This window comes from Desulfosporosinus youngiae DSM 17734 (assembly GCF_000244895.1).
In the GTDB taxonomy this organism is placed as follows: Bacteria; Bacillota; Desulfitobacteriia; order Desulfitobacteriales; family Desulfitobacteriaceae; genus Desulfosporosinus; species Desulfosporosinus youngiae.
This window is the reverse complement of record NZ_CM001441.1, coordinates 1,557,131-1,614,801: the sequence shown is the minus strand read 5'-3', so window position 1 is coordinate 1,614,801 and position 57,671 is coordinate 1,557,131. Positions and strand designations below refer to the sequence as shown.

The 57,671-nt window shown below is 43.1% G+C and carries 55 protein-coding genes, 5 pseudogenes and 1 riboswitch (2 of these 61 running past the window's edge); of the genes and pseudogenes, 15 read left to right on the top strand and 45 right to left on the bottom strand.

What is annotated here, in order from left to right; genetic code table 11:
• On the top strand, positions 1-389 hold the final stretch of the coding sequence (locus DESYODRAFT_RS07710) for an AraC family transcriptional regulator (RefSeq protein WP_007781456.1). Its footprint begins 463 nt before the window's first position; only the last 389 of its 852 coding nucleotides appear in the window; the start codon falls outside the window, past its left edge; the stop codon is at positions 387-389.
• A gap of 182 nt (positions 390-571) precedes the next feature.
• Here DESYODRAFT_RS07710 and DESYODRAFT_RS07705 read toward each other — a convergent pair whose 3' ends face one another.
• From DESYODRAFT_RS07705 to DESYODRAFT_RS07675, 7 genes are all read right to left on the bottom strand, one after another.
• On the bottom strand, positions 572-1,084 hold the full coding sequence (locus DESYODRAFT_RS07705) for a hypothetical protein (protein WP_007781455.1): 513 nt from the start codon (positions 1,082-1,084) through the stop codon (positions 572-574).
• 155 nt (positions 1,085-1,239) lie between these two features.
• Positions 1,240-1,449 carry a DUF3658 domain-containing protein gene (locus tag DESYODRAFT_RS07700; protein ID WP_042338334.1) on the bottom strand — a complete coding sequence of 70 codons (210 nt, stop codon included), beginning with the start codon at positions 1,447-1,449 and terminating at the stop codon, positions 1,240-1,242.
• A 118-nt stretch (positions 1,450-1,567) separates the two neighbouring features.
• Positions 1,568-4,249 (bottom strand): polynucleotide kinase-phosphatase, encoded by a 2,682-nt coding sequence (locus DESYODRAFT_RS29070; RefSeq protein WP_007781454.1) that lies wholly within the window; start codon positions 4,247-4,249, stop codon positions 1,568-1,570.
• Entirely contained in the window at positions 4,246-5,643 is a 1,398-nt protein-coding gene (locus DESYODRAFT_RS07690) for a 3' terminal RNA ribose 2'-O-methyltransferase Hen1 (RefSeq protein WP_007781452.1), read from the bottom strand. The genes DESYODRAFT_RS29070 and DESYODRAFT_RS07690 overlap by 4 nt, the downstream gene beginning before the upstream one ends.
• Before the next feature lie 435 nt (positions 5,644-6,078).
• Entirely contained in the window at positions 6,079-6,870 is a 792-nt protein-coding gene (locus tag DESYODRAFT_RS07685; protein WP_007781450.1) for a DUF3102 domain-containing protein, read from the bottom strand.
• 343 nt (positions 6,871-7,213) lie between these two features.
• Positions 7,214-8,338 (bottom strand): radical SAM protein, encoded by a 1,125-nt coding sequence (locus tag DESYODRAFT_RS07680; RefSeq protein WP_007781448.1) that lies wholly within the window; start codon positions 8,336-8,338, stop codon positions 7,214-7,216.
• Positions 8,339-8,409: 71 nt separating this feature from the next.
• Complete coding sequence (locus tag DESYODRAFT_RS07675; RefSeq protein WP_007781446.1) at positions 8,410-9,648, bottom strand: BaiN/RdsA family NAD(P)/FAD-dependent oxidoreductase; 1,239 nt, start codon at positions 9,646-9,648, stop codon at positions 8,410-8,412.
• A 248-nt stretch (positions 9,649-9,896) separates the two neighbouring features.
• Between DESYODRAFT_RS07675 and DESYODRAFT_RS07670 the strand changes: the two genes are divergently transcribed.
• Together DESYODRAFT_RS07670 and DESYODRAFT_RS07665 are read left to right on the top strand one after the other, a co-directional pair.
• A complete protein-coding gene (locus DESYODRAFT_RS07670) occupies positions 9,897-10,406 on the top strand; it encodes an RNA polymerase sigma factor (RefSeq protein ID WP_007781444.1) in 510 nt (169 codons plus the stop codon).
• On the top strand, positions 10,396-11,367 hold the full coding sequence (locus tag DESYODRAFT_RS07665; protein ID WP_007781442.1) for an anti-sigma factor: 972 nt from the start codon (positions 10,396-10,398) through the stop codon (positions 11,365-11,367). The genes DESYODRAFT_RS07670 and DESYODRAFT_RS07665 overlap by 11 nt, the downstream gene beginning before the upstream one ends.
• A 190-nt stretch (positions 11,368-11,557) precedes the next feature.
• Here the strand turns inward: DESYODRAFT_RS07665 and DESYODRAFT_RS07660 are convergent, their stop codons facing one another.
• The 7 genes from DESYODRAFT_RS07660 to DESYODRAFT_RS07630 form a co-directional block, all read right to left on the bottom strand.
• Positions 11,558-11,917, bottom strand: coding sequence for a hypothetical protein (locus tag DESYODRAFT_RS07660; RefSeq protein ID WP_007781440.1), 360 nt, complete (start codon positions 11,915-11,917; stop codon positions 11,558-11,560).
• 154 nt (positions 11,918-12,071) lie between these two features.
• Positions 12,072-12,521 (bottom strand): GNAT family N-acetyltransferase, encoded by a 450-nt coding sequence (locus DESYODRAFT_RS07655; RefSeq protein WP_007781438.1) that lies wholly within the window; start codon positions 12,519-12,521, stop codon positions 12,072-12,074.
• 60 nt (positions 12,522-12,581) lie between these two features.
• Positions 12,582-14,090, bottom strand: a complete 1,509-nt coding sequence (locus DESYODRAFT_RS07650; protein WP_007781437.1) for a hypothetical protein — start codon at positions 14,088-14,090, stop codon at positions 12,582-12,584.
• A gap of 128 nt (positions 14,091-14,218) precedes the next feature.
• Positions 14,219-14,512, bottom strand: a complete 294-nt coding sequence (locus DESYODRAFT_RS07645; protein WP_242833561.1) for a DnaJ family domain-containing protein — start codon at positions 14,510-14,512, stop codon at positions 14,219-14,221.
• 19 nt (positions 14,513-14,531) lie between these two features.
• Entirely contained in the window at positions 14,532-15,056 is a 525-nt protein-coding gene (locus tag DESYODRAFT_RS07640) for a VOC family protein (protein WP_007781433.1), read from the bottom strand.
• A 51-nt stretch (positions 15,057-15,107) separates the two neighbouring features.
• Positions 15,108-15,734 carry a type 1 glutamine amidotransferase family protein gene (locus DESYODRAFT_RS07635; RefSeq protein ID WP_007781429.1) on the bottom strand — a complete coding sequence of 209 codons (627 nt, stop codon included), beginning with the start codon at positions 15,732-15,734 and terminating at the stop codon, positions 15,108-15,110.
• Between the two features lie 107 nt (positions 15,735-15,841).
• Positions 15,842-16,804: a helix-turn-helix transcriptional regulator gene (locus tag DESYODRAFT_RS07630; protein ID WP_007781427.1), complete on the bottom strand. Its 963-nt coding sequence runs from the start codon at positions 16,802-16,804 to the stop codon at positions 15,842-15,844.
• Positions 16,805-17,100: 296 nt separating this feature from the next.
• On the opposite strand from DESYODRAFT_RS07630, the gene istA reads away from it, so the two are divergent.
• The 10 genes and pseudogenes from istA (at position 17,101) to istB (DESYODRAFT_RS07585) (ending at position 26,699) form a co-directional block, all read left to right on the top strand.
• On the top strand, positions 17,101-17,907 hold the full coding sequence (istA, locus tag DESYODRAFT_RS07625) for an IS21 family transposase (RefSeq protein ID WP_242833559.1): 807 nt from the start codon (positions 17,101-17,103) through the stop codon (positions 17,905-17,907).
• A gap of 77 nt (positions 17,908-17,984) precedes the next feature.
• Positions 17,985-19,568 carry a tyrosine-type recombinase/integrase gene (locus DESYODRAFT_RS07620; protein ID WP_007781425.1) on the top strand — a complete coding sequence of 528 codons (1,584 nt, stop codon included), beginning with the start codon at positions 17,985-17,987 and terminating at the stop codon, positions 19,566-19,568.
• Complete coding sequence (locus tag DESYODRAFT_RS07615; protein ID WP_007781422.1) at positions 19,561-20,538, top strand: tyrosine-type recombinase/integrase; 978 nt, start codon at positions 19,561-19,563, stop codon at positions 20,536-20,538. The genes DESYODRAFT_RS07620 and DESYODRAFT_RS07615 overlap by 8 nt, the downstream gene beginning before the upstream one ends.
• Positions 20,525-21,565 carry a tyrosine-type recombinase/integrase gene (locus DESYODRAFT_RS07610; protein ID WP_007781421.1) on the top strand — a complete coding sequence of 347 codons (1,041 nt, stop codon included), beginning with the start codon at positions 20,525-20,527 and terminating at the stop codon, positions 21,563-21,565. Before DESYODRAFT_RS07615 ends, DESYODRAFT_RS07610 begins: the two co-directional genes overlap by 14 nt.
• A 113-nt stretch (positions 21,566-21,678) precedes the next feature.
• A pseudogene (locus DESYODRAFT_RS29065) lies at positions 21,679-21,948 on the top strand (IS21 family transposase); the annotation flags it as partial.
• Positions 21,949-22,106: 158 nt separating this feature from the next.
• Entirely contained in the window at positions 22,107-23,354 is a 1,248-nt protein-coding gene (locus tag DESYODRAFT_RS07605; RefSeq protein WP_007781418.1) for a site-specific integrase, read from the top strand.
• Positions 23,351-24,322 carry a tyrosine-type recombinase/integrase gene (locus tag DESYODRAFT_RS07600; protein ID WP_007781416.1) on the top strand — a complete coding sequence of 324 codons (972 nt, stop codon included), beginning with the start codon at positions 23,351-23,353 and terminating at the stop codon, positions 24,320-24,322. The genes DESYODRAFT_RS07605 and DESYODRAFT_RS07600 overlap by 4 nt, the downstream gene beginning before the upstream one ends.
• Positions 24,319-25,332 (top strand): site-specific integrase, encoded by a 1,014-nt coding sequence (locus DESYODRAFT_RS07595; protein WP_007781415.1) that lies wholly within the window; start codon positions 24,319-24,321, stop codon positions 25,330-25,332. Before DESYODRAFT_RS07600 ends, DESYODRAFT_RS07595 begins: the two co-directional genes overlap by 4 nt.
• A gap of 81 nt (positions 25,333-25,413) precedes the next feature.
• Positions 25,414-25,956, top strand: a pseudogene (locus DESYODRAFT_RS07590) (Mu transposase domain-containing protein); the annotation flags it as partial.
• Positions 25,956-26,699 carry an IS21-like element helper ATPase IstB gene (gene istB, locus DESYODRAFT_RS07585; RefSeq protein WP_007781413.1) on the top strand — a complete coding sequence of 248 codons (744 nt, stop codon included), beginning with the start codon at positions 25,956-25,958 and terminating at the stop codon, positions 26,697-26,699. The pseudogene DESYODRAFT_RS07590 and the gene istB (DESYODRAFT_RS07585), both read left to right, overlap by 1 nt.
• 587 nt (positions 26,700-27,286) lie before the next feature.
• Here istB (DESYODRAFT_RS07585) and DESYODRAFT_RS07580 read toward each other — a convergent pair.
• The 6 genes from DESYODRAFT_RS07580 to DESYODRAFT_RS29905 form a co-directional block, all read right to left on the bottom strand.
• Entirely contained in the window at positions 27,287-28,270 is a 984-nt protein-coding gene (locus DESYODRAFT_RS07580) for a hypothetical protein (RefSeq protein ID WP_207636362.1), read from the bottom strand.
• Between the two features lie 93 nt (positions 28,271-28,363).
• Positions 28,364-29,863, bottom strand: coding sequence for an ATP-dependent nuclease (locus tag DESYODRAFT_RS07575; protein ID WP_007781407.1), 1,500 nt, complete (start codon positions 29,861-29,863; stop codon positions 28,364-28,366).
• A gap of 104 nt (positions 29,864-29,967) precedes the next feature.
• Positions 29,968-31,056 carry an FRG domain-containing protein gene (locus DESYODRAFT_RS07570; protein ID WP_007781405.1) on the bottom strand — a complete coding sequence of 363 codons (1,089 nt, stop codon included), beginning with the start codon at positions 31,054-31,056 and terminating at the stop codon, positions 29,968-29,970.
• Positions 31,053-31,346 (bottom strand): hypothetical protein, encoded by a 294-nt coding sequence (locus tag DESYODRAFT_RS07565; protein WP_007781403.1) that lies wholly within the window; start codon positions 31,344-31,346, stop codon positions 31,053-31,055. The genes DESYODRAFT_RS07570 and DESYODRAFT_RS07565 overlap by 4 nt, the downstream gene beginning before the upstream one ends.
• 201 nt (positions 31,347-31,547) lie before the next feature.
• Complete coding sequence (locus DESYODRAFT_RS26590) at positions 31,548-32,564, bottom strand: RNA-binding domain-containing protein (RefSeq protein ID WP_169315912.1); 1,017 nt, start codon at positions 32,562-32,564, stop codon at positions 31,548-31,550.
• A 147-nt stretch (positions 32,565-32,711) separates the two neighbouring features.
• The gene (locus DESYODRAFT_RS29905) at positions 32,712-32,864 is read right to left on the bottom strand and encodes an AAA family ATPase (RefSeq protein ID WP_427854322.1); all 153 of its coding nucleotides are present in this window, start codon (positions 32,862-32,864) and stop codon (positions 32,712-32,714) included.
• Between the two features lie 516 nt (positions 32,865-33,380).
• On the opposite strand from DESYODRAFT_RS29905, the gene DESYODRAFT_RS07555 reads away from it, so the two are divergent.
• Entirely contained in the window at positions 33,381-33,623 is a 243-nt protein-coding gene (locus tag DESYODRAFT_RS07555) for a hypothetical protein (RefSeq protein ID WP_007781398.1), read from the top strand.
• 190 nt (positions 33,624-33,813) lie between these two features.
• On the opposite strand, the gene DESYODRAFT_RS07550 is transcribed toward DESYODRAFT_RS07555, so the two are convergent.
• From DESYODRAFT_RS07550 to arsD, 14 genes and pseudogenes are all read right to left on the bottom strand, one after another.
• Positions 33,814-34,065, bottom strand: a complete 252-nt coding sequence (locus DESYODRAFT_RS07550) for a hypothetical protein (protein ID WP_052315252.1) — start codon at positions 34,063-34,065, stop codon at positions 33,814-33,816.
• Positions 34,066-34,345: 280 nt separating this feature from the next.
• A pseudogene (istB, locus tag DESYODRAFT_RS29900) lies at positions 34,346-35,337 on the bottom strand (IS21-like element helper ATPase IstB).
• Positions 35,317-35,604, bottom strand: a pseudogene (locus DESYODRAFT_RS29895) (recombinase family protein); the annotation flags it as partial. The pseudogenes istB (DESYODRAFT_RS29900) and DESYODRAFT_RS29895, both read right to left, overlap by 21 nt.
• Positions 35,558-35,761 (bottom strand): hypothetical protein, encoded by a 204-nt coding sequence (locus tag DESYODRAFT_RS29890; protein WP_427854311.1) that lies wholly within the window; start codon positions 35,759-35,761, stop codon positions 35,558-35,560. The pseudogene DESYODRAFT_RS29895 and the gene DESYODRAFT_RS29890, both read right to left, overlap by 47 nt.
• A gap of 84 nt (positions 35,762-35,845) precedes the next feature.
• A complete protein-coding gene (locus DESYODRAFT_RS28650; protein WP_007781393.1) occupies positions 35,846-36,010 on the bottom strand; it encodes an SHOCT domain-containing protein in 165 nt (54 codons plus the stop codon).
• Positions 35,988-36,176, bottom strand: a complete 189-nt coding sequence (locus DESYODRAFT_RS29060; protein ID WP_052315251.1) for a hypothetical protein — start codon at positions 36,174-36,176, stop codon at positions 35,988-35,990. The genes DESYODRAFT_RS28650 and DESYODRAFT_RS29060 overlap by 23 nt, the downstream gene beginning before the upstream one ends.
• 544 nt (positions 36,177-36,720) lie before the next feature.
• Positions 36,721-36,876, bottom strand: coding sequence for a hypothetical protein (locus tag DESYODRAFT_RS28015; RefSeq protein WP_007781392.1), 156 nt, complete (start codon positions 36,874-36,876; stop codon positions 36,721-36,723).
• A 329-nt stretch (positions 36,877-37,205) separates the two neighbouring features.
• The gene (locus tag DESYODRAFT_RS07515) at positions 37,206-37,994 is read right to left on the bottom strand and encodes a recombinase family protein (RefSeq protein WP_007781390.1); all 789 of its coding nucleotides are present in this window, start codon (positions 37,992-37,994) and stop codon (positions 37,206-37,208) included.
• 126 nt (positions 37,995-38,120) lie between these two features.
• Entirely contained in the window at positions 38,121-38,468 is a 348-nt protein-coding gene (locus DESYODRAFT_RS28005; protein WP_157137130.1) for a hypothetical protein, read from the bottom strand.
• 103 nt (positions 38,469-38,571) lie between these two features.
• Positions 38,572-39,021, bottom strand: coding sequence for a sigma-70 RNA polymerase sigma factor region 4 domain-containing protein (locus DESYODRAFT_RS07510; protein ID WP_007781388.1), 450 nt, complete (start codon positions 39,019-39,021; stop codon positions 38,572-38,574).
• Between the two features lie 405 nt (positions 39,022-39,426).
• Positions 39,427-39,518, bottom strand: a riboswitch (cyclic di-GMP riboswitch).
• A gap of 30 nt (positions 39,519-39,548) precedes the next feature.
• Positions 39,549-39,792 (bottom strand): annotated as a pseudogene (locus tag DESYODRAFT_RS29885) (mercury methylation corrinoid protein HgcA); the annotation flags it as partial.
• A gap of 5 nt (positions 39,793-39,797) precedes the next feature.
• Positions 39,798-40,211, bottom strand: coding sequence for an arsenate reductase ArsC (locus tag DESYODRAFT_RS07505; protein ID WP_007781386.1), 414 nt, complete (start codon positions 40,209-40,211; stop codon positions 39,798-39,800).
• 32 nt (positions 40,212-40,243) lie between these two features.
• A complete protein-coding gene (arsA, locus tag DESYODRAFT_RS07500) occupies positions 40,244-41,980 on the bottom strand; it encodes an arsenical pump-driving ATPase (protein WP_042338326.1) in 1,737 nt (578 codons plus the stop codon).
• A gap of 1 nt (position 41,981) precedes the next feature.
• Positions 41,982-42,377 (bottom strand): arsenite efflux transporter metallochaperone ArsD, encoded by a 396-nt coding sequence (gene arsD / locus DESYODRAFT_RS07495; protein ID WP_042339459.1) that lies wholly within the window; start codon positions 42,375-42,377, stop codon positions 41,982-41,984.
• Positions 42,378-42,667: 290 nt separating this feature from the next.
• Between arsD and DESYODRAFT_RS07490 the strand changes: the two genes are divergently transcribed.
• Positions 42,668-43,924, top strand: a complete 1,257-nt coding sequence (locus tag DESYODRAFT_RS07490) for an IS110 family RNA-guided transposase (RefSeq protein WP_007781376.1) — start codon at positions 42,668-42,670, stop codon at positions 43,922-43,924.
• Between the two features lie 155 nt (positions 43,925-44,079).
• Here the strand turns inward: DESYODRAFT_RS07490 and arsB are convergent, their stop codons facing one another.
• The 11 genes from arsB to DESYODRAFT_RS07435 all read right to left on the bottom strand — a co-directional run.
• Positions 44,080-45,174, bottom strand: coding sequence for an ACR3 family arsenite efflux transporter (gene arsB / locus DESYODRAFT_RS07485; RefSeq protein WP_042338325.1), 1,095 nt, complete (start codon positions 45,172-45,174; stop codon positions 44,080-44,082).
• The gene (locus DESYODRAFT_RS07480) at positions 45,146-45,463 is read right to left on the bottom strand and encodes an ArsR/SmtB family transcription factor (RefSeq protein ID WP_042339457.1); all 318 of its coding nucleotides are present in this window, start codon (positions 45,461-45,463) and stop codon (positions 45,146-45,148) included. The genes arsB and DESYODRAFT_RS07480 overlap by 29 nt, the downstream gene beginning before the upstream one ends.
• A gap of 301 nt (positions 45,464-45,764) precedes the next feature.
• On the bottom strand, positions 45,765-46,349 hold the full coding sequence (locus DESYODRAFT_RS07475) for a TorD/DmsD family molecular chaperone (protein ID WP_007781370.1): 585 nt from the start codon (positions 46,347-46,349) through the stop codon (positions 45,765-45,767).
• A 79-nt stretch (positions 46,350-46,428) separates the two neighbouring features.
• Positions 46,429-47,124, bottom strand: a complete 696-nt coding sequence (locus tag DESYODRAFT_RS07470; protein WP_007781368.1) for a 4Fe-4S dicluster domain-containing protein — start codon at positions 47,122-47,124, stop codon at positions 46,429-46,431.
• A gap of 26 nt (positions 47,125-47,150) precedes the next feature.
• Positions 47,151-49,679 carry a molybdopterin-dependent oxidoreductase gene (locus DESYODRAFT_RS07465; protein WP_007781366.1) on the bottom strand — a complete coding sequence of 843 codons (2,529 nt, stop codon included), beginning with the start codon at positions 49,677-49,679 and terminating at the stop codon, positions 47,151-47,153.
• A gap of 74 nt (positions 49,680-49,753) precedes the next feature.
• Positions 49,754-50,668, bottom strand: a complete 915-nt coding sequence (gene nrfD / locus DESYODRAFT_RS07460; RefSeq protein WP_007781365.1) for an NrfD/PsrC family molybdoenzyme membrane anchor subunit — start codon at positions 50,666-50,668, stop codon at positions 49,754-49,756.
• Positions 50,669-50,930: 262 nt separating this feature from the next.
• Positions 50,931-51,578, bottom strand: coding sequence for a response regulator (locus tag DESYODRAFT_RS07455; RefSeq protein WP_007781363.1), 648 nt, complete (start codon positions 51,576-51,578; stop codon positions 50,931-50,933).
• A 4-nt stretch (positions 51,579-51,582) separates the two neighbouring features.
• Entirely contained in the window at positions 51,583-53,031 is a 1,449-nt protein-coding gene (locus DESYODRAFT_RS07450) for a sensor histidine kinase (protein ID WP_007781362.1), read from the bottom strand.
• A complete protein-coding gene (locus DESYODRAFT_RS07445) occupies positions 53,031-53,996 on the bottom strand; it encodes a substrate-binding domain-containing protein (protein ID WP_007781360.1) in 966 nt (321 codons plus the stop codon). Before DESYODRAFT_RS07445 ends, DESYODRAFT_RS07450 begins: the two co-directional genes overlap by 1 nt.
• Positions 53,997-54,420: 424 nt before the next feature.
• Positions 54,421-55,101, bottom strand: coding sequence for a TorD/DmsD family molecular chaperone (locus tag DESYODRAFT_RS07440; RefSeq protein ID WP_007781359.1), 681 nt, complete (start codon positions 55,099-55,101; stop codon positions 54,421-54,423).
• Positions 55,102-55,304: 203 nt separating this feature from the next.
• A protein-coding gene (locus DESYODRAFT_RS07435) for a molybdopterin-dependent oxidoreductase (protein WP_007781357.1) crosses the window boundary here: on the bottom strand, positions 55,305-57,671 show its 3' portion. Its footprint extends 438 nt past the window's final position; only the last 2,367 of its 2,805 coding nucleotides appear in the window; the start codon falls outside the window, past its right edge — the gene reads right to left on this strand; its stop codon occupies positions 55,305-55,307.

The window sequence follows — 57,671 nt, the reverse complement described above, 5'->3', positions numbered from 1 at the left end:
TACAGGTACCAGAATTCTGGGACGATTGCCTAAAGGATGGTTCATACGAGTGGATCGGCTCAAAGGCAGGCAAGCTTGGCCTCCTGGGTGTAAGTAAGGATTTCGGTAAAGATGAATTTAATTATATAGTAGGAGTTGAGGAAATCAAAGACACCCTTCCCAAAGGATATGTTTCAACACATATACCGGCTGCAACCTGGGCTCTATTTGAATCAGTCGGAGCACTTCCTGAAGCTCTCACGGATGTAATTCGAAGGATATATTCAGAGTGGTTCCCGGCTACAGGATATCAGCATGATTTGGGCGCACCAGTACTTGAGGTTTATCCTGAAGGTGATAAATTCTCTCCGGATTACAGATGTGAATATTGGGTTCCGCTTAAGAAGTAACCGATGACTTTCTAATATTTGGGCGCTACACTCCTCACATTTCGTCCTGCGAATTGCCGGCGTGTCATGACCACTTGCTCCTTGACCAAGATCGGCAATTCACTTTTTACAACGTATCGTGCCCTCAGGCTCAGCAGTGCCGCGGACGGCGCTACCTTAAAGAAGCTCACTGAAGTCACAAACTATAACGATTGCGAAGTAACTTTTTCCTTATCCGATTCCGAAAGTTTAAAGTTTGTATTACTTCTTATATTTGGCATATCTTGTGTATTTTTTAATGAGTGTTCAGTGATTTCGAGGACATAACTTTCACCTCCGATTGTTTTTAAAATTAATTTATTAGAATCAACTGTGTACGTCCCTCTGGTAGTGGCGTTAATTCCCCATTCAAGTATAAAATCATGCTTATTATCAATTGTCAGCACCGGTATAAATGAGGAAGTAAGGTTGTAAGGCTCTCCAAAATATTTCCCCGGCATAATTGTGTTTGCATCCATATTCTCTATTTTATCCAATCGTGAGACTTCCACTTCTACAAGTGGGAGTGATACCCCCGGCCTCGCTTCGGTGGGGGTAGAGTCCCCCACCGAAGACTCGATATTCAACTTTAGTTGAACGAGTTCACTTTGCTTGCTATAACTACATCCTAAGAGCAAAACCAATACTGCTAAAATTATTAATATTTGGTTTTTCATAGTTCATATTCACCTCAATCAATCTGGAGTAATGTTTTTCTTTAATTAAAGAGAAGCCTGACATTCCCTTTAACTCAGTGCCAACCTTAAAAATCGGAAAACTTGCCATCGATAAGAATTATAAAGATTTGCCCTTACCCAAATGATTATAATATTTACAACTCGGCTTTTCGTAAAATTTTTCCGTGTGGATGAGATACATCGTTATCTGCAACAATTTCTAATTGATTATCCGCAATCATCCTTTTAATGCACAAAGCATACCAGCCGTCTCCAACTCCTAAAGGATATTTCCCCCAAATAGTCCCAATAAGTTGAGCCATAACAAATTCTCGGTCTGGAATATTTTCAATAATAATAACCACAACGACCCCCGACACAAAGCTTAAGTCGGAGGCCATTGCGTCTTTAATCTAACAGATAACGAAAGGCTCTCAACAGCCATTCAAAATTCCATTAAACAAAAATGCCGCCCATCCCCCTCTAAAGCCGCGGATCAACGGGTTCGCTTTCCAACGCCAGCACCGCAAACACACATTCATGGACCCGATAAAGAGGTTCACGTTTTACAAAACGTTCCAAAGCTTCAATACCCAGGGCAAACTCCCGCAAAGCCAGGGAACGTTTCCTGCCCAATGAGCGCTGGCGCAGCCTTTTCAGATTTTCCGGCAGTGTATATTCCGGTCCATAAATAATCCACAAGTACTCCCTGCCCCGGCATTTTACAGCGGGTTGGATGGTTTGTCCTTTGTAAGCCGCCACAAAATCCAGAGGCTTCACAACCATGCCTTCGCCGCCGCGGCTGGTTAATTCCTCCCACCACTGAATCCCTTTTAGGCAGCTTTGTTCATCGGCGACATCGATGACTTGATAGGGAGTAGCGACGAGAAGGGGTTGACCCGAACAAATCTTTGCAATCATGGTCATGTGCCAGACATGATTCTTATCCGTAAATACCTTTCCCTCAGCGGCCAGGATATGAAAAGGCGCCAATTTAAAATCAGTTAAGGAATTCACCGGCCAACAGTAACGTCCATAAGCCTCTGTGTATTTAGCCAGAGTTAAAGCCCGGGTTTTATAGTGTTCTACTAAATTACCAAGATCAACTCCTCTGGCCTTGGCTGTCTCTAACTCTTTTACGGCCTGATTAAGAGCAAGTTTTCCGGCATTCCCTACCGGCGCATACTGCTCCCGCAATAGTCCCTGGGCTTTAGCCGACCACGGCATCAGCTCACAATCCAGGCACAGCCAATCTGTGGTCAGTTCATCCCAAAGACCTGCCGCTGAAATAGCATTCTTAAGTCCAGCCAGAAACTCTTGTTCCAAAGCATTATCAGTGAAAAACGACCGGCCAGTGCGAGTGTAACAAATGCCCTCACTTTTTCCCATAAGTCCAAACCGCTCTTGGGCAACACCTGCTTCCCGGCAGACAATCACCACTGCCCTCGAACCCATATGTTTTTCCTCACAGACTACCTGACGGACACCGTGGGAGCGATAATAGGCAAAAGCTTCCTGAGGATGCTCTAATAAACCTGCTTCACTGCTGGTCTCACTGGGTGACATGGTTGGAGGCAGGTAGATGAGCCAATGGGGATCAGCGGCGAAGCGGCTCATGATCTCTAAGGCAGCTGCCGCGTTCTCTTCCCGGATTGTGACATTGCCCTGCCAGCGAGTGGCTATGATTCGTTTACCCATGACATCATTGAGGTCTAGAATGTCCGCTGCTCCACGATCCTCCGCCTGCGCAGTTAAATCTGCCTGCGCTGCTAAAGCAGCCCCCGGTTTTACGCCAGGTACTTGTGACAGCGAATCTCTATTATCGGCATCCTTCTCCCGTGGGGCTGAAAGCGGCTGCTCATTTTCAGTCAGCGGCTTAAGAAACGGGCGGACAGGCGGGTAATATTCCCGGAAAGCCTCCACTTGTACAAATTCCTGCTCAGGATACCGTAAAGCGGTCAGCTTGCCGCCAAACACACAGCCTGTGTCAATATTTAGGGTTTGATTTACCCATTTCGGCTCCGGAATCGGGATATGTCCATAGACTACCGTTGCCCTGCCCCGGTAGTCTGAAGCCCAATCATAGCGGACCGGCAGGCCGAAACTGTCTGTTTCTCCCGTTGTCTCGCCAAATAAGGCAAAATCCCGCACTTTCCCGGAACCCCGCCCCTGCATTTCTTCCTTCATCCCCGCGTGAGCGACGACAAGCTTTCCGTCATCCAGTATATAGTGGCTGACCAGACCATCAAGGAACTCTGCCGCTTTCCGGGAAAAATCCGCCGGTTTTTCCGTCAGCTGAGTTAAGGTATGCTCTAAGCCATGCTTGATTTCCACCTTTTTGCCTTGCAGCCGGCGGACTAATTTCATATCGTGATTACCCGGCACACATAAAGCCGTACCTGATTGCACCATATCCATAACCAGAGCAAGGACATCCGGAATGCGGGGACCGCGGTCTACCAGGTCGCCCAGAAAAACAGCCGTCCGTCCCTCCGGGTGCGCCACCCGGTATCCGGGGCTTTCTTTATCGCCGTTGCCCGGCTCTTCAACTTGATAGCCCAGTTTCCTTAATAGAACAAGAAGCTCCTCAAAACAACCGTGGACATCACCGATAATATCAAAGGGACCGTGTAAATGTTTCAGGTTATTCCAAAGGGGCTGGCGTTCAATTGTAACATCCGCCGCTTCTGCCAGGGAATTTAAGACGAATACATGGCGGAAGCCTTCTTTTTTTAACTTTGCCAGAGAACGCCGCAGTTGTTCTGCCTGACGGCGGATCACATGGGGTCCAAAGTCCCGGTCAGCCCGCTGAATATTCCGCTCCTGGCAGATTTTTTCCGGCAGGTTAAAAACAATGGCCACCGGCAGGCAGTGATAACGTCTTGCTAAATCTACAATGGGCTTGCGCGCTTCGAATTGGACATTGGTAGCGTCGATAACCGTCAGTTTTCCTGCCGCCAGGCGTTTAGCCGCTATATAGTACAAAACCTCAAAGGCGTCCTTAGTCGCTGCTTGGTCGTTTTCATCATCGGCCACTAACCCCCGGCAAACATCCGAGGACAAAACTTCCGTATGCTTAAAATGATCACGGGCAAAGGTTGATTTGCCGCTTCCGGACGGACCCATTAAGGCGACCAGCGACAGCTCCGGTAAAACGATCTTCATCGGCTGAATACCCCCAGTTGTGTTGGTGCTCCGGTCTTGGGATCAAGGGAGCCCACGGGTTTGATGCTCACAGTATAGCCATACTGCTTCGCAGCAGACTCGGCCCAGTGTCTGAACTCAGAACGGCTCCATTCAAAACGGTGATCTGCGTGGCGGAATTCCCCCGCCGGCAATTGGGGGTAATTCACGTTGTACTCCCGGTTGGGTGTGGTGATAACCAGCGCAGGCGGACGCAGAAACCCGAATACATGCCGGATAAATGTCTTCAGCCTGTCTTCATCCAGATGCTCGATAACTTCGCTGACAACGACGGCATCATACCCCTGCAGACGTTTATCCCGGTAAAGCAAGCTTCCTTGGAACAATTGCAGCCGCTCTTTTTGGACTGAGGGCATATCCTCCAACTTCAGCTTTTTATGAGCCTTTTCCAGGGTCCTGTAGGATACATCCATGCCTGTCAGCGCTGTAAAATCCTTGTCCGCAAGGAGAACCTTGAGCAAGTTGCCTTCACCGCAGCCTAAATCAGCAACCGTCTTGGCCCCAACCTCTTTTAGCACTGCAACGATAGCTCTGATCCGTTGCTCCCGCAGACTAAGGCTTTCCTCCCAAGCCTCTTCCTTTTGAGCTGAGCCCCGCCCGGGGAGCTGGTTATGGGAATGTTCTGCTCCCTCTCCATTCATTAACCGCTGTAAAGCCCGATCCGTCAGGGTGCGCTGCCTCTTAAGAAAGCGGGCGGCAATCAATTCCCGTTCGGGATGCCGGGCCAGCCAGCCTTCACCCCGCCTAAGCAGTACATCTATTTCATCTTGATTAATCCAGTAGTGTTTTTCCTCATCAAGCACCGGAATCAGGACATATAGGTGAGCTAACAATTCCTTGATACACTTCCTGCCCCGGATTGTAACAGTGTAATAGGGGCTTTCTCCCCATTCCGGAAATCGTTCATCGAGTTTATAGGATGTGATATCCAAATCGTAGCCAAGGGGAATAAACAAGCGCCGGATTAGCTCTTCCCCCTCCAGGCACGGCAGAGTGGTAATTGTCACCTCAAGCATTATGGGGGATACTGCTAATTCAGGCTTGTCCTTACATCGCCCGGACAAAGCCGTACCAAAGACTTTGGCAATTGCTGTACTCAGAAAAGATGAGGCCGCATAGGGCCGGTCATTAACATAGGCAATGTCTTCCCCGGCAGCCTGTTTGGTTCTGGCTAAATCCACCGGATTGATATCCAGCAGCAGGTTAGCTGTACAGCGCTGGGGCGTTGCCTCGGAATAAAAGATATGAGCCGTCCCAAAGGATAGCGGGACGGAATGAAGTCTGGCCGGATTTTTATGTAACAGATAACCGAGATCAGTAGCCGGTTCACGAGTGGTTGTGATGCTAAGAAGCATTTCTTCACTTCCTGTTCTAAAACTTTGAAATTAACTGGTGGATTAAAACTGATATTTTGATAGGTCACTGTCAGAAGGAGTCAACGACCTTTTCTTTCTCTTTAAGGAAAATTCCCTTAATTTAGTATATCCTATAATATCATTCCAGTCATTAATGTTATGTGCGACACAAAAAAGGAGTAAGCCCTGCATAATAGACACGCTTGCCCACCAACGCGGAACCTACGTGAATATCAGCTAAATAGGCAACACCCCCTGCTCAACTGCTGCTGGAAATAATTATTTAGTCTCAGCTTTTAAGTTCTCCAAAACTGTATACTTTTATTAAAACTTCACCCCCTGTACTAAAGGGCAAAAAGCCCTCCAGCAGTTATATCGATATCAAGCATTGTTGAAACTCTCCTCCATCTAAAGGTGCTTCCCCTGCCCTTCGACTTACCACCTTTCATAAGTGGCATACGTTTCAACGGACTTCATGTTCGTCTTAGGAACAGGCGGCCACTCTTTAAGTCTTTCCACCATATACTCAGCAAGACTGCTCGCGTCCTTACTGCATTTTTCCTTCACCGCCGCGTCAAGTCTGGCCAGCTGGCCGAGAGCTACCAGCAGTTCCTGGTAAGTATCGGCGATGGTTCGGCAGCAAGCGGTGCATTTTTCTTCATACTGTTTGGTAAAGGCTTGAGAAGCTTCAGTTTTTGGCCTGCTTATTGATTTATCGGTTTTATTAACGGTTCGATACTCGATTTTGATCTCTCCGAGATTATTGGGCGTGAGCATCCCTTGAGCCTGCTCTATCCCCGAAGCAGTTTGGTTCTGTTCTTTGAGAGCCTGTTTCAGCTCGCGCGTGCTCATTGCTTCAACATCATGCTGCAGGATAAATTCCTCCCGCTCATCTTCAGGAAGCCCCAGCAGAATAACGGCTTGGTAGTAGGTCAAATTCATCTGCGCAGACGAATTTGACCTGTCGTCATTACTGTCAGCAAATAGCTTATCTCCATATTCTTCAAAGAGCTGCATCAGCCTGTTGGCTGTGCGCTGGGAATAGCTCACTGATTCCACCAGCCATTTTCCCCATTCTCCATGGGAGAACAAGGCTTTAGCCTCTTTCAGGCGCTTGCCGATCTCCATGGCATTGGTAAGCATGATTTTATAGGTCTGTTGTTTAAGCTTATTGATCTCAGCGGCAATGATCTGCGGTGTTCGCTCGATGGTAGTGGGTTCTCCCATATTATTTCCCGCCTTTTTTATCGCTTTAATTACAGCATATGTAGACGGGCTTCGAAGGTGAGGGCCTGGACATAATCGATAGAATTTTTGTTACAGCAGTAACCCCCCAGGGTACAAGCTCGTAGAATATAGGGACATACTTTTCTGCATGGTTAAAGAATGCCTTCCCCTCCAAATTCGTCTGCGCAGACGAATTTGGGGTAATGACACAAAAAACGCAAGGCCATCTCGAAATAAGCTAGCCTTGCGTTTTTAAAAATAAAATTCTTTGTTAACTGCCTAATCCCTCTATCCGCAAAAAACTTAATTTTAAGTGTCTAAATACAACGGTTCGGTGCATTCACTAAAAAACCAGCTCTCCTGGTCTATAACCGGCAGGCAATTCCTCTTCACTTAAAAATTGAAAATTGTCATCACGCAGTATGGGTAAAAATACTTCGTAGGGTATCCTGAAAAACGCACAGGTATAATTACTGGATCCGACCCACTTACCCTCATTGCCGCTGAAATTCAAACCTCTGGCAAATTTCGTATAATTTGAGCAATCATGAACCGCTAAATCCCAGCTTTCTTCAACGGCTATGTTCATGAATTTCAGAGTTAACTCCCTGCTCCAAATCGGGGATATATAGCCATGTCTGGAAATATACATGTTTTCCCCGTAATAATTATCTATGTTATTAGCATTTAGGTGCAGTTCCGCACAATTGATAAAATCGGGTTTTGTCTCTAAGATCGCTTGCTTCTTCTTGAAAAAGGTTTCGAAGAACTCGGGGGTCATTGGCGTTTCAATACCTACATTTTCAATATATTTTTTCGCTATCAACATATTCTTTATGACTTTATCCGAACAATTCGAAGCACCCAGGTTGAAACGCAATTCGTCAAGGCCGGCTTCACCTAAAGCTTTCAAGGTCTCTTCCGTAGCTAAAGTGCCATTTGTATAGAGATGTTGATGAATCCCTGCATCACTGAATTTCTTGATAACCGGATAGTACTTTTCAATTTCCATGAATGGCTCTAAATAAACATAGGAAATGCCCGTGGGTTTCTGTTGGATGGAAAGAAGCAAATCAATGTCTTTCACATAAAATTTTGTGTCCCCGATTTCCCACATGCCTTCGCCAACGGGAGAAATATTGTCCAGTTCTCCATAATGATAACAGAACTTACACTCTAAGTTACATTTGTTTGTTTTTCTGACGGCACTCAAACCGGTTCCCAACAGACAAGAACGACATCCTTTGGAGAATTTACTTTCATCTCCCACAAAAAAAGTTCTATTCTGCAAAGTTTTCAAACCTTTGATTTCCGACATTAAGATATCATTTCTATGATCAATGGCAGCCTCAATTTGGGCAAAGGTAGCGTAAATGATTTCTTGTTGTTTTGCCATGACTTCCTCTTCCTCTGGCAAGATTGCAAAGAATTCAAACCAAAACAACGCATCTTTCTTGGAAATTTTCATAACATGTCCTCCTATAATTAATGCTGCCAATTAGCCCTTCCTGTGTAATCCACCCTACCGGCTTCTTCTTTTTAAATCGCTGCATTTTTCCCTGCGACATATCCGGAAGACCAAGCCCACTGCAAATTAAACCCGCCGCACAACCCATCGACATCGATGATTTCACCGGCAAAATACAATCCTTTAACAATCCTGGATTCCATAGTTTCAGGGTTTATTTTTTTCGTGTCAATCCCTCCTGCAGTGACTTGAGCGCTGGGCCAGCTTTTAGTTCCACGGATTAAGAAACGCCAATCCTGCAGAACCTCAAGAATTTTTTCCCTTTCCTGAACGTTCAGACTGGCAACCGAACGTTTTATATCTGTAAATCCGGCTTCTTTAAGTATTACCGGGATGAGACGTTTATTAACAAGACCTACTAAACTAAAGGCGATTGTTTTTTGAGGCATGAAATTAAACCGTTTAATAAGAAGGTTTCGTAGTTCTTCTCTGTTCATACTATCCAAAATCGTTAAGCGCAAAAAGACTTCTTGGTGTTCCTGTAAAAGTTTACCGGCTTCCCGGCTGATTTGTAAAATTGGCGGACCTGAGACACCATAATTGGCAAAGAGAATATCGCCGCTGTTCCTGGCTAACATTTTACCCTTATGGATAATTTCCGCAGTGCCAAAAAATTTCACCCCTTCGATTTGCCTGAAAAATCCACCTTCCAGCTTGAGTTGGACAAGAGCAGGAAATAGTTCGGTTATAGTATGGCCAAGTTCTCTAGCCATACTATAACTGCTGCCATCTGAACCACTTGAAGGCAGAGCTTTACCGCCTGCTGCAAGGATCACAATATCTCCGGTAATTTCGGTATCATCCTCAAAGGTTAAAATGAAGCGGTTTTTCTCTTTACGGATACTGCGCACATAGGCATTGCAGACAATACTGACTCCTGCTTCATTCAGTTCATACATTAGTACATCCAAAATACTGGAGGCCTGGCCTGACATAGGAAAGATTTTACCAAATTCCTCAATCTTAGGAACGATCCCCAATTGTTCAAAGAAATCCAAAGTTTCCTGAACGCCAAATGCCCCTAGTACGCCTTTGACAAAATGGGGATGATGCCCATGATAACAAGAAACATCAACATTCACGTTGGTATAATTACAGCGACCATTGCCGGTCGCCAGGAGCTTTTTGCCAATGCGGGGATTTCTCTCCAAAAGGATAACTTCGGCTCCATTCCTGGCAGCAGTGATCGCGGCTAATATCCCGGAGGCACCGCCTCCAATAATAAGTATACGTTTTTTTATAGAAGTCATCGTTTATACAGCAGCTCCCACGCAAAAGATATTAAGATATAGATCATCTTACAACAAGTGTTCGATAATTATATTGTAGCATAGCAGCCCAAGCCCATCAACAAAGCCTCCAACGCGGAAGCTGCGTGAATTTGTAATAAAGGCAATACCCTGGCTCAGCGATTGGGAATAGTTTTCTAAAACTGTATACTTTTTATTGAATCAATTGTCTTAATAAATAAGGGCAGAACCTTCTGGAAGGATTTCAAATGAGCAAAGATGTTCTAACTAATTTGTATAGTAAACAAGCTTCAATTATTTATAGCTACTTATTAAAACACGGTTGCCGCAAGGAAGTTGCCGAAGAAATTGTTCAAGATAGTTTTGTTAAGGCAATCGAACACTTTCATGCTGTAGAACCGGAGAAGCTATCAGCATGGGTTTTTAAGGTTGCTCTGAATAATTACCGAAATTATCTAAAGAAAGCTTCTGTCAGAGAAGAACTGCTAATTGATGAGACTCATTTTTTGAAAAAAATAGCGAAGGATAATGCGCTCGAAGATATTCTTTTGCTGGAAGAAAAGGCAACGGAAATTCATGACTGTCTAAATAGCTTAAAAGAAAGTTACAAGGAACTCTTAATCCTGAAATATGAAATGGAATTAAGTTACAAGGAAATCGGAAAGATGTTAGCTCTTCCGGATCAGACGGTTAAGACCTATTTATTTAGGGCCAGAACAGCATTTAAAAGGGTGTGGAGGGATCACCATGGGAGATAAATTGAATGATAATGAGTTAGACCAAATTTTCGATGAGGATAAATTAGACAGAGCCATCAAAAAAGGCAAACAAAAATCCACTAAACGAACGGTTCTTATTTCCTTACTTGTAGCTTGCTTGGCTTTTCTTCTTATTACAGCGGGAAATGCTGCCTTGACCATTAACATGAGTAATAAAACCTTTCAGACTATGAGTGCTTATATCGAGCTCACGGTTCCCAACGGCTATATTAGCAAGTCAGTGGATACCTTTGGTTTCTTAGGAGGCAGAAGTAATTACACTATCAGCCGAACCATAGGGAATAAACCTGCCGTTTTAGAAGAACGGGTACAGCCTTTTGGCCTTTTGCCTCAATTTATTATGACAAGAGGGCGGGGAGGCGGTCATTCGGCCGGCGATTGGCCTTCAACTTATTGGGAATTTGGTTATAATAAGATGATTTTTTTTCATCCCCAAATTACCTATAAAGAATATAAGAACGATTTGGCAAACCTAAGTCAAATCGGCAATGACAAACTCATTGAGGTTGGCTTATCCTTTGATAAGCCCTACACTATTTCTGAATTAGCCAATATACTCCCTGGTGTTAATATAAGCTGGTGCTGGATAGATAGCTTTACGAAAGATGAGATGAACCGCTATAAGAAAGAGGCTGAAAAATACGATGCTAAAGCCACCTTTATAAGTGAGTTCGATACTTTAGGTTTTAATCTAAGACCATCTGCGGACAATGAAAACTTCGGAACCGACTACAATAGTTTTCTTTATAATTTAAAAATCAGCAGCAACCAGAAATTCCTGGCCATCTTAGACAGCTTAACTACTAAAGGTTATACAGATCCCTCGAAGGTTCCTATCCTGGGAGCTATAGTTTATGGCACAAAGGATCAGCTTGAATCTCTGCTTGGGAATTCCCATATAAAGGCTTCTTCATTTGGGGTAATTACTGAAAAATATTAAATTCTACATTCATAATTATCTGAGATCTTGCAAACTAAAAGCCGCCCTGGACGGCGGCTCTTTAAACCCGTTCCCTATACGTCTAATGTGCTCCCACGGAAGGAAATTTGGATAGAGGACAACAATAGCCCATCACGAAACCTCATCTTAGACTACTCCTCTAAATCCAAAAACTTGCTAAAAACCTACCCTAGGCAATCTCAATAACGGCTACAGGCTCAAAATCCCTAAGCTTGCAGACCTCTTTGAAATAAACCAGCAGGATGAATACATCCCGCGGCTCCTCAAATTCATCTACATGCTCAATCTTGATTTGTTTCCCTGCGAAGAATGCCTTCAGATCCAGGTCCTTGTTCCCTTCCTGCTCAATCAGGGCGCTGTATTCATTGACCAGCTCCTGTAATTTGTTTTGGTTTTCGTCATTGACCTCCACATCCACGAATCGGTAGTTACTGGAATTTTCTCCAAAACAAAACATCTCTTTGATGGTTGAATCCGTTTCCGCTGCAGCCTCTTCTTCAGGTTTTAACATCATATATTTCTTCGACATCCTACTATCCTTTCCGGAAGCCGAGCCTCCATGATCTGAAATATCTTTCATATCCGATATACATTCACGGCAATCCCGGCAGTTTCCTCCTTATTTTTATTTAGTTTCTCTAATTATCTCCCACTTTACCTCCATGTCCTAAAGAATACCTGAGTCATAAAGATTTTACAAAATACACTCGTCTGTAACCATCTTCTAATCGGCGTCCCACTTCGACAAACCCCAGCCCAAGATAATACCTGATATTTTCAGTCATTAACTCATTTGTATAAAGATTGACTTCTTGCAAACCCGCTTTTTGGGCAAAATTTAAAGCAAACTCAATTAATTTACGTCCAATTCCTTTTCCCTGGAAATCTGGATGAACCGCTACATTTTCGATAAACAGGGAATTCCCTTTGGGAAAAAAGACAATCATGCCCATAAATTCTTCCAAATCTATTGCTATATAAACAGCATTCTTCTCAATAAGTTTAGAATAATCCGAAAGCATAGGAGCGGGCTTTTTACCCATTCTTTCAATGTACATACTATAAGCCATACTTACACATTCAAAAATGGCCTGTTCATGTTTCTTTTCAGCAAGCTGAATATCCATACTCATTACGCACTCCTTAAATTAACGCTTCGCATTATCCATAGAAAATAATCTCTTAGATCAGGTTTATATCAGCTCCACCGTAATATCCTCGCGTCTCTTTTCATGAAACACCATGCGCCACTCCACATCATCCACCGGCTCAAAGTGCAGGGCGGAACAGACTGCATGGAGCCTGCCCTGGCCGCTGCCGCCGAAAATAATGGCTGTCGGATCAACTGCGCCGCCAATGATGCCGAAGCTAAAAGCGCTGTCCGATGCCTGGGGCTCATTGGGATTGGTGCGTTTCTGCCGAGGTCGGTCGGAACGAAGGCAATCAGTGACGGTGAATGCAGCGTCAGGCAGATCCGGCGAGAGCGTATAGCTCATCACAGTATAGTGCATCGGGAACTCCTGATCTTGGCTGCCAAAACGCTCACGGGGTATTTCCTGCCGCTCATATTCCTGTACGGTCAGCGTATGCTGTACGCCGGTGGTCGGGTGTGTAAACTTGATGCGTTCACCGGGTGCCGACACATGGAAGTGCGGTCCCTGCATAGCGACAGGCTCCTGCATCAGGGTTACGCTGAGCGACCTGATCTGCGGTTTGCGTTTCGTCTTCCAAGGAAAAACAGAGCGCCAGATTGCCCAGCCATAGGCAGGATCAAGGCCATAATGCCGGGTCACGCTCTTGACCTCAAGGCCGTTGCTCTCCGGGAAGCAGGGATTCCATGACACACCGCAGCCATGAGAGCCTGAAAGGACAGTTCCGTTCAACACAACGTTCGGATTTGTATTGACGGCCAGCGGATTTTCTGCGTCGATCTGCATCCGCTGTTCATCGCTAAAGTCGGTTCTAACGCTCTCAATAGAGAGATTCCACTTGTCCATAAAGGAACGAATACGCTCGGCCGGAACCTGTGGGCAAAAGTCCACGACCAAGCCTTTACTGCAGGTGTAAATCGCAGGGATATACCAGACTTCATCCTCCCAGACAAACTGCCTATGGAGAGAAATTTCCTTGCCGGCTCTTTCACGGCCCTGATGCCCCCAAAAGTTGCCGTCAAAATAAACCTTCCATTCGGGTATCTTCGGCTCGACAGGAACCCACTCATAGTAATCTTCCGGATATTTGAGGCGACTGTAATCAAACCCGGCCTGCAGCTCTTTGATATAAGCAAAGGGCTGCTCCATAGGCGCGAGCAGCAGCTTCTCCCCAATGGAATCCAGCACAGCCCGCTGTTCACCGGTGAGAGGATTGTCCTGCAGGAAGACGCCAAACTGCGCCTGCTCCCAACAGGATACCTGTTCCAGTGCCGCAGTATCGCCGCAAGCCAGCAGGAGCCGCAGGAAGTCCCTAAAATTTCTTGCCACCGGATGCACATAGTTTCCCGGTGTATTCAGTGGACTGACGGCAAACACCATCTCGCCAAAGCCACGCACGAAGCAATAGTGGCTGCCATCCACACCGGCCCAGCCGATCACTTTCGCCCCTTTGGGTGTGCAGAAGTAGCTGCTTTCGCTCTCGCCACTCCCCAAGCCAACGCGGGAACCGTCAATATTCAGTTTTAGATATCGTTCATAAGTGGTTGCCATCATGACCTCACATTCTATGTATTCGCTGACTGATCGGGATTTATCCTAATGCAGGATTATATAATGCGAAATTGGACAAGGCCTAAAACAGTGTTCTGAAACCAATGAATAAGATCTGAACGATCAAATCAACTATTATCAAAGAAATTTCGACGTGCCTCCATCTGTATATCGAATGTAATTTCTAATTCGTTTAGTTTTACTTTCAGGGCATTTTGCTCACTCTTTAGCTTTGAATCCTTAAGCTTTTCTTTTATTTCATCTATTGCTTTTAGAATTAATATCTCAATTGGTATTAACCCGGAGCTATTGAGTACCTTATTCATTATTACCTGTTCTTTAGATACATACGGGTTAAAGGGCTCCAGCTTTAAGGGTTTTCCCTCTCCAGGTAAATTTGTGAACTCTCCTCTTTCGACCACTCGCTGACATTTATTGCATTTATTCTCCACTAAAGCTTTTGGCCCATTCAGCAACCCTACGACTACTTTCTTCTTCTGACAAATCCTCAATCCTAGTCATAATAGACCATCTTACTCCAAAAGGGTCCAATATACTTCCGAATCGATCACCTGAAACAAAGCTTGCAACCGGTTCCCTTACTTTTGCTCCTCTTGCTACCGCATTTTCAAATACCTGATCAGCATTAATTACGTAAATTCCTAAAGAATAACACGCATTGTCCTCATTTGGCGGCAAGACTAATTTATATGCCGGATTCGCTGCTCCCAGTTGCAAAAAACCATTTCCAAAATCTAATTCTGCATGAACAATTATTTTATTACCATTTCCATCCGGGTATTCAGTAATATCCTTAACCCTTGCATTGAAAACAGTTTTATAGAACTCTATTGCTTCAGAAGGATTCTTCACTGTTATAAATGGGGTAATAGATGTAAAGCCGTTGGGTGTTCCATTCTTTGTATATTTACCTGACACTCCCATATATTTTATGCTTTTAGTCATTTTTATAACTTCTTTAAATGATCATAACATTTCAATTTTATGCTTATACCTTCATTGAATTGAATTTATCAACTCATAGAAATATTTGGATTCATGAGTCTTATTAAGACTATACCAGGCATCTAATGTTTTTGAAGAAAACACACCCAGCGCTTTCAAGACGTGTACAGAAAATTCTAACGGAGCTATTCCAGATGCAGTAATCAGTTTTTCATCAGTTACAGCAGACTCCATTTTGTAATACTTTTCGCCCGTGTAAGTGGGACAGATCATTTTAAGGTATTCCAGATCATTGCTTGTATGCCAACGTAAATTCAGCAATCCATTCTGGGCGAGCCCCATTGTAGCACCACAAATGGCTGCGACCAATATACCTTCCTTTAAACACCTCTCAACGATTTTTAAAATGGGTTGGTGAATTGTTTCTGTCCATGTATCTCCACCAGGTAAAATCAATGCATCTGTGCTTTCAATACTGCACTCATCCAGTTTGATATCTGGCAGTATTTTCAATCCGCCCATTGTTGTTACAATCGTCTTTTCAATTCCAACAGTCACTATTTTTGATGGGTCAAGTCCCTTTTTATAATATCTTCCCGAGTTCAGCTCGGCAGTTAAGTAACCTATTTCCCAGTCTGACATTGTGTCAAACACATAAAGATATACTGTATTATTCATTTTGCAATTTCTCCTTATTTTATTCATCAAGGAATACCGACCATCGGTAATCAGTGACTATCCTCATTATAAAACAACTTCACTGACATCTGCTGTCAGTGAAGCTATTAAAGTTGATAGTATTCCATTAACTCCGATGCAATAGCAACAAGTCTTTCTTTCAAACTTTGTGGTTCGATTATTTGAATGGATTTACCATAGGATAGGAGAAAATAAGGGACATAACTATGAATTGATTTTTCCTCAAATAAAAAGATGGCTTGATTAGATGTTCGCTCTTTCAGATGATGCCCTAAAAACCAATGCATGCATAGTTCATCCAACGCCTCTGACCTGCCTTCGATAATTAAAGAAATTAACCCCTCCTTACCCACCAAATCAGGTAACAGGTTTTTCATAAAAAATTCACCGGCCGAAAAATCAGCTGGACGCTTAAATATTATTTGAGTACACTTGATTAGTAAAATCCGATCTACCCGAAAGCTTCGTATTTCATTCCTTAAGTGGCAAAATGCAACAGTATACCATTTGTTGTTCCAGTAAACCATTCCATAGGGGTCTATCATCCTATTCTTTGGTTGCTCTTCACGGCTTGTGCGATAATCAATTTCTACAGAGAATTCCTTTTCTACAGCCTGCTCCAATTCCGCCAATATCGGCTGAACGGAAGGATTTACCATGCCGTTTATAACTTCAAATCCGGCTAAATGATGGTTAAGTATACTTTCCTGTTCCTGATTCGAATACATTTTCAACTTTGATGTTGCATTGCCTAATGCCTCACTCGAAGGGCATCCAGCTTCTTTTGCAAAAACAGCAGCTTGAAGGAGTGCCTTTTTTTCTTCCATATCAAATAGCAGAGGTGCCCTGATAAAATTATTCAGCAGGCTATACCCGCCATTATGACCTGGGTCAGATATTATAGGTACGCCACTGGCACATAGTGCATCAATATACCGATAAACTGTCCTTATATTTATTTCTAGCTTTTCAGAAATCTGTTTTGCAGTCATTTTTACGCCTGAATTCAGCATCCACAGAATTGCCAGCATGTTATCGTTTTTAGCCATAATGTGAGCCTCCTTCTTTATGAAACTCAATATTTTAAATATCTTTATTATCTACTCAAGGGTTGCACTAAATTATCAGCTTTACGAGTCATCTGCATCACTCTGTTCATAGGCATTTCACCCGTTCAATGAATAATCCGGACCAAATTGAGCCACTATTCCGGACGATGAGAGCCATAGTTCCGGATTTTTAGAGCCACCTTTCCGGATAGGGAGCCATTTGATGAAACTCCTTATTAGAATGTAGCTATGCACTCAAGAGAGGAGTGTAAATTACATTCATAGGAGGTCATCAAATGACCAATTATCGCGAGATTCTTCGGCTTATTAGCCAAGGAATCAGTCAACGCAGCATCGCAGTGAGCTGCGAATGTTCACGCAACACTGTCGCCAGGGTCTTGAAACGGTCTCAGGAACTTAGTGTTTCGTGGCCATTGAACCCAGATAGGACGAACGGTGAGTTGCACAAGCTTTTCTTTCCCGAATCTTCATTACCATTAACCCGAAAACGCCCAGATAACGAGTACATTCATAAAGAAATGGCGAAGAGCGGCGTAACCCTCAGCCTGCTTTGGAATGAATACTGTGAATCTTCCAGACTCAGCAATGAAATTCCACTTATGTATTCTCAGTTTTGCTATCATTACCAACAATATGTGGCCAAAACCAAGGCAACTATGCACATCGGACGAAAGCCTGGCGAGCAAATGGAAGTCGACTGGGCAGGCCAAACAGCAAGCATTATCGATACGGATACAGGCGAGAGCATTGATGCTTATGTTTTTGTAACCGTCCTCTCGTACAGTCAATATGCCTATGTGGAAGCATTTCTGAACCAAAACCAGGAGTCCTGGATTACAGCCCATATCAATGCATATAAGTACTTTGGGGGTGCTACTCGAATCCTCGTTCCGGATAATCTGAAAACTGGTGTAGAACGAACGTCCTGGTATACTCCAGTTATCAACAAGTCCTATCACGAAATGGCAGAGTACTACGGAACCGCTGTTATTCCGGCACGGGTGAGAAAACCCAAAGATTATCTTCAAAACCATGTTATCTTCAAAATCAGCAGAACTGCTAAATTTACAGCCAGCCAATAGCATGAAATTGAAGATAATAAATCCGTATATAGGGTTATCCTTTAGACAGCCTGATACAGGCAGAAGGAGGATAACATATGACAAAGCTTGAAACTACTATCAATACCCTTTTGCAGCAGTTGAAATCTGAACTTGCCAATGAAACCTGGGAGTCCAGACGCCGCTACTTCAACCAGATGCTAAAGTGTGCTAAATCACTTGGCATTACGGAACCATGCGAAGAGTTATATGATGCATTCATTAGAGAGGACAATGGTTCACCGGAACGCCGCGCACTGCATGTTCGCTGCGTAAAATTGGTTGACACATTAGCCTGTACACAAGCCAGAGATGAACACGGCATACCGTTCAACGAACCACCCATGCCGAATGATGCAGAAGTCCATGGGTTTTTTCAGAGCAGGGAGTTCCCAATAACAGCAGACGTGCATATTGATTACCTCCTTGTCAAGGCTGAGATTGAAATGAGATACCTTAAGCTCACGGATTCTACTATGGGGCAATACAAGCATTCCTGGATGGACATACGATGCTATTTTTATGATGCCGGTGTCTCTGGATATGATGAAACATTGATGAAATGCTTCATCCAAGAAATAAATAACCTACGTAATAAAGGCTCCATGAAGGAATGGAAGTGGAAAATTAACCGTAAGGCGGCACATGTCCTGATGGAAGTCGCAAATACAGGGCGCTTTCTTTGGGGAATGATCAACCGAGATGCCGACTTTAGCAGCTTAGAGGTAGAATCCATTCGTTCACAGTACCTTGGGTCGCTGGAGCAGCGCAACCTCAGCCGATCCACAATCGACCTGCACGATTATGTATTCCGAAAAACCGTGGAGTTCACCGGGATAGAAACACCGAAAGATTTACTGTCTCTTTCACCCGAAAAGATCCATCTTGTCATTACAAAGTTTGCAGGCATCTGCAATAGACGGAGCATGGCAACCATACTTCCAATCCTGCGTTCACTGCTTAAGTTCTTTCATACAGTCGGCCTGATCAGGAAAGATTTGTCCGGCATTGTAATGGGAGGCTTTGTACAGCGGGGCTCGGTTGCCGCATATATTTCTGAAAAAGATCAGACAAAACTGGTTGCACAGCTGGCTAAAGAGTCTAAACGCACAAAAGCAGTAATCCTTCTTGCCATGCATCTGGGATTGCGTGATTGCGATATCTGCAATCTCACTTTTCAGGCGATTGACTGGCGCAATGATAAAATCAGGCTGATCCAGAAAAAGACTGGCGAACCTCTCGTACTGCCATTGCTCCAAGATGTTGGCAACGCACTGATGGATTACATTCTGAATGAGAGACCGAAACGAGCCGACCATTACCCATATATATTCTTACGGAAACAGGCGCCTTACAATAAACTGACTTCTGTTTACTCAACCTGTTCCAGACTGCTTGGCTGCCTGGGGATAAAGCCGGTAAACGGTACTGCTAGGGGCGTGCACCTTTTCCGGTATTCCATGGTACATAAACTTCTGGTTGCTAAAGTACCTCACCAGGTCATTACCGATGCGCTTGGACACACCTCAAAGGAATCCGACAAACCTTATTTGTCCATGGAGGAATCCATGCTTCGGATGTGCGCGCTGGATCTGTCCGTCATAGGCAGGGTTTCATGGCGGGGAGGTGCTTCTGATGACTGATTATACATTTAAAAGTCTCCTCGGTACCTGCATTAAAGACTTTATCATCCAGAAACGCGCATTGGGTTATCCTTACCGGTCTTCAGCCCAAATACTGTATCACTTTGATTTACTTGCGGCTGAAAAGTTCCCGGGAGAGAGCACAATAACACGGGCAATGGGCTCTGCCTGGATCCAGTCAAAGTCTGGAGAGCATTCGAACGGTCTTTTAAGAAGGGTTACTCCGGTAAGGCAGCTTGGTAAATACCTGAAAGGGCTTGGATACGATGCTTATGTCATTCCCGGTCACATCCCGAATAGACAGATTAAATATGAGGCCCATATTTATACGGTTGCCGAATTGAAAGCCTTTTTCAAGGCCATTGATCAGTGCCCTCCTTCACCGTTCTCTCCGACCAGGAGATATGTCATACCGGTCATCTTCCGCATGCTGTACTGCTGCGGGCTGCGTTCCTCGGAAGCACGCCTGCTAAAAAAAGAGGATGTTGACCTTGAAACAGGAAAGATATCCATACGGGAATCCAAAGGCTGGAAGGCCAGGATCGTATACATGAGCGAAGATCTGCAGGAGGTATGCAGCGAGTATGATTTCATCATGGAATCCATGTTCCCAGACAGACAAGTGTTTTTCCCCAACAAGCATGGAAACTGCTTTAATAAATCAATGCTTGACTGCTGGTTCCATGAGTTCTGGGACAAACTGCCTGAATCTCATGCAATTACAGGAAATCCGGCAAGAGTTCATGATGCTCGGCATGGGTATGCGGTTCACCGATTGAATCAGTGGGTAAAGGAAGGTCAGGACATAAACGCCCTTTATCCTTACTTGAGCGAATATATGGGGCATTCCAATTATGCTGATACGGATTATTACCTTTCCCTTGTGGAAGATTTTTACCCTGAAATGGAACAACGGCTTTCTTCCGTGAATGATGACATCCTGCCGGAGGTGCATCATGAAGAAGAATGAAATGCACTTTTACCAGTTGCTCCGTGACTTTCTGACCGATTATCTTATTACAAAGAGGAACTTCAGCGACAAGACAGCCAGAGCCTACCGTCAATCATTAAATCTTTTACGAAATTATCTGCGAGAGGAAAAAAACATCAGCTTTGATCGGATGGAGTTTTCCTGTTTTTCAAGGAGCGTCATTTACGATTTCCTGATGTGGCTTAAGAATACCCAAAAGAATTCTGCGCAGACACTTAACTTGAGGCTGTCAGCCATTAAATCCTTCCTGAAATATTGTAGTGAGGAAGACATGGAACTGATGCCGGTCTATCTTGATGTTGCCAGCATCCACGCATTCAAGGGCGTTAAGCAGCCGGGCGTTGAGTATCTAACACAGATACAGCTGAAACTTTTATTCTCATTGCCCGACATAACAACAAGGCTTGGCAGGCGTGACCGCTTTTTCATAATTTTTGCTTATGAAACGGGCGCGAGAATTCAGGAATTACTGGACTTACAGTTGAACAGTATTATCCGCAGCGATACCAGTGTACGGGTCAGAATCCATGGCAAGGGGAATAAAACAAGGTATGTCCCTCTTCTTGGATCAACAGTAAAGCATCTGGACGCCTATCTTGCAAGCTTCCATAAAGGAAGTCCCTTGGGCGCTTCACTGTTCTATACCATACATGAATCGCAGAAAACACAGATGAAAGCTGGAACAGTCGATTACTTTCTTAAAAAATATGGAAAACTCGCTCACAAAGCCGATACTGCTTTTCCTGAGGGACTGCATGCCCATATGCTCAGACACAGCATTGCAATGGCTATGCATAAAAAAGGGATTCCTATCTCTTACATAAGAGACTTCCTTGGCCACAGCAGTATTGAAACAACGAGTGTTTATTCCTATTCGGATGAAGAAACCATCACAAAGGCATTAGAGTCTGTTGATCTTGAAGGAACCATTGGTAAAACAATTGCAAAACAGAAAAACTGGAAGGGCAAAGAGCAGTATCTGCTTGAGTACTGCGGATTTAGCTGATTTAATTATCTTTAAACTACGGCGGAACTGCCTTGCGATTTAAGGTAGTTCTGCTGATTTTGAAGATAACATGGTTTTGAAGATAATCTTTGTTATCTTGAATTTAAGATAAAAAGGATAAGCCTAGTGTTGAAGGAACCGTTGGCATCATATCTACTTGGATTATTGCAGCTCTCCGTCGCCAACAATTCTTTTCTCTGGCGGAGCTTAATAGGGCGATTCGCGAAAAACTTGAGGTATTTAACCGAAAACCCTTTCAGAAAAGACCTGGTAGCCGCCAGACCGTATTTTTAGAAGAAAAGGCACTACTACTGCCCCTTCCTGCTGCTCCCTATGAATTAGCGATTTGGAAGGTTGCAACCGTTCAATTTAACTACCATATTAAATGCAAAGCTTTGCATTTTATGTGAAATGGAAAGCTGGAGAAAATGTAAAGTAGAAAGATGCTCTGTACCAATTAGGGTATTCTTATATCTATTTTCTTTACATTTTGCCCTCTATACTTGAATCACTAATAACACATTCAAGTAAGGAGGCACTTATGAAACAGCCATTAACAATCGATGAATTAATTAATCAAGCAAAACAGGCTATGGAGGGAGATGGTCTCAAACAGGATCACATAACACAGGTATCCTATACCTGGTGGAGATTGAAAGATTATCTTTCAGATAACGGCATCCCTTTTAGCAGGGAATCGGCGCTATGTTTTCTGGAAAATCATTATGGCATTAAATCCGGCAATAACTTTGCCCATCTAAGGCCGATTGACAAACGCAGATCTCGCGCCGTTCATATCCTGATTAACTGTGCCGAAGATGGGAAGATAACAAAAGAAAAGTCATTCTGGCCTTGCATGTTCCATGAGCCTTTTGCAGTAGTCTTCAATCAGTTTTTATCAGAAAGGAAATCTGGAAGCTATGCATTATCAACAATCAACAGAGATATCTATACCTTGAACCATCTGTCAAAATATCTCTATGAATCAAAAATAGGACATCTTGCAGATATAGATGCCTCTAGTATCATGGGCTTCATGAAGTGGCTCTCTGCATCGAAAAATCTCCCCACGGTAAAGAGTGCTTCTTCTTCCCTAAGGCTTCTTCTGAAGTATCTCTATGTAAATAAATATGTTGAAAAAGACCTTTCCACTTGTGTACAGACCGTAAGGGTAAGGAAAGTCATTCCTTCCGTTTATGGTACGGGAGAAATCGAAACCATGCTGGATTCCTTTAACCGATTTAGTGCTCTGGGGATCAGGAATTATGCAATGGTTCTTATTGCAGTCAGGCTTGGAATGAGGGCTTCTGATATCTGCGGGCTAAAATTCAGTGCAATCCACTGGGATAAAAGCACAATCGAATTCATTACCAGGAAAACAGGAAAGCATACCGTACTCCCACTTCCAGCAGATGTCGGCAATGCCATCATCAAATATCTCAAGGATTGCCGTCCAAATGTTGATGATAATCATGTGTTCCTGCAGATGCAGGCACCCCACCATGTGCTAAAACCAGCCTCCCTTCACACCATCGTAACAAAAGCTTTTCGTGATGCCGGGATTGTCATTAATTCCGGAAGACGCCATGGCCCACATGCCTTACGCGCCAGCCTGGCTACTGCCATGCTTGAAAAAAAAGTACCGCTCTCAGTCATTTCGGAAACCTTGTCGCATTCCATCACGGATACAACAAAGATTTATTTAAAAGTGGATATCTATCATCTCCGTCCGCTTGCTTTGGAGGTTCCAGGTATTGAAGGCATATGGATGGGAGGTATCCGCTTATGAGCAGAGAATTCAAAAGTACTTTTTCAGATCTGTTACAGGACTTTCTTGATTATAAAAGGAGCGCTGGCTACAAATATACATCGGAAGTACCGTTGTTAATACAGTTTGATGACCTCTGTTGTTCAATGAACATTTCTGTTCCAGTAATAACAAAAGAACTTATGGATATATGGTGTCAAAAGAAGCCTTATGAATCACACAGGAGCAGTTATCAGCAGCGGATCAGTTGCATCCGTCAGTTTTCCATGTATCTGATGGCTTCCGGCTATGAATCTTACATACCGGTCAACCTTGAATATATTCGCCAGCGAAAATCACCGTATTCTGCATATATTTTCACACATGCGGAAATGGAAGAAATCTTTATGCAAAGCAACAGGATTTATCCGAATCGGAGATCTACGATGCATCTGGTCATGCCAGTTCTGATCCGGCTTCTGTATTGTACCGGTCTTCGCGTGATGGAAGCGTTGAACCTGAAATTAGAGCACATTGATCTTGTCAATGGCATTCTTCGCATTGAAAAAGCAAAGTTCAATAAAGATCGGTTAACCCCCGTTTCAGATAGTATGCTGGATATTCTAAAACAGTATTGCGCTGTTATGCATCCTCTGTATCGACCTGAAGAATACCTATTCATCGGAATTACCCGGGAAAGATACTCGCATCATAATGTCTATCTCCGATTCCGTGAGGTACTTGTACAGGCAGGAATAAAGCATGCAGGAAGAGGCTATGGCCCAAGAATTCATGACATTCGCCATACTCATTGCTGTCATGTCCTTCAGAAGGCTACGCAAGAAGGAGCCGATCTTTCAAACATGCTGCCGGCATTATCCACATATATGGGCCATGAATCCTTAGCAGCGACAAGCCAGTATATGAAAATGACGGCGGAAGTTTATCCCGATATCCTTTCGGCAGTCACCAAGGTTTGTGCTTATGCCATTCCAGAGGTGCAGCCATGAAACCTACAAACCTGGCAAGATATATGAGCAGATATATGACGGAGTATCTTCCTGGCATAAGAGGATTCAGCAATAATACCATCTCGTCCAAACGGGATTCCTACATGCTATTGTTCTCATACCTCAAAGATGTCAGAAATCTTAATCCGGATCACGTTGAAATCCCTGAACTCAATAAAGATGTGATTCTGGCCTATCTTGATTGGCTGGAAAGGGAACGGAATTCAAGTGTAGCGACCAGAAATATTAGGCTTGCTGCAATCAAATCATTCTTTGCATATGTACAGATGCAGACACCGGATTATATTTATCAGTGCCAGCAGATACGGTCCATTCCAAGGAAGAAGGAGGCGGAACACCCTTTGGAATACCTGACTATTGAAGGGGTGAAAGCAGTCCTTGATGCAGTCGATACAACGTCACGATCAGGGTTTAGGGATCTTGTGCTATTGAGCTTAATATATGACAGCGCTGCAAGAGTCCAAGAGATTGCAGACCTTTGTGTTGAAGATTTCCGTCAGGAAAAGCCTTCAACTTTGCGTCTGACCGGCAAAGGAAGTAAAACACGGATAATTCCTCTTATGGATAAAACGGCACAGTTTGTGAGGCAGTACATTAATATTTGTCATGCTGACTATAAAAAGGAGCATAGGGTACCGTTATTTTCAAACCGCAACAAGAAAAAACTCACGCGGGCAGGAATAACTTATATCCTCGATAAGTATGTAGCGGTTGCTCGTCAGAATAATCCTTCAATTATTCCGGAAACTGTATCACCGCATGGACTCAGACACAGTAAAAGCATGCATATGCTGCAGGCTGGAGTACCACTTATTTATATTAGAGATTATCTGGGACATTCAGAAATCTCAACAACTGAAATTTATGCACGTTGCAATAGTGAGCAGAAACGCAAAGCTATTGAAGCTGTGTGTCCAGATGTCATAAAGCTAGAAGTTCCTATGTGGCAAACAGACAATTCACTAATGGAATGGTTACAGTCATTGTGAGCCGATTAAAATGTAAAGTCATAGCATTCAGAATAGCATGCTTTTAGCGCTTGAGGAATGTGACTTTACATTTTCTCCAGCTTTCCATTTCATATTTCAGTGGACAAGATGCACTACAGCGTTCCTTATGAATACATCAAACACAAGGTCGATGTTCGAATAACCCGTAATGTAGTTGAAGTATTTTTTAATAACCATCGGATTTGCTCACACTCCCGATTGCACGGTCGTCCTGGCCAATATAGTACGGTCATGGAGCATATGCCGGAAGACCATCAAAAGTACACCGCCTGGAATGCAGAGCGCTTCGTATCCTGGGCTAAAAGCATCGGGGAAAACACCACTGTCGTTGTCAAAGCTATCTTATCCTCTCATCGTATAGAACAACAAGGGTATAAAAGCTGCATGGGCTTACTCAAGATAGCCGATAAATACTCGGTTAGCCGCTTAGAGGCAGCCTGTAAAAAAGCACTCTCCTACACGCCAAACCCAAGCTACAAAAGCATTCAAACTATTATCCAAACGGGCCAAGATAAAATCACCAAAGAGGAACCGGTTAACCCTGAAAATCCCTCCGGCTTTGGCTTTACCCGAGGCGCAGACTACTATGGGAGGAATTCATAATGGTTAACGAAACAACGATCGGCAAACTCAACGAAATGCGGCTCACCTCTATGGCGGAATCATTTCGGCAACAAATACAAGACCCAACCTTTAATGAATTATGCTTTGAGGAACGATTTGGACTCATGGTTGATACGGAATGGGCCAGGCGTAAGGACAACAAACTTACAAGGCTGATCCGTAAAGCAGACCTTTACTTTAATCAAGCGTGTATTGAAGACATTGAGTATCATGCAGATAGAAAACTGGACAAAACCCAAATTAATCGGTTATCTACATGTACTTACATCCAAGAGAAACACAACATCATCTTCCTTGGGGCATCCGGAGCAGGAAAAACATACCTTAGCTGTGCATTTGGCATTGCAGCCTGCCGTAACTTCTATACTGTGAAGTACATTCGCTTACCTGATTTGCTGAATGAATTAGCCGTGGCAAGAGGAGAGGGCGTCTACAAGAAAGTTATGAAACAATACAAGCACGTCAGTCTGCTCATTTTGGATGAATGGTTGCTTGTCCCGTTGACCAATAGTGAAGCCCGTGATGTCTTAGAAATTGTTGAAGCAAGACACAAAAAAGGTTCAACCATTTTCAGTTCTCAATTTTCCCCCGCAGGTTGGCATGGCAAGATTGGAGAAGGTACTTTAGCCGATGCGATTCTAGATAGAATTGTCCATGATTCTTACACGATCTTGATTGATGGTGAAGATTCCATGCGCAAACGCAAAGGAATACAAGAATAACTGCACGTTAAATACTCTTACTCCAGAGGGCTGTGGATAGTGCCGCCTTGTGGACAACCCTACGCTTAATCGCTTCGGGTTGACCACAAGGCTTGGATAAGCACTTTGGGGTCATTCTTAAAAGAGCTTATCCACACTCTCCACAGCCTCGGCTACACCGCTGCTATCTTATCCTGCGCGCATCCTAATTATTGGTGTCATATGAATGTTTATTAGAGCGAGCTGTAGATGGCTCAACCTCCGGAAGGGTGGCTCTAGTTTCCCGGTGAGGTGGCTCAGTCACTACCGGAACACCGGCTCTACAAAACCGTAATATTCATTCAATCCTAACACAGCACTCAACGTGCCTTGAGGATACAAAAAAGATGTCCAAAGAAGCTGGTATCCCCTTGGCGGTGGAGTATATTTAAAAATTCGTTTCCTATGAATGCCATTTTTTAGAAATGTGCTCCTCTTTGTTGCTTGACAATATTAAGTAAATTGCAAGCAATAAAACCCTCAAAAGCGTATCAAAGCTTTGAAGGCTTTATTCATTACAATTTCATCATATCTATTTTTAATATGAACAATGGAAATCTGGAGGCTACTCATATCTGCATACTATATTTGTTATTTTCTTTCAGAAATTGCTTTAGACCTGAAGATACTCGGGCAATATCTGCATCAATGAAGTTCTGTATAATTGAGGCAACCCAATATTCGCTCCCTTCCGGAGGCGTTTCTCCTATGTCAAGATAATTAATATAATCGCAAGACTGGATAGATAAAGGTTTGATAAGTATTATCAGTGATATAAAAATCACCATAATACCTCTTATTGCTGATACAAGATGAACTATTATATCCTTTCTACGATCGTAGATATAATTGGGCAAATTAGACATGACATATTTGATGCCATTAGCATGTACATAATTATTTAGTTCGCGATCAAGAGTTGACCATAAAGGCTTTAAATACAACTCGAAACAGTTTTTAATAGTATCATCATTTTTTAATAAAAAGATATATTTGGAGGCATCAAAATATAGCCTTCTGTCTTGGAAATGGGCATCATCTGATAATGTGTTGTCTAACCATGAATCCACAGCCTTCTCGTGGGGCTTCTTTTTTCGACCAGATGATATGATTTCAAGTAGTAGGTTTAAACCTTCTGTAACTTTATCAGTATCTGTTATATCGTTGAGATATTTCTCTGCTTCTTCTTCAGATAAACCTTCTATTCCATTAAGTGTAGAAATCACGAATAAGTATTGTACTAAATCGTCACGGAATTTCCTTACCAGCGTAAACGCATCTGAAAAGCAGGCGTGTTTGCAGCACCCCCATATGCTTGATAATGTATGTCTTGCCGCATCTAAAGCCTGTCCTTGTATTAAATAAGTTTTGTTCCCAATCCACTCCATTTGAATCTGTTGGAATGCACTATCAGAAGTGAAGTCAAGTAAATCTGACATTTCATCTAACGTTTCCTTAAGGACGATCAAGTTTTCATCATTATCATCAATTTCGATAGAGTCATGCATCATGGCCATCTCCCTTACTAAATTTAAAATTACCAACTTCATCATCTTTGACTTTTCAATAATTTGGTATGTTATAAATAATAGGGAGTCTACAATTAAATTTAAATTAATAAAGATATAAGGTTTGGTAAATATCAGTTACGACAAACCATCCTCTATTTTCTTTCTTAAATAATTTGCAAGTGTATCAACCAAGTTTTTGTCCGTTTCCATAAGATATATAACAACTATTTCTGCCAAATCTTCTCTATCCTTTCGTATGCTTCTAAGTTCATTGATTAAATAACCATATAAAGTTTTTCCGTCTAAATCATCGTGAATATTTGTTTCTACTTGATACTTACGTAAAGCAGACGATAGCGGTCTCCCTTGAAAGAGATAATTATCTAACTGTTTATATAATTGACTATCCACCTTATTAACTAACTTTGCTTTTAAATATTTTTCTAGACTGCTTATTGGCAGATAATCAGGACTGAGATATTTATACTGTTTATGGTTAGCCATAAATTTAGGCACTTCGTCTTTTATATCTTTGTCCAGTATAAGAACTAGTTTGGTATCTTTTAAAAGTAGGCGAGACGAGATAACATCATGTGCCATCGTAATTGTGTTTGTCCAACCACCTGTCGGTAAAACCTTGACACGTATATTGTGAAGAATATCTTTCTCTAACAATATTCTTTCAACAATACATTTCGCAACTTCATCTTCAACAAAAATAACAACATCATTTCCATAGCCGTCATCACTATATAAGTTGCGTGTTGCAAAGGCAGGGTAACAGGGGTTTGTTATTGAAATTGAACCATCAATTTGCTTGGTTAAATAGTAAATATTTTGAGGTTTAATCCCTCTAATTAGTTCTAATGAATGTGTTGAGAAAAAGATGGATAAATCTAAATCATCTGAGATTCTTTGCAAAAAGTGTACTAAGCGTCGAAGTGAGGAAGCGTGAAGCGCAAGTTCTATTTCGTCTAAAAATACAATACATGGTCTTCCTTCATTATGTGTAATCCGTTTCTTTCGAACAATGTTAAGAGAGTGCAAAATGCTGATAAGCAGATTCTCTCCGGTAGACATCCTTGCTTGACTAATATATCTGTTCTGTGGCAATTCATAAAAGTACGGTTCGCCAAAAAGCCCTTTTTCCCTTGCTACTTCCTTTTTAATCACAAGTAGTTTTTCATAATGATTGGGGTCATCATGAAGAATAACACCCAAGTTGGTTCTAATAAACTCATCTGCACAACCCATGTCACTAGATGATAATCTATCAAGAATACGTATAACAGAAAAAGAAGTATCTTTAAAACGGTTTCCAAAAATAATACTACCTTCATAGAATCCGTTTAATGCCATTTTCTGCGTAGAAGTTTTCTGCAACCACTGCTTGTTGTGATAATGCCAGCCCCGTACGGAGGTGCCCAACGTAAATTCAATATAAGCATCACCATCGGGTCTTCCAAAATAATCATACATAGGCATCATAAAAAATACAGTAGAGGCACATGCCACAAGAGTACTCTTTCCTGATGCATTTTCCCCCGTTATAGCATACAATCCTTTTTCCAGAGGGAACTTAAAAGTAAAATCCCTTATAGATTTTACATTATTAATATGCATAACTAATTCCATAATAAATTAACTCCTTAATGCTATGAGGTGAATCTTATAGAAGGAAAAGGGATAATGCTTCAAACTGATCATGAAGCCATTACTTCATATCTCCGTTCATTTCTTCAGTCATACTTTTTCTTTATATACCTTGCAATACTATCATAATCGCCATATATGAATTTTTCATTAATACCCATGAAATCCAACTCATGCAGTACTTTTCCTTTATTCTCAATAACGATTATAACATCAGGCCATACCCTTTGATGGGAAAGGATATGCGTATTATATGTTCTTTCATCAAAAGAGAGATATGCCTGATAGACAAATAAACCTTGCTGATTCCGCCCTCTTTCAAACGATAATATTGGTGTGTATAGAAAGTTGGGGATACAGTTAAGCCACCATACTGGTGCTTCAACATCCAAGATTCGCTTTAAGAATGACTGCAGTTTTAGTGTGTATTCAAGCGCAACCAAGTCTATTGACCCATATTGCCGCTTAATTTCGGCAATCAATTCTTTACCGTCTTTTACATATTCATAGGGCAACTCACTTGCATATTGCCCATTATTGTACAATGGAAATTTAGACTTTTTAGGAATACGGGGTTGCATATCAATAAAGTAATACTGCCAATCGTCAGCTAACTGCTTGAAATAATAGTAGAATTTTTCAGGATGCTGTTTGTAGAAATCAGCAATTGCCCGATATGAATCCAAAATAATATTATTTTCATTTCGTATAAAAAGATCAAGGAAATTCTTATCTTCATTGCGCGAAAGCAAATCTGTAATATCAATCAGTTCATCTTTAAGAAGATATACAAACCCTCTTTCCTGTTCAAGGCGTTCATCTGGATTATGAAATGGTTGACACGCAAAAAACAATGCAACCAAAGGCGATCTCGTAAAATCAATAAGGTTAGTTGGTATTCCATGATGTTGAGCAAAAGCCAAAAAGTTACTGCGTTCATCAGGGGTAAGTCTATGGAAAATCTCTCGTCTAAATTCATTTTTCATTGGAATAAAAGGATACTCCTTATTTCTAAGTGCAGAAGATATTGTCTCATGGTAATTTGTTGGCTCTCCACGAAATATGTAGTTTTCAAATTCATTATTTGAAAACAAGTTTATATACTCAGCTAAATCCTTTACAACTATCTCTTTTGGAATCGGCAGACCTTCCAACTCTTTTTTTGAGTATCTCATTTTATGTCTCCCATATCTTCAGTAGAAGATTTTAACTTGAAAAGACTTTGATTCACAGCATCTATCCAATGATCTTTATCTCTTACTCGTCCTGCCGCAGCGCTTACATTGGATACAAGTTCAGCAAGAACATACCTCTTATAAGGCTCTATATCCAGAGTTCTTTGCATAAAATCTAAGCGTTTTATAAAAGGATCAGCTGATTTTTTATTATGAGCACTTACAGCTTTATCAGCCAACATTTTGATTTCTTCAAATTCTTTGCCTGTAAGCTGTCCTCCATTTCTCATATTTCTTCCTCCTGAATTTATAATTTACAATTCCTCATCCATTACAGATTAGCATAGTTTAAGTTTATCACATCTTTCCCGCAACTCTGATCGAAAATCGAGCCAATGTGAACGCCAGTAATACCCCATAACATCCATCACCAGCGATTGTAGGTCGTCATATATAATATTTCTACTAACTTGCTCAGCAATTTCGGCTTCTTATTGGGTTAAGAAGCGTCTTTTTAATTCTTGTTGAATTTCGTATGAAGTAAGCTTGATTTTCCCACCTTCTGTTTTCATATAAACTTCTCCTTTTGATGTTGAAAATAATTCTTCCTTTTTAATGGCTTCAATAGCTATTTCAACGATATAAACCTCTGGAATTATATCTTCTGAATCATCGATTATTTCTTCAAATGAAATATGTAATAAATCTTGGCTTATGTATGGTTTCACTTGGGAAATGCGTTCAGTAAGCTTTTTTCTTATATTATCCCGATCTTCTTTTAAGAGGCTTACTCCTTTTATCCTTCCTTTATCACTAATCCCCCATTTAATTATGCCATAACCAGTTTCCCAACTATTTAAATATGCAATAATATATATCTCCGCGTTCGAAATAATGGACTCACAAGGGTTATTACCCTTTATCTCTTTGAATTCAACATTCCTATTTTCTTCTTCATTTACCAACTCGTTCAAGCGATATTTTACAATTGGCTTGGGATTAGCAATTTGCCCGCTATCTTTATCGAATGCTGATAATTTTTCTTTTACATCCTTGTAGAAAAATCTTTCATAGTTAAACGTGAGATTTGCATTTCTATGAAAAATATCATTGACGACTAGCTCGACTTTCTGGAAGGGCCTATTCATATGAAATTGAGAATTAGCGGTCAATATAAATTGAATACCATCTAATTTCTCCATCGTATCGTATACTTTCTCTGCCATTATCCTATCTAGGTTTGCAAACGGTTCATCACCTAAAAAAACGCTGCCATTCGGTATAGTAGCTAATATGCTTAAAATCGTTAAATAGCTTTGATAACCTTGAGATACAAAACGATATTTTGTATCCTTATGACTATACATATCAGACAGATTTTCGTCTTTAATATATAAATTATCTAGCAAGTCTAGCGCTATCTTTATTTTCGAATCCGATAGCCAATATCTATCATGAATAAATTCGCCACTAAAAAGGAAGATTTTATCATATTCTATCGATGTCAATTGCTTCATTTCTTTCAGCGAGTTAACAAGAATCTTCGTTTCCCCATCTTGGTAATGCTTTACTAGCTCGTAGTTCTTTCCTTGGTTTTCAATTGAAACCGCGATTTGGGCATTTTCTCTCTGATTGCTTTTGTATTTTAAAGTTTCCTAATCTTGAAACATTGAATATAGCACCGCTAAAACAGTAGTTTTTCCACTTCCATTTGCACCTTGAATTATATTTATATTGTTAGATTCAAATCTTAAGTCAGAACTTTTTATGTATCCCATATTGGATATCTTTAAATTCTTAATATGCATATTATCACCCACTTTTAAGTTGCCTCTCCTAATACCACTACAAGCAACATTGTTATTCTAATTGTATATCTTTGGGTGATCTTTTTCATCAATAATCTCACATATTTTCCAATATTCATAACTCCATTTCACACAGAGTCCACACTCACAACAAACTCGACATAACAGGATACTCAATCTCTTCCCCGGTACTGCCAGCCATCGGTTTTAATCCGCTATGAAGAAATGATGCTACTGCTGTAACGCCCAGCTCACCGCCAGTTGTCATGACACAGCAACCGATACACAAGATCCTCAAGGCACGCTTGTGTACATAACCAAGACTGGCGAAAAATATCACCGGGATGGATGTCTGTATCTTGCAAAGAGCAAGATACAGACTATGCTTCAAGAGGCTAAAACTGGAGGGTATGGGCCATATTCTGTGTGTAATCCACCCAGATAACACAAAGCCACTCGAATAAATCTCCTTTTTAATGACATAATAAATCCATAAACAGCTAGGGGGTTTGCTTTATGGATTTTAACAAGTTCCCCAATATTTCACCTGAAAGTTTCATGTTAATAGGAGCTGAAATTTCTCAAGCTTATTATCAAAAAGGCCGTAAGGATGGTAACATCGAAGGATACACTAAAGCAGCAATGGATTTTAAACCCGCCATTTCTGATGGTACTCGTAAAGGCTCTTCCTTATGCGCAAGCAAGCTGAACATGTATAAATTTTTCAAAAAGCATGGAATCTCTTTTCCCGAAGATTAATACAAAAAATACAGCCATTGCAGGCTGTATTTTTTGTTCGGCTATATTCCCAATCGCTTGGAAATTTGATGGTTTTGCGGTATTAATACAACTGAATTCAGATCTATAGTAACACCCTTGATAGCCCTGGTTACAATCTCATCTAATTGTTTTAACCAGTTAGTTGCATCGTTTCCAAACAGTTCCTCCCTCATTTCATAACGGGTCCATTCGGCTGCCCCGATTCCGGAATGCTTGCTTTGCCCTGCTCATCAGCCTGGGTGAGGCTATCCTCCATTTTCGGCTGCTCCACATGGCACGTCCTAAGCAAATCCACTATCTTTTCCGGCACATTGTCAAAACCCACATGATGATCGCGTTCCAGGGACACAGTGTACCAATAGTCGTAGGGGATATACACCGTGGACTGATTATGGCCAAGCGAATGAGCCGCTTCTGCCATGTTTTTGAGCCGCTTGCGACATAGTATTGAGCCACCTTGGACAAGCAGAGAGCCACTATCTTAAAGATAGTAGCTCCCGATAGATTTTGGTAGTTAAATCAACGTTCTCTGTAATATGATAATACTATTTTTCTTGATTGCTCCCATAGGTCTTGGTCACTGTATTCGAAAGGAGTAGGCTCTTCGCCGAGCTGGCAGATCAATTCATTCTTTAATTCCTTAGAGAAGATGAATCGATAGTATTCTTCTAGTTTTTGAATATAATTCTTGGTGATAACCATTATTCGCGACCTTTCCGAGAAAGCCCATGTCGTTCTCGCATTGACTCTTTGCCGTCGATCAGAATCTGATAAGAATTATGAATAATGCGATCTAAAATGGCATCCGCCAAGGTATCCTCTCCTATTTTCTCATGCCATCCCATGGGATCAAATTGTGAACAGAAAATAGTGGAACCTTGCTGATGTCTATATTCAATAATCTCCAGTAAGTCACGGGCTTCATTCCCTTTTAACGGTGTGAGAAGCATTCATCTAGAATGAGCAAATTTACTTTTTGATATGGTTTCATCACCTTTTGAAAGATACCTTCGCCTCTAGCCACAGCTAACTCGTCGAGCAAATCAGGTAATCGAACATATTTTACTTTGTAGAATTGACGGCAGGCCGCGATTCCCAAAGCACAGGCCAAATAGGTTTTCCCGTTTCCTGAGGCACTTTTAAGAATAATATTGTGATGCTCTTCGATATATTGGCCCGTGGTCAAACGCAGAATTTGTGATTTATCCAGCTTTCGATCGGGATGATATTCAATATCTTCGATTGATGCTTGATTATTTCGAAGTTGAGCAGATTTAATGAGTCGTGCCAATGCATTGTTTTGTCTGCGAGACCATTCTATATCCACTAGCATACTAAATCGATCTTCGAAAGAAAGCTCTTGGTATTCTGGATTACGCAACTGTTCTCTGAAGGTTTCCGCCATGGCAGATAGGCGCATGTCTATTAGTTCGGTGGGGACGCCTTCTTCCGATAACTCTTTGGCGATTATGTGGGTCCCCTTGCCATTCAGGTAGTCCCGGAAAATACGACGGACTACGACAGCTTCTACCACCTGAATGATCAGCTCTCCGTTCTCATTTTTGGTATAGCCGTAAGCCGGTGTACTAATGATATAGGTGCTGTCCTGAAAACGTTTGAGAATACCCCATTTGTTGTTGCTGGAGATGCTTTCAGCTTCTCCCTGGGCCAGCGAGCTTAAGATGGTCAGCATCTGTTCGCTTTTCTCTGCCAAGCTGTTGATGTTTTCCTTTTCAAAAAAGACAGCAATGCCAAGTTCCTTTAATCTTCGGATGGCTTGGATGCTGTTTACGGTGTTTCGGGCGAAACGGGTCACGGATTTCGTGATAATCATATCGATCCGGCCCTTTTCGCAGTCCTTCATCATTCTTAAAAAGTCATCTCTTTTTTGCATCTTCATTCCGCTTCTTGCTTCATCGGCATAGATCCCGGCGAATTTCCAGTCTTCCCGCCCTTTGATCAGGGGCTGATAATACTCCAGCTGGGCGGTGAAAGAATTCTGCTGTTCCCAGGGAGTCGCTGCTGACCCGGCAGTAGGCGCAAACCCGCTTTTTCGGCTGTAACTGCAGGGTAATTTGTTGCTTTACAGGATCAATCTTGGTGATTTTTTTGGCCATGCTTTTCTCCTTTCTTTCCTGTTTGACCTTTTTTGACCCCTGTCAGCAACACACATTACCACAGCATTTTTGAGATAGCTAGTATTATTTCACATATACCTCAGCAAGTTCAGGCGTGAAGGTTTGACGGTTCAATTCATCGATTTTCCGGTATTCAGCAAGGGTAATCAGGCCCTTGCTCAACATGATCTCCAGCAGTTTGACCGCTGCCTTGTATTTCACTTCATTAGCTTCCTGGTCCCTTGACATCCGGCGCACCTCCCCTGATCACAGCAAAAGGCTTAAAAGAGTCCGAGTGGATCTGACCTTCCAGCGGGGAGAAAATCTGAATGCCCAACCTCTCCAGCTCCCGGAGCAGTCCAAGAGTTTTTCCTGGATACAGGCTTAAACGGTCAACCCTCTTGATCAGCAGCACCTCAAATTTACCCTCCCTGGCAGCCTACATCATCTCCATCAGCCCGTTGTGGCTGAAATCCCAACTGCCTCCGGTATCCTGAGAAGCTCCCACAACCTCCAGCTCCATTTGGTTGGCATAATCAAAAAGGTCATTCCGCTGGTTTTTAAACTGCCATGGCTATCTTCAGGTGCATCGATTTGACTATAGATCTAGGCACGTTTCCATTCTCTCATCATGATCCCTCCCTCTCCCCTTTCTTTAGAAAAAAGAAGCAGAGGTATTTCCCCCCTGCCTCTTCAGCCATTTTATATCCTGGGCTTTCTGGCCCAGCTGTTGCTACAACATCTTTAGCTCACTTTTCGCGGGCTGACCCCTTCCCTGGACTCCAGAAGGGCTTGGTACGCCGCTTCATCCGCGCTCAGAATTTTCCCAGGTTCTTTTTCCCCCATCTGCATGGGGATCAGATCTTGCAAAATTTCCTGAAGCAGTGTCTGAGCCGGGCAGCGGTTGATGATAGCTCCGAAGGAATTTATAGTCAGATGAGCGAGTCTGTCCGTTCAAATCATTTTGTCCGCATTTTCTCCGTGGAGCATAATACAGTCGGTGATGTTAGCCGTGGTATTTTCAAAATAAAATGCCCTCCGACTTCAGTCATAGCCGTATACATAGCCAATGACCCGGTCTTTCCTATAATCTCATCCTGTCTTGACGTTTTCATTGGGATTCCTCCTTAGTTTCGGCCTTTAATCTCACATGGATGCGGCAGGAGAATTTCCTCTGCCGCGGCTATCTGAGATCAAAGAGATCTCCTTGCAGGCCTTTCCAAAACAATTGCCGCGCTTCAATGCGCCTACTCCAAAACAGCATAAGAACCCTAATCTTAAAGAGCGGCAGTATAAACGGACTGCCGATTCAGCCCCCCTTAGAAACTGCAACTCACCCAAGATCCGGCAATGGGCGATACCCCGGAATCTCCGAAAACAACCCATTGACCGCCCCTGCTTTTAGGTAGACAGTGGCCGACGAAAGTCAAATTTTAGCTCAATCCTAATATTCCATTTTAAGGGTCATACTCGGATTATCCTCCAGTGTCTGAGCATCCGTTTCCGCCCGTTCCGGATCAGCTTCTTGCCGGGAATCAAGAACGCCTCCCTCAGCCATTTCCTCCACAGCAGGGATCTCCATATCCCCCTGCTGCATGGAAGTAAGCATAGGAAGTAGTTCATTTTCTAAAAAATCCTGATCCGAGCAATAGTCGATAACGCCATCATGGGTTGAAATAACGGCCACATCACTGGGTGTAGTGATAAGTACGTCGCCCCCTGCCCCGGTCGTACTTTGAGCGATAAAGGCTGCGATATTTTTCGGAGTTACCTTTAAGACATGGGGAACGTAGATATCATCCTCGGAATAAGCCACTAAATAAGGATGTTCCATGACTCGCGGATTCGCTAAATTCATCAAGGCGTCAACCACTTGCGGGGAAAGTATCTTAAAGAGAGCAGCATTGATCTCACCCTCTTTGGCCGAGAAAATCTTAATGCCCTGTTCATTCAGCCCGCGGAGAAAATTAATAGTTGGTACCTCATCTCTGCCAAGACTTGCAATGAACAAGGCCTTCATCTCGCCTGCAGCAGCGGCTTCCGCCACTTTGGCCAAACCGTTTTGTTTAAAACTCGGACCGCTGCCGATATCCTGAGCTATTCCGACGACCTCATATCCCTGCCATTTAGCATAGTCCGAGAGTACCTCACTTTGCTTTTTCAAGCAGTAATTTGCATCCCCGGAAGCGCCAACTCGCAGGTAAACCCAGGCCCTTTGTTTCTCATCCGTCATTTTTATCCCACCAATACATAAGATTTAGCTTAGATACTACACGGCAGAACTTTTAAGCCCCGCCGCGCAGTATCTAAGATCAAAGTGATGAGTTTGTTCTTCATTTCCAAAACAGTTGCCGTGCTTCTATTCGACGCTACTTCCCGAAGCACAAAAGAATCCATGATTCTTCCAGGGCGGCAGCATAAACGGTCTGCCGGTTAAACAAACCTCATAGGAATTCACCTCTCCCAGGATCTCTGGAAGCCGCCCCCATTGCCTGATCCTGCTTGCAGCAGGGCTGTGGCTGGACGGAAGTAGCATTATCCCTGTCCATTTCCTTGCGAAACAGCCCACCACGGGCTGTTTTATGACCGGGCATTCCCGCTCGTCGCCTTCGATGCCATCGGTTCGACGGATACCTGTCACCCATCCGCAGGTAGTCTTGGCGCGCCTGTCAACGTCGCTGCCGCTCAGCACGGCTGGACAGTTCATGTATTTATGCTGCCGGATTTTTAGTTTTCAAAGAACAGAAAGGGCATAAAGAAACCCCCTCACTTATTTCCACGTTGAGTGAGGGGGTTGCACGGAACTATTTTTACTTATCCATGAGTTTTTTTAATTTGCCCAGAATCTTAATCTTCCGGTCATGAATGGTCATATAAGGAATACCGGTTTCCCTTGACAGCTGCCGTTCGCTCTTGCCTTTAAGAAACAGCTCAGTGATCAGCTCCTTTTCCTTCGGTGCCAGGAGTTCCAGGCAAGTCTGCATTTTCTCAAGCATGACCGTTTTCACTGCAGCATTCTCTACGCTTACCCGCTCATCGGCAAACTGCCGGTTTTCCTCCAGCGGCCGTTCATAGGAGTCTTCCCGGCTGGGAACGAATGCAACGGTCCGCTTAACATAGTCAATCCGGTACCGCTCTGCTTTCAGGTCGTATTGTTGGTACTCCATCTTGCGGTCGCTTTTTTCCAGTGCCTCAATCTGTTCATCGCTTAAACCGGGATACTGTTTACGATAGTTCACCCTTTTTTCTAATTTAGCCATCGGCTTGTCCTCCATTTCGCGATCTTTAAAATCTGGAAATGAAGAACAAGCGGAGGTGAGCGGCAATTCGGAACTGATGTGCTTTTGCAGAAAGCGGTGCAGCATGTAAAGTTTTTCGCACCTAATTGACTGAATATTGTGAAATCAACTGCTGAGAAAAAACCAGCACTTTGCAATAAGCGAAGTGCTGGTTTTCGGCGGTATTGAATTGATGGAAGGCCGTATAGACAAAGTGCTCTGTCTTTATTTCGACCTCCTGATGAATTGATAACGGTAAGCGCGGCAATGAATCCTGAGGCCCCCGTTCGCCAAGTACAAATGTCAGCAAAAGGCAGACCTGAGAAGCATTAATCAATGTTGTAAAGCATATACAACAAAAGCCTGTCTAAAAGACAGGCTTGCAACATTGGCAACCAGGCTATTCATAGCGCCTTTTAAGCACCTTAGATCCTACGGTTTTGCGTCCCTGCCTTTAGGCAGGTTTGCCCTTGACTTTATTCAGTTTTACCTAAACACATTTCTGCCATGGCCTCTATCGAACCGTAAACAACCTTCAACCCCGAATGCTGGGTTACCTCATGAGCACTTACGCCCGGTGCACCCAACTGGGGTAAGATCAGCGTTCGATGAGAGATCGCTTTATCGAGTTGCAATGGCCAGAGGATTTAAAATTTCGGTCGTTCCAACGATCCCTTTTACCAACAGCACACCATACATTAATATCTTGGTATCAGGGACTAGAATCCAAGTGTCCAAGCCAGATAATTCTTTAATACCTAAGCACTAATTTCACCGCTCATTATCCGTTCTTTAAGTTTCAAAACTTTATCTTCGATGATTCTTGCCGCTCTGATAAACTCATCATCGCTTTTTCCAGTTGGATCTTCAAGACCCCAGTCTTCTCGGTACTTACACGGTACGTACGGACAATTAACATTGCACCCCATCGTAATCACAATATCTGGTTGTGGGATAGCTTGAATCAACTTGGAAACTTGAGTCTTTTCCATATCAATATCATAAAGCTGTTTTACGATCCGGACGGCGTCTTTATCAATAGCAGGCTTTGTTTCGGTACCGGCTGAGTACGACTCGAAAACATTTGAAGCGAATTTTTTACCTAGAGCCTCAGCCATCTGTGAACGACAAGAATTGTGTACACAGACAAAGGCAACCTTTACTTTATTCATTATTAATTCCCTCACTTAGTCGTTGATAAAGACTAGAGTTCAAGCAGTTTATCTCCTTTAATGTCTTCGGCGCTCCACGGGATTACAGCAAAATTCCCCTTTGAATGTTCATCCACCTTATTGATCCACTCGATCTCATGACTTGCCTTTGCCGCCAATAATTGATTGGTGGTTCCTGTACGATACAGAGAAGAGTTAATAACCCACCATTTCGTCGCAATCCCTGCCCGTTTCAAATCTCCTTCAAGACGCATTGCTTCGTAGACCGGTGTAGCTTCCGCAAGGGTAACAATGATGACTTCCGTCTCCTCTGAATTTCGAAGTCTCGGCAGAAGTTTTTTCACCGATTCCGGAATATCGCCTTGTGAACGTTTAATCTCTTGGTGATAACTCTGGGTGGAATCCAGTAAAAGCAAGGTGTGCCCTGTCGGCGCGGTGTCGATAACCACCACTTGATCTTCGGCTTTCTCGACAATTTGGGCAAACGCTCTGAATACTGCAATCTCTTGGGTACAAGGAGAACGCAAGTCTTCCTCGATATAGGCAATATCCTCCTCCGACATTGTTTCTCTTGCCTTAGAAAGGACTTCCTCTTGATATTTTTTGAGTTCTGCCTGCTCATCAATGTGGCTTAAGGTAATCCCGCTATTCTCATTGATGACAAATCGGAGGTGGGCCGCAGGATCTGTGGTCGTAAGATGCACCTTTTTCCCTCTTTCCGATAATCCCAAGGCAACGGCCGCTGCAATCGTTGTCTTACCGACCCCGCCCTTCCCCATCGTAAAAATGACCTTTTTATGGGTGTTATGCAGATCATCAATGACATCTTTAAGCTGCGGAATGGTTTCTTCCTGAATTCTTTCTTTATGAATAAACAAGTTGTCCTGGGTGAGCAAAGCCCGGACATTTTCTATCCCCGTGACATTATACGCTCTGAGTGGCACCGTATAGGTGAGTAAGTTCCGTAAACCCTTTGGCATTTCTTCAAGTGCCTTCTGTTGCTTGAGATAAAGACTTTCGGAAATTGCATCATCATAGGAAGCAAGGACTCCGTTTAATATCAATACTTGATTGTTTACTCCTAAATCCGCCAGCTCCTTCGACGCTCGCACAGCCTCTTTGAGCGGAGTTTCTTCGGGACGCGAAACCAGAATAAGGGTTGTCAAGTCACCGTCTGCTAAGGTTTCTACAGCTTTTTTATACATTTCCTTTTTACTCTCCAAACCGGAGAGTTGCCCTAAACAAGATGCCCCATGCGTGCTCTCACTGATGAATTGACTCCACGCCGAGGGAAGCTGCAGCATTCTCAGCGTATGACCTGTCGGTGCCGTATCGAAAATGATATGATCATACTCTTCCTGCATTGTTTCATCCGTTATAAATTGGGAAAACTCGTTAAAAGCTGCAATCTCAACGGTGCAGGACCCTGAAAGCTGTTCCTCCATATTTTTGATAACGACCTCGGGAAGTTTACCCCGATAAGGTGCAATCACGCTTTCGCGGTATTCTGCAGCCGCTTGTACAGGATCAAGGTTAGCCACTACAAGATTAGGGACCTCTTTAATTGCCACACCCTTATTATTAAGGTCAGTTTTGAAAACATCTTGAAGATTGGAGGCAGGATCAGTGCTAATAAGCAAAACTTTTTTGCCATTATCCGCAAGGCTCACCGCGGTAGCGCAAGCTGTTGAAGTCTTGCCGACACCGCCCTTTCCTGTATAGAAAAGATATTTTGTCAATTGAATTTTCTCAGGAGTAAATGCCTTCATTTTAACAACATCCCCCATCTGAACAATCACAGGAATCTGAACTGCTTTTGGTAGTGACTTCAAATGGATTAGATTTTTCGTTTAAAGTTCCACTGGGTAAATCCAAAATTTTACAAAATTCATCATTGGAAGGATATCTTCCTGTTAAGACAATTTCCCCGTCAAGTACGATAGCCGGTAGATCATCGACTCCTTTAGTATTAAGGAGGTCGTTAATGGTTTTGTTATTAACGAATTCCATTGGGGCACTTGTAAGATTGAATCGCTCAACCTCGATACCTTTTTTATTCAAGGCACTGAGGACCGTTGAAATTCTGAGGAGTTCTTGGTCAACGCCGACACCACAAAGGCCTGTAGGACAGCACATCGCCGGTTCAAAGATTTGTATTTTTTTCATTTTAAGTTCCATTCCTTTCGCTGTGCTCAAGGCACAAAAATTTATGAAAGTGTCTCCTAGTGGATATAATCCAATTGGATAAGCAGATACACTACAGAGCACGGGGAGGTGAGTGGTCCAGGGTTTAGCACCCTGCCCGCATTTTAAGATGTGCCGTTTGCTATTTTCAAGTACAAATAAGTGTGCCATAGAGCACGTAAACTAATCCTTGTATAAACAATTCCCGTTTATTATGTAGCAAACAGTCAATGTCTGCTTTATCCACTATAAACTTATGCGGGGATGTGTTTATGCTCAAAATTGTTTTTCCTATTTGCTGTGGAATTGATGTCCACAAGAAGTTTGTTGTTGCAACGGTTGGTACTACTAACAAATCGGGGGTTACGGATTACCAAACGAGGCAATTTTCAACCTTTACCCAGAGTTTGCTTCAACTTTTGGATTGGTTGAAAGCTCACTCTTGCGTTCATGTCTGTATGGAGTCTACAGGCAAGTACTGGCACCCTGTTTTTAACATTTTGGAAGATTACTGTGATGTTGTCGTTGCTAATCCAAAGTATGTTAAAGGTATTCGAGGCAAGAAAACCGATAAGAAAGATTCTATTTGGCTTTGCGATTTACATAAGCACGGTTTAGTTCCCAGTAGCTTTATACCACCCTTACCAATTCGTCAAATTCGTGATTTAATGCGGTATCGGTTTAAGCTCATCAATGTTAAGTCAAGCGAGAAAAACCGCATCCAAAACTCTCTAACTGTTTCAAATATTATGATTTCTAGTGTTGTTTCTGATACTTTTGGCGTAAGCTCGATGAGAATCATTAATCACATACTTGATAATCCGGATGATATGGATTTCGAGGTTTCATCAATGTTACACGGAAGAATGCAAGATAAAGCAGAAACAATTACAAAATCAATCAATGGGAATTTAACTAAGCCTCAAGCAGATAAAATGCGTGTTTGTCTGCATCATCTTGAGAACATCGAGAAACATATAACTGATATCGAACGGGTTGTTTTAGGCTTAGCTCAGCCCTATTTGCCACAAATAGAGATAATTTTATCATTGCCAAGTATCAAGGATGTTTTTACTGCCATCGCTATAATCGGTAAGATCGGTAGCGATATGGCAGTTTTTAATTCCTCCAAGCATCTATGCTCATGGGCTGGAGTTACTCCTCAAAACAATGAAAGTGCTGGCAAGAAGAAATCTGTTCGTATTTCACGAGCTGGTGTATATATCAAGCCATTACTAGTTCAATGTGCAAATGCTGCAATTAAGAGTAAAAAGTGTCCGTATTTCAAAAACCGATATGACCAGATTAAGAAACGTCGAGGTCACAAAAAGGCCATTATTGCTATTGCACATACACTGCTAAAATGTATCTACCATATGCTAGATAAGGGTGAGACGTTTAATTTTGAACTATACAAAATCGACTCCAAACCAAAACAAACTTATGCATCGCAGATCACTGAGGAAATGGCTATTCGCTACCTGCAAACTTTAGGCTACCAAATACCCGATATGCCTAATACAACTTAAAACCTTACAAACAAATTTTTTTGAAAGCCGCTATTTAGCAGGCTTATTTTGTTATGACCTTTTTTAAATGCGATCATATTTCCGGGTTCTTTCAAACTAATCACTCCTATTTATTTGTAAAATTATTTAATACCTAAACATTATTTTTCTTTTCTTTAGATACTAGAATTTGCAACCCCTTTTCTGTCGAAGTGCTTTCTCTTAAAGTAAAAAGCGAGATTAACCAAAGCAATCATCACAGGCACTTCAACGAGTGGCCCAATAACGGCTGCGAAGGCTTGATCCGATGCGATTCCAAAAACAGCAACTGCAACAGCTATGGCAAGTTCAAAGTTATTGCTGGCTGCGGTAAAGGCAAGAGTTACTGTCTGCTCATAGTTGACACCTTGCTTATAGGACATATAAAAACTGATCAAGAACATAATGGCAAAATAGATTAACAGCGGAATGGCAATGCGAACCACATGAAAAGGAAGTGCCACGATAAATTGTCCTTTTAAGACAAACATCACAATAATGGTATATAACAAGGCTATTAAAGCAAGGGGCGATATTTTAGGAATAAAGACCTTTTCATACCACTCTTTGTTCTTAATTCTTAAGAAAATAAATCGGGTTAAAAAACCAGCTGCAAAAGGAATTCCTAAATAGATTAAAACACTCTTAGCTACATCCCCCATAGCAACATGAATCACTTGCCCACCCCAGGAAAGTCCTAACCATTGAGGTAAGACGGTGACAAAGAAATATATATATACCGAATACAGTAGGATCTGGAAGATAGAATTCAAGGCAACTAGAGCAGCGCAATATTCATTATCTCCTTTGGCCAACGTATTCCAGACAATAACCATGGCTATGCAACGTGCTAGACCAATAATAATAAGGCCAATGGCATAGTTCGGCATATCAGGTAACAATAAGACAGCCAAGATAAACATCAATGCAGGGCCGATTATCCAGTTTTGAACCAAGGACAGTAGGAGAACCTTTTTATTTTGGGCTACTTTGCCTATTTCCTCATACTTTATCTTTGCCAGCGGCGGATACATCATAATAATAAGACCGATGGCTATAGGCCATGAAATCGTACCAGTACTCATACTCTCTAAAGTCTTGGCAACGCTTGGAAAGAGGTATCCCCCCAACACCCCTATCCCCATAGCAAGAAAAATCCATAGAGTTAGAAAGCGATCGAGTACAGATAATTTCGTTTGGGCTTCAGCACTCACATTTGCGACCTCCCACATTATTATTTTCTTTTTGACTTGTTATTTCAGCCAACAGATTCTTTGCAGCTTCACACCCCTCCTTATTAAAAGAATAGTACATCCACTTTCCTTCTCTTCGACTATCCACAAGTCCTGATTCACAGAGAATCTTCATGTGGTGTGATAAGGTTGATTGTCCGATCTGCAAATCCTCAAGGATTTCACAGGCACATCTCTCAGCACTTTGCAACATTTCCATAATCATCAGCCGATTCGGATCGCAAAGCGCTTTAAAGACTTTTGCGTTATTTTGATATTTATTTTCCATATTCATATCTACACCTCATATCCATTTTTATCGATATGTTTATTATACGCCTCATATCGAAGGGCGTCAATATGAAGAAATCAGTCCAACAAATATATTCTTTAACGCAAATTATTTCCACTCACAATAGGCCGCACGGCTGAACGGATCTGGCATTCCAGAATGCAATCACTACCTTATGAAAAGATATAAAATAGGCCAGAAAAAACGGCACATTTATGTCGTTTGTTCCGGCCTTTGTCTATGCTGTTAACATTACTCAGCACTCTGCTTAACCCCACATATTTATCTAATGACTTAATTAGCTGACCAATTCTAAAGTTAAATTTGCTAATCCTTTGTAAAAAAGGCTTTGGGCATTTTCTTCAATTCTGTTGGTAAAGTCAGCTATCCAAGACTTTAGATAGTTGTTCATAAAGGTATCTTTCATAGTAAGCCATTGATTATCCTTCGTCTCAAGGTATTTCGCTATAAGGTAATAGACGAACTCAAGCTCAGTAATAATGTGATCAGGAGGTTGCTTAAATTCATCAGATAGCCTAAGCCCAGCGTCTCCATACGCTTCTAATACCTTAAGCGTGGAATCCCCCATGAGTCTGCGCTGGCCGTCGATATAGATGGAACCATACGGTGGTGCCAAGAGGTCAAAAGGCCCAACAAATAATTTGGCATGCTCTATGTTAAGAACCTCAAAATCTGTTGTGCCCATAAGGTATTCTTCCATTTCTAATACCACAGGCATTAAATCAGGTCTGTAATTTTCAAGAGTTTCTTTAAGAAGGGATAGCACTTCTGCCATTGCCTCAGAGGGGAAACCATACAGCAGGGAGAGAAGCTTATAGGAGTTTGCCGCTTGGGTTATAGTGCCAGTATCGTGAGTAACCATTCCTAACCCAACCTTTCATTCTTAACATTGTGCAAACGGGCCGTTTTCGACCCGCTTGCACTTTTAATATGAACCCTTTTTATGAATGGTGGAAATTTCTGATGTAAAATACTTTGGGCTGAGTACCGGCATTTGGTTTTAACTGCTTGTAACCATATTTACCGATCAGCTGACTGACTTCGCTTGTGGGGTCATCAAAATCCCCAACGGTTCGAGCATCAGCAGGACAAGAGGCGGCGCAATAGGGGATTTCTCCCTTGGCTAGACGGTGATCACACAGGGTGCATTTTTCAACGATGCCCTTGGGACGGATACCGGCATAGGTAGCTGCCCGGTCAGGGTTATAGTAGGGGATTTTTTCGCCGACTTTTTCCGCTGTTTCGGCTCCATTGGTAGTACACTGTGCAATGACAGAGGTTTTATCCCGCCAATGGCCATGGGGTTCCTTGGCGTTGTAGTTAATCACTTCATAGGGGCAGGCTTGAATACAGCTCTTACAGCCAATGCATTTATTAGGATTATGAAGGGTCAGCCCCTGATTATCCTTATACATGGCTTTGGTGGGGCAAGCTCTGACGCAGGCGGCATGATCACAGTGGTTGCAAAGAGTAGGGACATATTCGTAGGTTACATTGGGGAAGACACCGGTTGTCTGTTTAATATGATGGGCCCAAAACATCCCCTGATCCACGTTATTTTCATTCTTGCAGGCAATGCCGCAGGCTCCGCAGCCCACGCATTTATGCAAGTTAATGACCATTCCATATCGTGCCAATGTTATTCACCTCCGTGTTTTGTGAATTAAACTTTTTCGATTTTGATGCGGGTTACGCCACCGTGACGGGCAGTGCTTCCGCTTAAGCGCTCGAAGTCTGAGGGAAGAATTTCGTTATTGTTTCCTCCCCGGGGCTTTTTACCATAGTCCAAAGAGGCAATCTTGCCATAGGCCCAATGTCCCTGGCCATAGCATTTGCCCACTGTGCCGGGGCGAACACCCTCCCAGAGCTTGGCGGTACAAGTGATACTTCCCTGTGGAGAGGTAATACGGATGGCATCTCCGGTTTTGATACCCAGGCTTGTTCCGTCTGCAGGGTTGATTTTAGCAACATCATCCCAAGGCTCATCACCGGGATCAACATCCTTGAATTCTTGATACCAAAGTGTATTGGCTGAGCGGCCTTCCCGATTCAGTCTTGAACGATGCTCGAAGAAAATGAAGGGGTATTCTGCGGCATCTCCATGACGCAAGGGCTCTTCATAGTGGGGAACAAAGGCTTGTTCTCCACGGGCCAGGTAGTGGGTCGCCTGCATAACATCATCGATTGTAGTATTATGCTTTTCAGCATGACCTTCGAGAGCCGCTTTCAGAGTTTCACTATAGAACTCAAACTTGGCTGTCTTGGTACCAAAGCTTTCCCAGTTTTTGAAATAAGGCGGTTCAACACTATTCCAAACTCCCTTGTCCACGAAATCCAGCCAGCCATTGAGTTTATCTCCCTTTTTTTCGGCACTGGGATCCCAGAGGGTATGAGTCAGCATCTTGAGGGTTATCATCGTGAATTCTTCGTGATTGCTTGGTGCTTTACCGGTTTCGGGATCTTTAAATTCGTTCCGGAAATAATCCAGCAGGTTGGGGAAGCCTTTCTTGGCCAAGGACTCGGCGATAAGCCAGGAGACACCGGTTTCATCATTGACCACATCCCAAAGAGGCTCGATAACCTGCTGTTGAATTGAGGCAAATCCATATTTATTGGCTTTGCTCTTGTTGAAGGACCATTTCTCGAAGACATGCATCGGTGCGGGAAGGACGATATCCGCATACTGGGTCATTTCAGAAGGGTTAGTAGTAATATGGGCCAGGAAGGGGAGCTGCTCCAGGGCTTTTTCCCAGCGCTGAGCACCGGTACAGGAGAAGGGGAGGTTACACCAATCGGCAATCGCCATTTTGATTTCATAAGGGTTCTTATCCAGCATGGCATCGGCGACGCGGTTGGTAAGAACACCACCTCCGGATTTACCATCTTTCAGGGCAGGGAATTCCTTAGTACCCCTTTGGTCAATCTTTTTAGCTTTGGTTCCCTTATTGGAGATATCATCCAGATAAGCTTCATAACCAGGGATTTTGCCGGTGGGTACACTGGAGCCTCTTAAAGTTCCTCCCACGTTATCGACTGAACCTACCAAACCATTGAGAGCATGAGCTGCCATTGTAGAATAAGCTCCACGAACCTGCATGGAAGTGCCGGGGGACAGCCACGAAATAGCGCGGGGTGCGGCTTTAGCGAATCCTCGGGCAACGCGGATGATTTGCTCTGCTGGTACTCCGGCACGTTCAGCTGCCCACTCCGGAGTGCGATCCTTCAGCTCTAGATTCCACCACTTGACCAGGCCGGAAGTATAGTTTTCTGTAAAGGCTTCTTCAGGAACGGTCACACCTTTTTTAAAGAGGTTGACTCCCTCATTGAAATCTCCCACAAACTCCTTATACCATAACCCTTCAGTCAGAATAACATGGGCAATGGCCACGGCCAGGGCACCATCTTCCCCTGGAATAACCGGCATCCACTCCTGGGATTTAGCAGCCGAAGCAGAAAGGCGTGGGTCGATAGTTACAATCGTTGCTTGATCCGCCACATTACCCCATACATTCATAACATGGGGGACCTGGCGGTTAGAGGCAACGGGATCTGCTCCCCAATTGAGGACATAGCGGGTTTCTGCTAAATCATAATCCCGATAGTCCCAATAAGCTTCTGTATAATAGGGGCCGAATTTCTCTGCTTCCGCACAGATGGAGCTGTGGGAGATATTATTGGGAGAGCCAAAAACCTTGGTGGTGGCATCATAGGAGATATCGGTGGCGCCCCCATAGCGGCCCCGGAAATAGACATATTTTTCAGGTTCGTTATTCTCACGGAGTTCCATCATTTTGTCGGTAATGGTATCGATGGCTTCTTCCCAGGTGATGGGGACAAACTTTGGATCTTCATTACGTCCCTTGACAGGGTTAGTGCGCTTCATGGGTACCTTGACCCGATCCGGATCATAGACCTGTTGGATGGCCAGATGAGGTCTTGGACAGATTTTGCCGTGACTGGCTTTACTGTTTTCGTTTCCTCTGACTTTGACTACCCGGCCATTGACCACATAGGCTTGCATGGCGCACCAGGAGGTACAGCCTTGGCAGAGGGTGCTCACCCATTTTCCTTTACTGGAGGCTGTACTCTCGCCTTGGGCGAGAGCTTGAAGAGCCGGAAAACCTGCGGTTCCAGCAACTAAGAGCCCTGTCGCTGCCGAAGCTTGCAGAAACCTTCTGCGTGTAATTTTCATTGAGTCCACCTCACATTATTTTCTTATTGCTCACGGGTATTGCATTCATACAAGTGTTCTATCGATTAGGGATTTTAGAAGAAGAAAGGCAGCCTAATCTGACCGGTTAACAGGACAAGATGCTTAAAGGTAAAGCCGCCAACGATAATAAGGACTGAAAGCACGAGGCCCATCCCCTTGGACATTTCTGCCGTCTTATCTTTGATTAAGGAATAGAGGCTGCCGGAAAGGGGAAGAATCAAACCACAGATCAGAACCAAACCTATCCACGGGCCGCTATATTGGTCCATGAGACTGCTATAAGTGGCGGCTGGTTCCAAACCACTACTGGTCAGAGAGACCTGCCAGCTTATTAAGAGAACCAGCTGCAGTGCACTGAGAATGAACACTAAGAAACCGAGATTAAAGCCTTTGACTTCTGATGCAGGAGCGACTTCGCCGGAGGCGCTTTTGGGAACTCCAACGGATAGACCAAGTGCCTTGATAAGCAGCATGAGGGCAGTGCCGCCTAATAAGGAGGAAACCAAGAAAAGAGCGGTTACCATACCTCCTACCCAAAGGGGACGACCAAGGGATGAAAGCAAAAGACCATGATATCCCCCGACAAAGAGAGCGAATACTGCACCCAATCCCATTACACCCTTAAATAGAGAGCCGGAGGTATTGTTTTTGAAATAAAGCCAGGCGTAGATGAGGGAAAGAACAACGAAGATCATTTGGACAACGCTTCCCCAGGAGGTTATAGATTGGGGATTGAAATTAAGAAGTGTGTAAACGAAACGTGCGGGTCGACCGAGTTCCGATAGAAGGAAAAGAACCCCTCCGCCGACTAGCACCGGTGCCAAGTAGGCCCCCATTGCAGCGAGTTTGTGGTAACGATTTTTGTCATAGACTGTGAGCAGGACTGAGAGGAGGAATAATCCGACTCCCAACCCACCGAGGAACAAATCCAGTGTTACACGGATGTCCCATGGTGCATGCAATTCCATACTGTGACCTCCTTTAATATTTTGTGATTACTTTCATATTTGATTTTATCAATTATAAAAGTAAGATAAATCGGTAAGAACCCCGAAGGGTCAGGGAATACCCTGACTGCAAAACAGTGTGGTGCGCTAGTTAACCCGCAAACTATTCCTGGAAATCTGCTGTTCATGGCCTTTAGATTAAGGATACAAAAAAACGAATAGGGGAAAACCCCTACTCGTTAAGCTAGAATTATTTTAATAATTTTTACTAAAATCTTAATATTTAGGTGGAAATATACCCGTGTTCAAGAGCATAGCGGACTAGCTCGGATCGTTTGTGACATTGAAGCTTTTCCATAATGCGGGCTTTATGGGTTTCTACAGTTTTAACACTGACTAATAGAGATTCCCCAATCTCCTTATTAGTATAGCCTAAAGCGATATAGCGCAAGACTTCTTTTTCACGTTCAGTCAGATTTGAATCCGAGCTGTTGCTTTCTTTCCGGGGGCTATAAATAGACTTTACCAGGTTCTGTGCCAAATTAGAGTCCAGGTAAATCTCGCCCTGGGCGATATCCCGTATGGCTTGAAGCAATTCAGTATCAGCGGCCTGCTTAAGCACATAGCCACTGGCTCCAGCTTTTAAAGCTTCCTGCAGATACTTTTCATCAGCATGCATGGTGAGCATCAAAATCTTTGCCGAGCTAACTTTTGATAACTTCTCTAAAGCCTCCAGGCCGCTCATCTTAGGCATGGAAATATCCAATAAAACTATATCTGGATTGATTTGCTTGATCTTAGCGATGGCAGCTGAACCGGAATCTGCCTCTCCGATAACCACCATATCCTTTTGGGAATTAAGAATCATCTTCAGTCCGCTACGCAAAACAGAGTGATCATCTACTAGGAATAGTCTGATTTGACGAGTCATCTAGCTATCTCCTTTCCATAGGTATACGGGTATACACCGTAGTTCCTTGACCTGGGGAGGACTCGATGGTGAACTCACCTCCTAAGAGTGAAGTTCGTTCCTGCATGCCGGCAATTCCCAGATGATTATCGCTGGCCGAAGACTTATAGTCAAGATCTATATCAAAGCCTCTTCCATCATCTTCCACTATAAGATTTACATATTCAGGCTTGATCTCCAAGACAACACTTGCGTTTTGAGCTTCCGCATACTTGGCCACATTTGTGAGGGCTTCCTGAACAATCCGATAAAGAGTGATTTCGATTTCGTTAGGTAAACGGCTTTCAAGGCGGTTTTGGACGTGGAAATCCACATCTATGCGGTATTGGCTTTTAAAGAATTTTACAAACCGTTCAATGGCTGGAATCAAGCCCATATCATCAAGGACCGTTGGACGAAGTTCCACAGCAATGCGGTGGACTTCCTTTAAGGTTGAGGAAGCCAGATCCTTAAGTTCAGAAGCCATTGCTGTATTTTTGACTGGTTCCTCTAGTTCACTGAGATATTTTAGGCCAAGAATCAAAGAGGTTAGACTTTGGCTGGTTTCATCATGTAGCTCCCGGGAAATGCGCTTACGCTCATCCTCTTGGGCAGAAATGACCTTCTTGAGCAATTCCTGGCGGACAATCTCCTTGGCTTGTAGCTCCTCTACCAAAGCTTCCCTTTCCTTGGCGTAAGTTTGTATGCTGGAGGCCATTGCGTTGAAATTGTGTCCTAAATCCGCTATTTCATCGGCACCATAAGTGGATACACGTAAGCTGTAGTCACCTAAGGCAATTCCCTGGCTGGCGGTAGCCAGATCGCGAATCGGTTTTGTCACTAAATGAGAGATAAGAATTGCACCTAAGATTCCTAATAGCGAAATAATGACGGTCGTAATAAGGAGCAGCTGGGATAATTGATCAATACTGCTATAAATGCTGATTTCCGACATACCAAGCCGCAGCCAACCTACTTTTCCCTCAGCGATAGGGACAAGAACATCGATAATTTCTCCCTCATCTGAGTTAAAGGAGAAGGTGTCATCATAAGAAAGGTTAGCTGGAATAGATCTTAAATTAGTGAGCCCACTAGGGATACCATCGCCAAAAGTATCTGTCAGAAGCTCGCCATTCTTATCAAAGATCATAAGATATCGGACATCCTCATAATGGGATGAAAGTCCTTGAACGATTTCATATAGGCTAAAGGAATCCCCTACCAACAAGGGATTAGCGCTTCTTGCCGCTACATCACTGGCAATGGCACGTCCCCTTTGCTCTAACTGCTCTCTCAAAATCTGCTGCATATGTGAGCGGGTTTCCATTATTACGATCAATCCCAATAAAGAGACAAAAAGCATAACAATGCCCATAATCTTTATTTTAATGGGAGCAGACTGGGGCCAATAAAATAATTTCTTAATAATGACCATTAACTTCCCCCCACTTCACGGGACATTTCCCAGACCTGATCATAAAGATCTAAATCTGCGTGAACAAACCGGTCAAATTGAAGGAGTCTTAAGGCTTTACGTCCTTCATCGTCTAAGTGCAGGGTGAGGAGGACGTTTTTGATACGAGCCCGCAGCTCTGGATCGATTTGAGAGGAAACCACAACGGGAGGATTGCCTACTTCCTCTGACTGGTCGATAATCTTTATTTTGTCCAAGAGTTCCGGCCGTCGAGACATGGTAAGGTCATATATTAAGCTGTCTACCGCAGCCCCTTGAACAAGTCCTTCGGCAACAGCCTTTATAGAATTATCATGGCTGTAAGTGTAAATTGTATTATTAAAAAAGGTAGTAGGATTGAATCCGGCCTTTTTTATCATATATTGGGGAGCGATGCGACCAGAGAAAGAGAGTGGATCAGTATAAGCAAAGGTCTGTCCACGTAAATCTTTTAAAAAATGAGCCTGCGAATGGGAAGGAACAATAATATAGGATCTATACTTGGATGACCCAGCAATCTCCGGGGCAACCAGGATTCGTTCGGCTTGTTCGGCTTTCTCTTTACCAAGTAAGGCACCAGAGCATATAAATGCAACTTGAACATCCCCATTCTCAATGAGAAGGTTAGTATCCGAATAATTTCCTCGCTGGACCATTTGCGCCTGCATATCAAGCCGTTCACCGAGCAAATTTAATAAATCCCCGTAAAGATCCACATTTTCCATGGGGGAAATAACTGATGCAACGGCGATACGAAGAAGTGCAAGTTCACTATGCGATTGGCTTTTCGGGGGGGCTTTCAGATCTGTAAAGCTTATTTCAGTTTGACTTTTTTTAGGCTTAAGGTCCCACCAGCCTACAGAAGTAGAAGTAAGAACACCCACCTGTAACAGGCTAAGGGTCCCAATCCAGATTGCCTCCCTGCGTGTAAAAAGCTTATTGGACATCACTCTACCTCCCATCAGGCTAATAATAGCTTAATTTACTACTTTAATCTAGATCGATCTTGGTTCATACAGGTTTTCATAGATGTCAACAGAAATCATTTTTAAATTAGTTATTCCATAAAATAGTTGTTTAATAAAAAAAACATAACGGTGAGTGACTCATCGTTATGGGATCAGTAGATTCAATGGCAAACGGTTATGATATTTTACCGACAATTATCCTTATAAGTTGTGACAAAATGAGATATATCTTGCATTACTCCCGCTTGCTTCATCCAAAAGATAGACAAACTCACGACCACTTCCATCTTTAGCTTCTCTATATATTGCTCGGTTAGCATCCCTTTCCGAGCAACGTTCACTACACCAAGAAAATTAAACATCCCACTGCTGTATACCTTCTAATGAACATTCTTCGGATTAACTATTTTTCTTCATACAAGACAAGATCTATCTTTTCCTCTGTCAGAAACTCATATAGAAGTTTCGCTCCACCTCGATAAAAAGCCGTTTCAGCCTTCTCCTCCAGACGATTAAGAAATTCAAAAACCCAAGGCGACAAATGCTTATGAAAAAAGTTTACCTGCCAATTCCTGATAGCCTCTCCATCATCCGGTCCCTTAGCATTCGCACGTCTTTGACAAAGCTCAGACATAAAGAATAGCTCAACAGCTATATGATCCGGAATTAGATCCCAACCCTCAGCGAATTCAATCTCCCACTCCTTAAGAATTCGTTGCATATCCTGAGCCGGTTCCTGCCAGAGCCGGCCAAACGTTCCGTCGATATTCCGACAGGTGTAGCACGATTCGTAGGGAAAGGTCAGATTCGGTCCGGGTACGATAAACAATCGGTCATAATCGAGTTGAAGCTCCTGATAATAGCCCAAATCCTTTCGAGCCCTTTCCAGGGCACTTAAAACCGCTGCTTTCCCTTCGGAATCAGGAAGTCCGAACTGAAGTTGCTTTTGAAAATGAGGATTTAGCCAAGTTTCATCCGTCTTACGAGCGAGAAGTGTAGCGAAGAGATTATAGAGGACTGCACGAGAAGTCTCCGCTTCTTTAATTCCCGGCAAAAATGTTTGCTCCGTATTTGCATGCTCCATACTGGGACCCTCCCCGATTTATATCTATAACGATAGTATCCCGCAATACCATTAATAACACAAAATCTCCCTTTTCCACTTAGGTGCAATGATGGTGCAGAGCCCTCTCTGCACCATCTTAATTGACTTATTGGCTCCCTGCAAATAGTGGGTTGTAATTTATAGGGTTTATTTATTTCGGTATCATTATCCTCTGACGTTGATTAGGCTTTTTCAACCTTAACCCGGGAATCATAGAAGGAACAGCTCCCGCCGATCTTATCTTCCAGGCAAACGTTCCCGATGGACTCATCAAGACGCATTGCGTAGTTGATATTAACTCCTTTACCGCGAGTCTTATCGCCGGCTACCGTTTTGCCATCGATGATGGTATCCGCAGCGCCATAATGCCAGTGACCAAATCCCACACAAGCGCTGATGACCCCTGGGCGAATTCCCGGGCGAAGGAGGACTTTGCCCAGGACTCCTTCTTTACTCGTTGGCCCGCTCACCTTCACCGTATCTCCATTGTTCAGTCCAAGTTTGGTGCCATCCTCGTCATTCATTTCAATGAAATTCTCAGGAAGAATTTCCATCAGCCAGGGAGCACTTACAGTACGGCTTTGAGTATGGAAAGCAGTCTTGTACGTCGTAGCAATAAACGGATAGTCATTATCTTTAATCTCTTCATCTTTGGCATTCATGATCGGTTGATAGAGCGGTAGCCCATCAAAGTTTTGACCCGTCATCGAATCTTTCGTTGTGGCAACTTTCTCTGCATAAAGGCTACAAAGATTTCCAATCTTGTTTTTCATCAGCGAACCATCGTAGGCCCCATCTGGAGCAAATATTCCACCACGGTCCAGAATATATTTAATTTGTTCAGCTTCACTTGCACCCGGAATCTTACCGTAAGTGTTGGCAAGATTAGCCACTAATTTCAGATACCAGTCCTCTTCCTTATTGAGAGGCATTCCTGGGCCGAATCCGTTATCCCCAAAGTTGGAAAGACCCATGATTTTTCCAATATCGATCATCATGTTCTCTACTGATTTCGCGTTCGGGAAAACCTTGGTCAAAGGCTGACGAACCGAAGTCGATGTACCCAGGATTGTCGGAGCAGCCCCTGTAACACACCACTGTTCCAGATAGGTAACATCGGGCAGGACATAGTCTGCATACATCGTGGTATCGCCGATGACAATATCTGTCGAGATAAAGAGTGGAACTTTTTTCGTATCCCTGAGGGCCGGTGTCAAAGCTTCTTTAATGGCCGGTACAGTATAGAGCGGCGTACCCATATGCAACCACAGGATCTTACAGGGATAGGGATATCCATCCGCGATTCCTGCAATAACTTCTTGATAGACATTGCTCGTCAGGGGGAACCAAGGACGTTTAGCCGGGTAACCCTTAGCCTTGAATTCCGAGCTGTCTTCATACTTTGCCTGTTCCCGGGAGATGCGAATCCCTTTCGGTGCGACCGAACCAGGGTTAAGTTTAGAGACGGTATAAGGTCCTTTATCTCCGGCGTAACTTACGTTGCTTCCGCCAACCTGATACCCTCCTTTATGGTCAATATTCCCCACAAGGAGATTTAGAATGCAAATTGCCCGACCATTCTGGAAGCCATTGGTATGCTGGACCGGTCCGCGATAATAGTCGGCCACAGCTAATTTTCCATAAGAACTAAATTCATCCGCAACTTGAATGAGCTGTTCTTTGGGAATTCCGCAGAGCTTAGCGTATTCTTCAAGGGATTTTTCCTTGGCACGTTCACTGATTCTCTGGAAGACCGTTTTACAAGCGAGGCCATTGACAGCCACTTCACCAAGCAGCTCCCCAGCATCAGCCTTTCCCGCGAGTGTCGGTGTTCCGCCCACCAAAATGACATAATCCTCTTTCGTCCCGCCGAGGCCAGGCTCATCCCCGCGTAAGAACTTTCCATTATCTTCGCGGATCAGGTACGTCGCATCTGTCCAGCTGCTTTCACCTTTTTTGGCGGCGGCATCTTTAGAAGGTGCTTCCAAGAAGGATTTATCATAGCGCTTGTTATCAATGATCCATTGAACCATACCTAGAGCTAAGGCTGCATCTGCGCCAGGAAGAATGGGAACCCAAACATCCGATTGGGATGCTGAGACAGAGAAACGGGGATCAACAGTAACCAGCTTTCCGCCTTTCGCACGAAAGTTAGCTAATTTTCGGCTAAGTCCGTTCATCGGGAAATTGGCTTCTCCGTAGTTGGCACCGAAGTTTACAATATATTTTGCGTTTTCGAAGTCCGGTTTTAAGTTATTTTTCCCTGCATAGGTTTGAGCAGATGAAATATGATGACTCTGTTCACACGCAGTGGTGTGATCAAACCAGTTTATCGAACCAAGTCCATTATTGACAAATCGTTTGGAAAAATCAGCCCTTGCATTTTCAATCCGTCCCGCTAAGAAAATAAATTGGTTTGCCTTCGGCCCAAGTTCAGGAGCTGCCGGGTCAATGGGGGTTTCCAAATCGCGAACCGCTTTTAACCCTTCAACGTTCCCTTCACCAAAAAGGTCTCCGCCCTCAATGATCTCTTTGTAGGCTTGTTCCCA

Bases quoted from the DNA above. Each gene is read 5' to 3' on its own strand.
- DESYODRAFT_RS07705 (WP_007781455.1), bottom strand. From the start codon at position 1,084: ATGAAAAACCAAATATTAATAATTTTAGCAGTATTGGTTTTGCTCTTA.
- DESYODRAFT_RS29070 (WP_007781454.1), bottom strand. From the start codon at position 4,249: ATGAAGATCGTTTTACCGGAGCTGTCGCTGGTCGCCTTAATGGGTCCG.
- DESYODRAFT_RS07690 (WP_007781452.1), bottom strand. From the start codon at position 5,643: ATGCTTCTTAGCATCACAACCACTCGTGAACCGGCTACTGATCTCGGT.
- DESYODRAFT_RS07685 (WP_007781450.1), bottom strand. From the start codon at position 6,870: ATGGGAGAACCCACTACCATCGAGCGAACACCGCAGATCATTGCCGCT.
- DESYODRAFT_RS07680 (WP_007781448.1), bottom strand. From the start codon at position 8,338: ATGAAAATTTCCAAGAAAGATGCGTTGTTTTGGTTTGAATTCTTTGCA.
- DESYODRAFT_RS07675 (WP_007781446.1), bottom strand. From the start codon at position 9,648: ATGACTTCTATAAAAAAACGTATACTTATTATTGGAGGCGGTGCCTCC.
- DESYODRAFT_RS07670 (WP_007781444.1), top strand. From the start codon at position 9,897: ATGAGCAAAGATGTTCTAACTAATTTGTATAGTAAACAAGCTTCAATT.
- DESYODRAFT_RS07665 (WP_007781442.1), top strand. From the start codon at position 10,396: ATGGGAGATAAATTGAATGATAATGAGTTAGACCAAATTTTCGATGAG.
- DESYODRAFT_RS07660 (WP_007781440.1), bottom strand. From the start codon at position 11,917: ATGTCGAAGAAATATATGATGTTAAAACCTGAAGAAGAGGCTGCAGCG.
- DESYODRAFT_RS07655 (WP_007781438.1), bottom strand. From the start codon at position 12,521: ATGAGTATGGATATTCAGCTTGCTGAAAAGAAACATGAACAGGCCATT.
- DESYODRAFT_RS07650 (WP_007781437.1), bottom strand. From the start codon at position 14,090: ATGGCAACCACTTATGAACGATATCTAAAACTGAATATTGACGGTTCC.
- DESYODRAFT_RS07640 (WP_007781433.1), bottom strand. From the start codon at position 15,056: ATGACTAAAAGCATAAAATATATGGGAGTGTCAGGTAAATATACAAAG.
- DESYODRAFT_RS07635 (WP_007781429.1), bottom strand. From the start codon at position 15,734: ATGAATAATACAGTATATCTTTATGTGTTTGACACAATGTCAGACTGG.
- DESYODRAFT_RS07630 (WP_007781427.1), bottom strand. From the start codon at position 16,804: ATGGCTAAAAACGATAACATGCTGGCAATTCTGTGGATGCTGAATTCA.
- istA (WP_242833559.1), top strand. From the start codon at position 17,101: ATGACCAATTATCGCGAGATTCTTCGGCTTATTAGCCAAGGAATCAGT.
- DESYODRAFT_RS07620 (WP_007781425.1), top strand. From the start codon at position 17,985: ATGACAAAGCTTGAAACTACTATCAATACCCTTTTGCAGCAGTTGAAA.
- DESYODRAFT_RS07615 (WP_007781422.1), top strand. From the start codon at position 19,561: ATGACTGATTATACATTTAAAAGTCTCCTCGGTACCTGCATTAAAGAC.
- DESYODRAFT_RS07610 (WP_007781421.1), top strand. From the start codon at position 20,525: ATGAAGAAGAATGAAATGCACTTTTACCAGTTGCTCCGTGACTTTCTG.
- DESYODRAFT_RS07605 (WP_007781418.1), top strand. From the start codon at position 22,107: ATGAAACAGCCATTAACAATCGATGAATTAATTAATCAAGCAAAACAG.
- DESYODRAFT_RS07600 (WP_007781416.1), top strand. From the start codon at position 23,351: ATGAGCAGAGAATTCAAAAGTACTTTTTCAGATCTGTTACAGGACTTT.
- DESYODRAFT_RS07595 (WP_007781415.1), top strand. From the start codon at position 24,319: ATGAAACCTACAAACCTGGCAAGATATATGAGCAGATATATGACGGAG.
- istB (WP_007781413.1), top strand. From the start codon at position 25,956: ATGGTTAACGAAACAACGATCGGCAAACTCAACGAAATGCGGCTCACC.
- DESYODRAFT_RS07580 (WP_207636362.1), bottom strand. From the start codon at position 28,270: ATGATGAAGTTGGTAATTTTAAATTTAGTAAGGGAGATGGCCATGATG.
- DESYODRAFT_RS07575 (WP_007781407.1), bottom strand. From the start codon at position 29,863: ATGGAATTAGTTATGCATATTAATAATGTAAAATCTATAAGGGATTTT.
- DESYODRAFT_RS07570 (WP_007781405.1), bottom strand. From the start codon at position 31,056: ATGAGATACTCAAAAAAAGAGTTGGAAGGTCTGCCGATTCCAAAAGAG.
- DESYODRAFT_RS07565 (WP_007781403.1), bottom strand. From the start codon at position 31,346: ATGAGAAATGGAGGACAGCTTACAGGCAAAGAATTTGAAGAAATCAAA.
- DESYODRAFT_RS29905 (WP_427854322.1), bottom strand. From the start codon at position 32,864: ATGCATATTAAGAATTTAAAGATATCCAATATGGGATACATAAAAAGT.
- DESYODRAFT_RS07555 (WP_007781398.1), top strand. From the start codon at position 33,381: ATGGATTTTAACAAGTTCCCCAATATTTCACCTGAAAGTTTCATGTTA.
- DESYODRAFT_RS07550 (WP_052315252.1), bottom strand. From the start codon at position 34,065: ATGGCAGAAGCGGCTCATTCGCTTGGCCATAATCAGTCCACGGTGTAT.
- DESYODRAFT_RS29890 (WP_427854311.1), bottom strand. From the start codon at position 35,761: ATGGCCAAAAAAATCACCAAGATTGATCCTGTAAAGCAACAAATTACC.
- DESYODRAFT_RS28650 (WP_007781393.1), bottom strand. From the start codon at position 36,010: ATGTCAAGGGACCAGGAAGCTAATGAAGTGAAATACAAGGCAGCGGTC.
- DESYODRAFT_RS28015 (WP_007781392.1), bottom strand. From the start codon at position 36,876: ATGAAAACGTCAAGACAGGATGAGATTATAGGAAAGACCGGGTCATTG.
- DESYODRAFT_RS07515 (WP_007781390.1), bottom strand. From the start codon at position 37,994: ATGACGGATGAGAAACAAAGGGCCTGGGTTTACCTGCGAGTTGGCGCT.
- DESYODRAFT_RS28005 (WP_157137130.1), bottom strand. From the start codon at position 38,468: ATGAACTGTCCAGCCGTGCTGAGCGGCAGCGACGTTGACAGGCGCGCC.
- DESYODRAFT_RS07510 (WP_007781388.1), bottom strand. From the start codon at position 39,021: ATGGCTAAATTAGAAAAAAGGGTGAACTATCGTAAACAGTATCCCGGT.
- DESYODRAFT_RS07505 (WP_007781386.1), bottom strand. From the start codon at position 40,211: ATGAATAAAGTAAAGGTTGCCTTTGTCTGTGTACACAATTCTTGTCGT.
- arsA (WP_042338326.1), bottom strand. From the start codon at position 41,980: ATGAAGGCATTTACTCCTGAGAAAATTCAATTGACAAAATATCTTTTC.
- arsD (WP_042339459.1), bottom strand. From the start codon at position 42,377: ATGAAAAAAATACAAATCTTTGAACCGGCGATGTGCTGTCCTACAGGC.
- DESYODRAFT_RS07490 (WP_007781376.1), top strand. From the start codon at position 42,668: ATGCTCAAAATTGTTTTTCCTATTTGCTGTGGAATTGATGTCCACAAG.
- arsB (WP_042338325.1), bottom strand. From the start codon at position 45,174: ATGTGGGAGGTCGCAAATGTGAGTGCTGAAGCCCAAACGAAATTATCT.
- DESYODRAFT_RS07480 (WP_042339457.1), bottom strand. From the start codon at position 45,463: ATGGAAAATAAATATCAAAATAACGCAAAAGTCTTTAAAGCGCTTTGC.
- DESYODRAFT_RS07475 (WP_007781370.1), bottom strand. From the start codon at position 46,349: ATGGTTACTCACGATACTGGCACTATAACCCAAGCGGCAAACTCCTAT.
- DESYODRAFT_RS07465 (WP_007781366.1), bottom strand. From the start codon at position 49,679: ATGAAAATTACACGCAGAAGGTTTCTGCAAGCTTCGGCAGCGACAGGG.
- nrfD (WP_007781365.1), bottom strand. From the start codon at position 50,668: ATGGAATTGCATGCACCATGGGACATCCGTGTAACACTGGATTTGTTC.
- DESYODRAFT_RS07455 (WP_007781363.1), bottom strand. From the start codon at position 51,578: ATGACTCGTCAAATCAGACTATTCCTAGTAGATGATCACTCTGTTTTG.
- DESYODRAFT_RS07450 (WP_007781362.1), bottom strand. From the start codon at position 53,031: ATGGTCATTATTAAGAAATTATTTTATTGGCCCCAGTCTGCTCCCATT.
- DESYODRAFT_RS07445 (WP_007781360.1), bottom strand. From the start codon at position 53,996: ATGTCCAATAAGCTTTTTACACGCAGGGAGGCAATCTGGATTGGGACC.
- DESYODRAFT_RS07440 (WP_007781359.1), bottom strand. From the start codon at position 55,101: ATGGAGCATGCAAATACGGAGCAAACATTTTTGCCGGGAATTAAAGAA.